At 53.0% G+C, this 57,671-nt stretch carries 51 protein-coding genes and 1 pseudogene (1 of these 52 running past the window's edge); 20 read left to right on the forward strand and 32 right to left on the reverse strand.

Annotated elements, in window-relative coordinates:
- Positions 1–435: 435 nt before the first annotated feature.
- From M2108_RS25100 to M2108_RS25110, 3 genes and pseudogenes are all read right to left on the reverse strand, one after another.
- Positions 436–688, reverse strand: a pseudogene (locus tag M2108_RS25100) (transposase); the annotation flags it as partial.
- 1,234 nt (positions 689–1,922) lie between these two features.
- Positions 1,923–2,741 (reverse strand): TrmH family RNA methyltransferase, encoded by an 819-nt coding sequence (locus M2108_RS25105; protein WP_277472190.1) that lies wholly within the window; start codon positions 2,739–2,741, stop codon positions 1,923–1,925.
- Positions 2,742–2,765: 24 nt separating this feature from the next.
- Positions 2,766–3,425: a potassium channel family protein gene (locus tag M2108_RS25110; protein ID WP_277472189.1), complete on the reverse strand. Its 660-nt coding sequence runs from the start codon at positions 3,423–3,425 to the stop codon at positions 2,766–2,768.
- Positions 3,426–3,615: 190 nt separating this feature from the next.
- Between M2108_RS25110 and M2108_RS25115 the strand changes: the two genes are divergently transcribed.
- The gene (locus M2108_RS25115) at positions 3,616–3,861 is read left to right on the forward strand and encodes a small acid-soluble spore protein SspI (protein ID WP_068725717.1); all 246 of its coding nucleotides are present in this window, start codon (positions 3,616–3,618) and stop codon (positions 3,859–3,861) included.
- Between the two features lie 105 nt (positions 3,862–3,966).
- On the opposite strand, the gene M2108_RS25120 is transcribed toward M2108_RS25115, so the two are convergent.
- The 11 genes from M2108_RS25120 to M2108_RS25170 all read right to left on the reverse strand — a co-directional run bounded on the left by M2108_RS25120 (position 3,967) and on the right by M2108_RS25170 (position 15,349).
- The gene (locus tag M2108_RS25120) at positions 3,967–5,553 is read right to left on the reverse strand and encodes a peptide chain release factor 3 (protein WP_277472188.1); all 1,587 of its coding nucleotides are present in this window, start codon (positions 5,551–5,553) and stop codon (positions 3,967–3,969) included.
- Between the two features lie 164 nt (positions 5,554–5,717).
- Complete coding sequence (locus M2108_RS25125; RefSeq protein ID WP_280777228.1) at positions 5,718–6,953, reverse strand: MFS transporter; 1,236 nt, start codon at positions 6,951–6,953, stop codon at positions 5,718–5,720.
- 202 nt (positions 6,954–7,155) lie between these two features.
- The gene (zwf, locus tag M2108_RS25130) at positions 7,156–8,706 is read right to left on the reverse strand and encodes a glucose-6-phosphate dehydrogenase (protein ID WP_277472186.1); all 1,551 of its coding nucleotides are present in this window, start codon (positions 8,704–8,706) and stop codon (positions 7,156–7,158) included.
- A 335-nt stretch (positions 8,707–9,041) separates the two neighbouring features.
- Positions 9,042–9,938 carry a YwmB family TATA-box binding protein gene (locus tag M2108_RS25135; protein ID WP_277472185.1) on the reverse strand — a complete coding sequence of 299 codons (897 nt, stop codon included), beginning with the start codon at positions 9,936–9,938 and terminating at the stop codon, positions 9,042–9,044.
- A 518-nt stretch (positions 9,939–10,456) separates the two neighbouring features.
- Positions 10,457–11,107 (reverse strand): response regulator, encoded by a 651-nt coding sequence (locus M2108_RS25140; protein ID WP_068725710.1) that lies wholly within the window; start codon positions 11,105–11,107, stop codon positions 10,457–10,459.
- A 16-nt stretch (positions 11,108–11,123) separates the two neighbouring features.
- Positions 11,124–12,137 carry a sensor histidine kinase gene (locus M2108_RS25145; protein WP_481857221.1) on the reverse strand — a complete coding sequence of 338 codons (1,014 nt, stop codon included), beginning with the start codon at positions 12,135–12,137 and terminating at the stop codon, positions 11,124–11,126.
- Positions 12,138–12,198: 61 nt separating this feature from the next.
- Positions 12,199–12,846 carry a cell wall-active antibiotics response protein LiaF gene (gene liaF / locus M2108_RS25150; protein WP_277472183.1) on the reverse strand — a complete coding sequence of 216 codons (648 nt, stop codon included), beginning with the start codon at positions 12,844–12,846 and terminating at the stop codon, positions 12,199–12,201.
- 276 nt (positions 12,847–13,122) lie between these two features.
- Positions 13,123–13,827, reverse strand: coding sequence for a PspA/IM30 family protein (locus M2108_RS25155; protein ID WP_277472182.1), 705 nt, complete (start codon positions 13,825–13,827; stop codon positions 13,123–13,125).
- A 3-nt stretch (positions 13,828–13,830) separates the two neighbouring features.
- Positions 13,831–14,310, reverse strand: coding sequence for a PspC domain-containing protein (locus M2108_RS25160; RefSeq protein ID WP_221803560.1), 480 nt, complete (start codon positions 14,308–14,310; stop codon positions 13,831–13,833).
- Between the two features lie 4 nt (positions 14,311–14,314).
- A complete protein-coding gene (locus tag M2108_RS25165) occupies positions 14,315–14,992 on the reverse strand; it encodes a PspA/IM30 family protein (RefSeq protein WP_068725703.1) in 678 nt (225 codons plus the stop codon).
- 54 nt (positions 14,993–15,046) lie between these two features.
- Complete coding sequence (locus M2108_RS25170; protein ID WP_277472181.1) at positions 15,047–15,349, reverse strand: LiaF transmembrane domain-containing protein; 303 nt, start codon at positions 15,347–15,349, stop codon at positions 15,047–15,049.
- 259 nt (positions 15,350–15,608) lie between these two features.
- Here M2108_RS25170 and M2108_RS25175 point away from each other — a divergent pair, with 259 nt between their 5' ends.
- From M2108_RS25175 to M2108_RS25190, 4 genes are all read left to right on the forward strand, one after another.
- A complete protein-coding gene (locus M2108_RS25175) occupies positions 15,609–16,295 on the forward strand; it encodes a response regulator transcription factor (RefSeq protein WP_277472180.1) in 687 nt (228 codons plus the stop codon).
- Positions 16,292–17,326 (forward strand): sensor histidine kinase, encoded by a 1,035-nt coding sequence (locus tag M2108_RS25180; RefSeq protein ID WP_277472179.1) that lies wholly within the window; start codon positions 16,292–16,294, stop codon positions 17,324–17,326. The genes M2108_RS25175 and M2108_RS25180 overlap by 4 nt, the downstream gene beginning before the upstream one ends.
- A 91-nt stretch (positions 17,327–17,417) precedes the next feature.
- Positions 17,418–18,119 carry an ABC transporter ATP-binding protein gene (locus M2108_RS25185; RefSeq protein ID WP_277472178.1) on the forward strand — a complete coding sequence of 234 codons (702 nt, stop codon included), beginning with the start codon at positions 17,418–17,420 and terminating at the stop codon, positions 18,117–18,119.
- Complete coding sequence (locus M2108_RS25190; protein ID WP_277472177.1) at positions 18,116–20,647, forward strand: ABC transporter permease; 2,532 nt, start codon at positions 18,116–18,118, stop codon at positions 20,645–20,647. The genes M2108_RS25185 and M2108_RS25190 overlap by 4 nt, the downstream gene beginning before the upstream one ends.
- A gap of 428 nt (positions 20,648–21,075) precedes the next feature.
- Here M2108_RS25190 and M2108_RS25195 read toward each other — a convergent pair whose 3' ends face one another.
- Complete coding sequence (locus tag M2108_RS25195; RefSeq protein WP_277472176.1) at positions 21,076–21,639, reverse strand: GbsR/MarR family transcriptional regulator; 564 nt, start codon at positions 21,637–21,639, stop codon at positions 21,076–21,078.
- Positions 21,640–21,860: 221 nt separating this feature from the next.
- Between M2108_RS25195 and M2108_RS25200 the strand changes: the two genes are divergently transcribed.
- The 4 genes from M2108_RS25200 (at position 21,861) to M2108_RS31465 (ending at position 26,863) form a co-directional block, all read left to right on the forward strand.
- The gene (locus M2108_RS25200) at positions 21,861–22,742 is read left to right on the forward strand and encodes a carbohydrate ABC transporter permease (RefSeq protein ID WP_277472175.1); all 882 of its coding nucleotides are present in this window, start codon (positions 21,861–21,863) and stop codon (positions 22,740–22,742) included.
- A gap of 43 nt (positions 22,743–22,785) precedes the next feature.
- Positions 22,786–23,622 carry a carbohydrate ABC transporter permease gene (locus M2108_RS25205; protein ID WP_277472197.1) on the forward strand — a complete coding sequence of 279 codons (837 nt, stop codon included), beginning with the start codon at positions 22,786–22,788 and terminating at the stop codon, positions 23,620–23,622.
- A gap of 31 nt (positions 23,623–23,653) precedes the next feature.
- A complete protein-coding gene (locus M2108_RS25210) occupies positions 23,654–25,000 on the forward strand; it encodes an ABC transporter substrate-binding protein (protein WP_277472174.1) in 1,347 nt (448 codons plus the stop codon).
- Positions 25,001–25,102: 102 nt separating this feature from the next.
- Positions 25,103–26,863, forward strand: coding sequence for an HAD-IA family hydrolase (locus tag M2108_RS31465; protein ID WP_346780607.1), 1,761 nt, complete (start codon positions 25,103–25,105; stop codon positions 26,861–26,863).
- 62 nt (positions 26,864–26,925) lie between these two features.
- Here the strand turns inward: M2108_RS31465 and M2108_RS25225 are convergent, their stop codons facing one another.
- From M2108_RS25225 to M2108_RS25235, 3 genes are all read right to left on the reverse strand, one after another.
- Positions 26,926–27,780 (reverse strand): MetQ/NlpA family ABC transporter substrate-binding protein, encoded by an 855-nt coding sequence (locus tag M2108_RS25225; protein WP_277472173.1) that lies wholly within the window; start codon positions 27,778–27,780, stop codon positions 26,926–26,928.
- An 84-nt stretch (positions 27,781–27,864) separates the two neighbouring features.
- Positions 27,865–28,527, reverse strand: a complete 663-nt coding sequence (locus M2108_RS25230) for a methionine ABC transporter permease (protein WP_277472172.1) — start codon at positions 28,525–28,527, stop codon at positions 27,865–27,867.
- Complete coding sequence (locus tag M2108_RS25235; protein WP_277472195.1) at positions 28,527–29,282, reverse strand: methionine ABC transporter ATP-binding protein; 756 nt, start codon at positions 29,280–29,282, stop codon at positions 28,527–28,529. Before M2108_RS25235 ends, M2108_RS25230 begins: the two co-directional genes overlap by 1 nt.
- 375 nt (positions 29,283–29,657) lie before the next feature.
- Between M2108_RS25235 and M2108_RS25240 the strand changes: the two genes are divergently transcribed.
- Entirely contained in the window at positions 29,658–30,059 is a 402-nt protein-coding gene (locus M2108_RS25240; RefSeq protein ID WP_277472171.1) for a hypothetical protein, read from the forward strand.
- A 231-nt stretch (positions 30,060–30,290) separates the two neighbouring features.
- Here the strand turns inward: M2108_RS25240 and M2108_RS25245 are convergent, their stop codons facing one another.
- Both M2108_RS25245 and M2108_RS25250 read right to left on the reverse strand, forming a co-directional pair.
- Positions 30,291–31,301: an endo-1,4-beta-xylanase gene (locus tag M2108_RS25245; RefSeq protein WP_277472170.1), complete on the reverse strand. Its 1,011-nt coding sequence runs from the start codon at positions 31,299–31,301 to the stop codon at positions 30,291–30,293.
- 77 nt (positions 31,302–31,378) lie between these two features.
- On the reverse strand, positions 31,379–32,965 hold the full coding sequence (locus tag M2108_RS25250) for a glycoside hydrolase family 43 protein (RefSeq protein ID WP_481856947.1): 1,587 nt from the start codon (positions 32,963–32,965) through the stop codon (positions 31,379–31,381).
- A gap of 150 nt (positions 32,966–33,115) precedes the next feature.
- Here M2108_RS25250 and M2108_RS25255 point away from each other — a divergent pair, with 150 nt between their 5' ends.
- Entirely contained in the window at positions 33,116–33,877 is a 762-nt protein-coding gene (locus tag M2108_RS25255; protein ID WP_277472194.1) for an IS630 family transposase, read from the forward strand.
- A 423-nt stretch (positions 33,878–34,300) separates the two neighbouring features.
- Here M2108_RS25255 and M2108_RS25260 read toward each other — a convergent pair whose 3' ends face one another.
- From M2108_RS25260 to M2108_RS25315, 12 genes are all read right to left on the reverse strand, one after another.
- Entirely contained in the window at positions 34,301–35,260 is a 960-nt protein-coding gene (locus M2108_RS25260) for a carbohydrate ABC transporter permease (RefSeq protein ID WP_277472193.1), read from the reverse strand.
- Between the two features lie 3 nt (positions 35,261–35,263).
- Positions 35,264–36,238 carry an ABC transporter permease gene (locus M2108_RS25265; RefSeq protein WP_277472168.1) on the reverse strand — a complete coding sequence of 325 codons (975 nt, stop codon included), beginning with the start codon at positions 36,236–36,238 and terminating at the stop codon, positions 35,264–35,266.
- 85 nt (positions 36,239–36,323) lie between these two features.
- Positions 36,324–38,027 carry an extracellular solute-binding protein gene (locus M2108_RS25270; protein WP_277472167.1) on the reverse strand — a complete coding sequence of 568 codons (1,704 nt, stop codon included), beginning with the start codon at positions 38,025–38,027 and terminating at the stop codon, positions 36,324–36,326.
- Positions 38,028–38,140: 113 nt separating this feature from the next.
- On the reverse strand, positions 38,141–39,673 hold the full coding sequence (locus M2108_RS25275) for a response regulator (protein ID WP_277472192.1): 1,533 nt from the start codon (positions 39,671–39,673) through the stop codon (positions 38,141–38,143).
- A 2-nt stretch (positions 39,674–39,675) separates the two neighbouring features.
- Positions 39,676–41,496 carry a sensor histidine kinase gene (locus M2108_RS25280; protein ID WP_277472166.1) on the reverse strand — a complete coding sequence of 607 codons (1,821 nt, stop codon included), beginning with the start codon at positions 41,494–41,496 and terminating at the stop codon, positions 39,676–39,678.
- A gap of 20 nt (positions 41,497–41,516) precedes the next feature.
- The gene (locus M2108_RS25285; protein WP_277472164.1) at positions 41,517–43,058 is read right to left on the reverse strand and encodes a response regulator transcription factor; all 1,542 of its coding nucleotides are present in this window, start codon (positions 43,056–43,058) and stop codon (positions 41,517–41,519) included.
- Between the two features lie 244 nt (positions 43,059–43,302).
- Positions 43,303–44,697: an ADP-ribosylglycohydrolase family protein gene (locus M2108_RS25290; RefSeq protein WP_277472163.1), complete on the reverse strand. Its 1,395-nt coding sequence runs from the start codon at positions 44,695–44,697 to the stop codon at positions 43,303–43,305.
- Entirely contained in the window at positions 44,697–45,656 is a 960-nt protein-coding gene (locus M2108_RS25295) for a nucleoside hydrolase (RefSeq protein WP_277472162.1), read from the reverse strand. Before M2108_RS25295 ends, M2108_RS25290 begins: the two co-directional genes overlap by 1 nt.
- A 59-nt stretch (positions 45,657–45,715) precedes the next feature.
- Positions 45,716–46,654, reverse strand: a complete 939-nt coding sequence (locus M2108_RS25300) for an ABC transporter permease (RefSeq protein WP_277472161.1) — start codon at positions 46,652–46,654, stop codon at positions 45,716–45,718.
- Positions 46,651–47,700: an ABC transporter permease gene (locus M2108_RS25305; RefSeq protein WP_277472160.1), complete on the reverse strand. Its 1,050-nt coding sequence runs from the start codon at positions 47,698–47,700 to the stop codon at positions 46,651–46,653. Before M2108_RS25305 ends, M2108_RS25300 begins: the two co-directional genes overlap by 4 nt.
- The gene (locus tag M2108_RS25310) at positions 47,693–49,255 is read right to left on the reverse strand and encodes an ABC transporter ATP-binding protein (protein WP_277472159.1); all 1,563 of its coding nucleotides are present in this window, start codon (positions 49,253–49,255) and stop codon (positions 47,693–47,695) included. The genes M2108_RS25305 and M2108_RS25310 overlap by 8 nt, the downstream gene beginning before the upstream one ends.
- A 119-nt stretch (positions 49,256–49,374) precedes the next feature.
- Entirely contained in the window at positions 49,375–50,514 is a 1,140-nt protein-coding gene (locus M2108_RS25315; RefSeq protein ID WP_277472158.1) for a BMP family ABC transporter substrate-binding protein, read from the reverse strand.
- 328 nt (positions 50,515–50,842) lie between these two features.
- On the opposite strand from M2108_RS25315, the gene M2108_RS25320 reads away from it, so the two are divergent.
- The 9 genes from M2108_RS25320 to M2108_RS25360 all read left to right on the forward strand — a co-directional run.
- A complete protein-coding gene (locus M2108_RS25320; protein ID WP_277472157.1) occupies positions 50,843–51,598 on the forward strand; it encodes an AraC family transcriptional regulator in 756 nt (251 codons plus the stop codon).
- Between the two features lie 126 nt (positions 51,599–51,724).
- Positions 51,725–52,090: a Na-translocating system protein MpsC family protein gene (locus M2108_RS25325; RefSeq protein ID WP_277472156.1), complete on the forward strand. Its 366-nt coding sequence runs from the start codon at positions 51,725–51,727 to the stop codon at positions 52,088–52,090.
- Positions 52,091–52,346: 256 nt separating this feature from the next.
- Positions 52,347–52,901: a UbiX family flavin prenyltransferase gene (locus M2108_RS25330; protein WP_277472155.1), complete on the forward strand. Its 555-nt coding sequence runs from the start codon at positions 52,347–52,349 to the stop codon at positions 52,899–52,901.
- Entirely contained in the window at positions 52,901–54,244 is a 1,344-nt protein-coding gene (locus tag M2108_RS25335; RefSeq protein ID WP_277472154.1) for a UbiD family decarboxylase, read from the forward strand. Before M2108_RS25330 ends, M2108_RS25335 begins: the two co-directional genes overlap by 1 nt.
- A gap of 821 nt (positions 54,245–55,065) precedes the next feature.
- On the forward strand, positions 55,066–55,332 hold the full coding sequence (locus M2108_RS25340; protein WP_277472153.1) for a BMC domain-containing protein: 267 nt from the start codon (positions 55,066–55,068) through the stop codon (positions 55,330–55,332).
- Positions 55,333–55,372: 40 nt separating this feature from the next.
- Positions 55,373–56,494, forward strand: coding sequence for a hypothetical protein (locus M2108_RS25345; RefSeq protein WP_277506397.1), 1,122 nt, complete (start codon positions 55,373–55,375; stop codon positions 56,492–56,494).
- Positions 56,495–56,542: 48 nt separating this feature from the next.
- Complete coding sequence (locus tag M2108_RS31695) at positions 56,543–57,073, forward strand: BMC domain-containing protein (protein ID WP_277472151.1); 531 nt, start codon at positions 56,543–56,545, stop codon at positions 57,071–57,073.
- A gap of 59 nt (positions 57,074–57,132) precedes the next feature.
- Positions 57,133–57,414 carry a BMC domain-containing protein gene (locus tag M2108_RS25355; protein WP_019908484.1) on the forward strand — a complete coding sequence of 94 codons (282 nt, stop codon included), beginning with the start codon at positions 57,133–57,135 and terminating at the stop codon, positions 57,412–57,414.
- A gap of 8 nt (positions 57,415–57,422) precedes the next feature.
- Positions 57,423–57,671 carry the beginning of a hypothetical protein gene (locus tag M2108_RS25360; RefSeq protein ID WP_277472149.1) on the forward strand. 492 nt of this gene lie beyond the right edge of the window, so 249 of the gene's 741 nt are visible here — the first part of the coding sequence; its start codon is at positions 57,423–57,425; its stop codon lies off the right edge, out of view.

A 57,671-nucleotide genomic window follows, 5' to 3' on the forward strand; every position in this document is an offset into this window, starting at 1 on the left:
CGCTACGATAAACTAGCCAAGTCATTCTTGGCGTTTGTATACGTGGCTGCCATTTTCAAATTGACTCAATGAAGAGTTTTCAGACACGACCTAATTCTTTCTTCAGGATCTTGTTACATCAAAACCATTTTAAATTCGAACTCGCCTCTCCTAAAATAAGAATCAGCAATTTTAATGCTTATTGGACTCTCTTTTGGATTACTCCGCCGTAATCAACAATGCATCCAGCCAGATCTCACCTTAGCTCAAAGACAGCCACGCGTGCTTGAGTGAGAGCAGCCTCCAAAAAATCATTATCGGTCTTAAGGACTTTGTATTTTGAACACATTATACAGTCTATACCTCCTCTAATAACAAGTCTCCTATCAAAGCAGGAAAGAAAGGTTCTCCTTTATTCAAGCTAAAATACAGTAGTAAAAGTACTCATAAGCCATGGAGTCCACATTGGTAACGGAAACGAAGGTCAAACTCCAGTCTGCGCGCTAGGCCGGTGAACGTATCAATGTTCTCTAAGGGAGCCGCGAGTAATGCGCGAAGAATGCCTTGACGGTAGTGCCCGTCTAGGGGTTCTCAATTGCCTCGCCTACGATCTCAGGTCCAGTGTACTGAAAAAGAGCGGCATTCGTTCTTTCGATTCGATTTTTTTATGCTCCGAAAAGGAAAATAGACTATCTTGGAGAATATACATAGTGACTTCACTCCCTTGGATTTTCTCGTTTGTCACTTGAAAACTTCTCCAAGCTGGAGTGAAGTCCTTTTTCATGCTCGAAATTCCCTTGTCTAGCACGGACTTAGATTAATGCAAAATGCTCATATAAATAATCCCCATATAAATCAACTTTAGATTAATCCTCCTGCCTTCAGCCATTAAAAATTTCACTGTTAAGTTGGAGGAGAAATATAAAGAAATACTGATAAATCAAGGGTTTCTTGACCATCAGGATTGATTATTGTCCCTAACAAAGTTACAAGTGTCAAAGTGATCTCAACTCACTAAAGGAGTTTGTATTGTACTTAAATACTAAAAAATCCGAAATCATAAAACCTCCATAAACCTCACTGGAGCTGTTTAAGCTGAATTTGTTTTGCACTTCCAATCTCTGCTTATGTTTTTAATGGTATCTGGGAGCGGCATAGATGGCGAAAGCCCAAAGTTAAATCAAACCACCACAAAGAACGGAATGTCTCAATCCATGGTATAGAAAACGATCTATGATTTTTAACGTAAAGAACACATCCCACGGTTGATTATTGACTTTATATCTTATGAAAAAAACGCAAATCCCCCGCCGTTACTGGGTTTTTTAAGCTATTGTTGTCTACTTAAGATCATATAAACAGTCTCATTTAGTGTTATAACATGTCCTATTTTATGTTATAACCCACAGGATGGGTTTATTTTCTGTGCATAACCCCTGTACACAGAAAATAAAGTCGTATCACACCCCTCCCCCACTCATCCCCCCAAACCCATGCCCCGCCTAGCTTTCCCCGTTCTCTCCTTTTTCCCAAAAAACACCAAAGCAAATAAAGTCGTTTCACGTATTGGAAACCACCTGGTAAAAACGCTCGAATAAAACCTGGGAAATGAAAATAAAGTCGTGACGGTATTGGGGAAAAGAGTTGAGAAATAAATGAGGAAAAATCGAGATAAGAGTAAAGAAAATTGAGGAATGTTTGAAAAGAAAAATGGGAAGAGCAATTGGGTCAGGTCCGCTTTCTGACTTTTCCCTGGTGTTCTTCCCTTGGATTTTCCTTGCTGTGGCTGGGTTTGGGCGGTTTTGGCCGCCCTTGCCGCCGTTTGTCGCACTTGCCGCAGTTCGCCACCTTTTGCCGCCCTTCACCGCATTTGACTGGAATCGGTTTGGGAAATGAGTGGGAAATGGGTGGGGTGGGACGACTTTATTTGCTGCGGGATGAGTTTATTTGCTTTGGGACGGGTTTATTTGCGGTGGATAACCCCGCTGCCGCATCCCCTCAAACAATAAAATCGTCGCCGCCATCGCCGCATTCAATGACTCGGCCCGGCCGGCCATCGGGATGATGATGCTCTTGTCTACGAGAGCCGCTGTCTGCGGGGAGATCCCCTTGCCCTCGCTGCCGATCAGCAGCCACTGGCTGCCGCAGAAGTCGTGCGTGTAGCAGGAGTCTTCCCCGGTCAGCGAGGTGCTGACCAGAAGGGCTCCGCGTTCGCGTGCCTGCGGCAGAACAAGACTTAGATCTCCCTCCACTACCGGGAGATGGAACATCGAGCCCATCGTGGAGCGGATGGTCTTGGGATTATACAGGTCGGCGCAGCCCTGGCCGAGGATAACCCCGTCCGCGCCGGCGGCATCCGCACTGCGGATGATCGTGCCGACGTTCCCCGGGTCCTGGACGCCGTCCAGCACAACAACCAGACTGTCCGGCTTCGCCAGGATCGTCTCCACACCCTGCTGCTCTTTGCGGACAACCGCAAACACAGGCTGCGGGGTGTTAGTGCTGCTGCACTTGGCAATGACGGCAGCTGAAACGCCGATGACCTCCATGCCCTGTACCGCCTGCAGATGATCCCGCAGCTCCGACGGCATTCCCTTGTCCAAATCGTAGGCAAGTATCTCCACCTCGGCTTCCGCCAGCAGCGCCTCCTGCACCAGATGGATACCTTCTACAATATATTTGCCGGACTTATCGCGGTGCTTCTTCTCCTGCAGTCCGGCCCATTCCTTAACCCGCGTATTTTGCGGAGATAATATTTCCATGAGGTCTATTCCTTTCGTACTTCGTTAATGATACGCCATCTCCAGCCTGGTCAGGTTATCCTTATGCCCGACGATAACCAGCACATCGCCGTCAGCCAGCCGGTCCTCGGCTCTGGGCGTGATGTTCATGGCATCGCCCCGGCGGATCGCCATGACATTGCAGCCGTATTTGGCGCGGATGTCCAGCTCCAGCAGGTTTTTGCCGAGCATCTGCTTCGGTACCTTCATATCCAGGATACTGTAATCCGGTGACAGCTCAATATAGTCAAGAATGTTCGGTGAGGCCAGATGATGCGCCACCCTTAAGCCCATGTCCCGTTCAGGATAGATGATTTTGTCTGCGCCTATTTTGCTAAGCACCTTGCCGTGCAGCTCATTTCTGGCTTTGACCAGAATTGCCGGCACACCAAGATCCTTCAGAATGAGTGTGGTCAGGATGCTGGACTGAATATCTTCGCCGATCGCTACAACCACAACGTCGAAGTTGCGGATACCCAGCGCGCGCAGCGCTTCCTCATCTGTCGAATCTGCGGATACGGCATGGGTTACAATACCGGATATCTCCTGGGTCCGCTGTTCGTCGGTATCGATTGCAAGCACATCGTACCCCATGCCGCTGAGCGCTTTGGCTACACTTGAGCCGAAGCGTCCCATCCCGATAATCGCGTATTGTTTTTTGGCCATGTCCGTGTACCTCCTGCAGCATTTTTCGTCTCACACAGTATAGCATATGGGCGGCCAAACTTGAATTTTCACTGCCGCCGCAGGGCACATTAGTACAGGGCATTTTGGAGGAGGCAGATTCTGTTCCGGATGCCTGTTCCACTTTTCCTGCCTCATGAAGCTTTCCAAACAATGAAAAAGGAGGTGTACCATGCCGGTAACCATTGATTTACGCCAGGCGATTCTTCATAAAGTGCACGGCCAGTCCGAGGAAGACCTGCGCCACATGATCGAAGGCTCTGTAGACGGGCCGGAAGCGGCGCTTCCCGGACTTGGTGTTGTATTTGAAATGGTCTGGAAAGACATCGGCAAGGCCAAGCAGGATCATGTCATCGGTCTGCTGCACCGGCATCTGGAGGAGATCACCCCCGGATCGGTTACCACCGAGCAGAGCTAGACAGCCAAAAACCTCCGCATCCCGGCCGTGCAGCGCACAGTTAGAGGCGGAGGTTTCTTTTAATATGCTATCCGTACAGCCTGATCAGGCTCATCCGGCCCATTTTTAGGGAGCAGTCTCCAGGAACCTGGCAGTCGGATTCTTCTCCATAGCCGTACGCATCGCGTATTCATTTTCGAATAACACGACATAATTGCCCTTCTTATCGGTTACCAGTGTAGAATTAATCCGGAATTTGCCCGGGTCCGGCTTGTTGTCATCGACAATCCAGCGCGCGAACTGGTAGCTCATCCGCTGCAGCTGCACATCCACGCCATATTCGCCCTTCATCCGGTATTCGAACACTTCGAACTGCAGCTGTCCGACTACGCCAAGAATAATATCGTCAAAATTGACCGTGCGGAATACCTGGATCATCCCTTCTTCCGTCAGCTGGTCAATTCCTTTTTGAAATTGCTTTGATTTGAGTGCATTTTTGATGCTCACTTTGGAGAAAATCTCCGGTGAGAACGTCGGCAGTTCATCGAACTCCATCTCTCCCGCCTGGCTCAGCGTATCGCCAATTCGGAAAATCCCCGGGTCAAACAAACCGATAATGTCACCCGGATACGCCTCTTCGACAATATCACGGTCCTGGGCCAGGAACTGCTGCGGCTGGGACAGCTTGATGTCTTTGCCTGCCCGGACATGCTTCACGCTCATGCCGCGCTCGAACTTGCCGGAGACAATCCGCAGGAACGCGATACGGTCACGGTGCGCCGGGTTCATGTTGGCCTGGATTTTGAAGACATAACCGGTGAATTTCTCATTAGTCGGTTCAATTGAACCAACCGTACTGCGGCGAGGCTCCGGCTTCGGTGCCAGCTCCAGGAAATTGTCGAGGAACGTCTGCACTCCGAAATTATTGATCGCACTGCCGAAGAAGACCGGAGTCAGCTCGCCGCGCAATACTTTTTCATAGTCAAAAGCGTCACCCGCCACATCCAGCAGCTCCAGATCCTGGCACAGCTGGTCATGCAGATATTCTCCGGCCATCTCGCGGATGATCGGATCGTGGTAGTCCTCGACCTTCTGTACTTTAATTACAGAGTGATCGTCACCCTGGAACAGCTCCACCTGATTCTTCATCCGGTCGTACACGCCGCACAGCTCGCGGCCGCTGCCGATCGGCCAGTTCATCGGTACAGAGCGGATGCCCAGTACATTCTCCAGCTCTTCCATCAGATCGAAGGGGCTCTGCCCTTCACGGTCCAGCTTGTTGATGAAGGTAAAGATCGGGATCCCGCGCTTGGCGCAGACCTGGAACAGCTTGATTGTCTGTGCCTCGACGCCTTTGGCCACGTCAATCAGCATGACCGCACTATCCGCCGCAGTCAGGGTACGATAGGTGTCCTCACTGAAATCCTGGTGACCCGGAGTATCCAGAATGTTCACCCGGTGATCCAAATAGTCAAACTGCATTACGGAAGACGTTACCGAGATTCCGCGCTGCTTCTCTATTTCCATCCAGTCACTTGTCGCATGCTTGCTTGCTTTGCGGGCTTTAACCGTTCCCGCCAGCCGGATCGCGCCGCCGAACAGCAGCAGCTTTTCCGTCAGTGTTGTTTTACCCGCATCCGGGTGGGAAATGATCGCAAACGTTCTCCGTTTGTCCACTTCCTGTTGCAGTTTCTGATCCGGTGCCTTATCCATTGCACATATCCCTTCATATATAAATTCATGCTTGATCGCCAATTGCTTTTTTTCCGTTTCCAGAAAGCATCCTTTAAAGTATATCAAAATTCGGCAGACTTTATCTACATAAAAGCGTCGGAAGTGAAATAAGTTATGTAAATTTGCCGTTTCCCGCGTATCCCTTAACTGGCTGCCGTTTCCGCTTCTGCGCGGGCCGTGTCTGCCATAACAATCTTTCTGTTAAAAATGAGCAAAACCGCCATGGCCAAGATCAGGCTCAGCGCACCCGTCATCCAGATAACAGTATAGCCCAGCCGTTCGGCAGCCAGACCAAGCAGCAGGGTAATAGCGAAGCCGGCGAGTGATCTGAGGGCGGATAACCCTGAGGTGAAGGTTGCTCTTTTGCCACGGGGAATGAAATCCTGGACCCATGCACTAAATAAGGAGGACTCCAGACCAAGCCCGAATTCATATAAAACCAGCCCCGCGATAAACACAGCCGGATGAGCAAACAGCCCCGCAAGCAGCAGCCCCGCAGCCGACAGCAGCAGACCGCCGGAAATGACCCGCACCGCCCGCACCTTCCGTCTCGCCAGAAAAGCGCTGCAGAACGAAGACAGGCTGATCACAGCCATGAACAAAACCAGCAATCCTCCTAAATAGCCCGCGGGCAGCCCGAGCTCATTCACACCATACACCTGCCAGCTCAGCAGGAAAGCAAGCAATGCGGCATGGCTGAAGATGCTTTTGAGCAGAATAAACCGCATCAGCTTGTTTCCGGCAAATTCGGCCGTGGTCACATAGACCTCTTTAAACACACTGTCCTGCGTCCGGACTCCGTAATTGTCGCTGAACCGCAGCCACGCATAAAGTCCAAGTCCCACTGCCGCCGCACCCGCTATAGCAACTGGAAGGTAGAGGTGGATATTGCTGCTAAATGACGCCATAAGTGCACCTACAACTGCAAAAGCAGACACATATCCGTTCAGGCGCGGCAGTGCGATATTTTTATAGTCCGGCATGCCCAGATCCTCAAGCTTATCCAGATACCAGGCCTGCGGCGAGCCGGAAATCAGCGCAACTCCCAGAGACATCGCAACCGCAGAAACGATGAACGCCGCGAGATTGCCGGCAAAAGCAAATACAGTCAATCCCGCACCCCATATTATAAAACCGATGGCCGTCAGCTTTTTCCTCCCGTACAGGTCCGACAGATTACCGCTGGGATAATCAAACACCGCAAGGGACAGCGAGGACACCGCGAATACAATACTGATCTGCAGCGGATCTATCCCCCTCATGCTCATCAGCACAATATATACCGCCCCGTACAGCTTATCAGTCAGATTATAGCCGCATAGCAGGGTCCCCAGAAAAAAGCTGTACTGCTTATGAGCTTGCCGTGTCCTCTTCATCATCGAACGCCCCATTCCTGCCAAGGATGTTGTAGCCCTTCAGGCGGCTGATGCACTTCCCCGTGATGTTTTTCTCTACATTAAAAGGAATTATATAGTAAATACAAACGCGTGAAATCCTTTTTTTGTAACTTTCACTCAAAATACAAAAACAGCGCTCCCCCGCCACCGGGGAACCGCTGTTATGTAATCTATAGAGCTGGTACTAGCTGTTCACACGCCATACCACATTATCTTCATCCTGTCCGTTCACCGGCCACCAGTGGAAGCCTTCCTGAGCCAGCAGCTGGTCTGCTTCTACCGGGCCCCATGAGCCTGCAGGGTAGGATGCCAGATCATTGCTTTCTTCCTTCCAGGCCTGTGCAATCCGGTCAACGAAGGACCAGGCCGACGATACTTCATCCCAACGGGTAAAATAGGTCGAATCGCCGCGTGCCGCATCATGCAGCAGACGCTCATAAGCCTCAGGTGAGTTGATGCCGACCATGCAGCTCTGGCAGAAGTCCATTGCGAGCGGCTGGATTTCCGACTCCGAGCCCGGCTTCTTGGCGTTAATCTTCACGTAGATGCCTTCCATCGGATTGACGCGGATAACGAGCAGGTTCGGCTCAAGCTTATGCTTTTGACCCAGGTATACATTGGTCGGCATACCCTTGAACTCCACCACCACTTCCGTTGTCTTCACAGGCAGACGCTTGCCGGTACGGATGTAGAACGGAACGCCCGCCCAGCGGAAGTTGTCTACAAAAATACGCGCTGCAAAATACGTCTCGGTATTGGACTCAGGATCCACCTTATCCTCCTGGCGGTAAGCCGGCAGGCTCTTGCCTTTGTAGAGGCCCTGAGTATACTGCCCGCGCACCACGTTCTCGCGCACTTCCTCCGAGGAAGAGTACGGACGCAGCGAACGGAGCACCTTCACCTTCTCGTCACGGATATCCTCAGCCAGCAGACGGCTTGGCGGCTCCATCGCAATCATCGTCAGCAGCTGCAAAATATGGTTCTGACCCATATCGCGCAGCGCACCAGCATGATCATAGTACCCGCCGCGTTCTTCTACCCCGACCGTTTCGCCCAGGGTGATCTGAATGTTGGCAATATGCTTGTTGTTCCACAACGGTTCAAAGAACGCATTAGCAAAACGGATAACCTCAATGTTCTGCACCATTTCCTTGCCCAGATAGTGGTCAATCCGGTAGATCTCTTCTTCCTTGAAGACCTGGCGGATCTGTTCATTCAGCTGCTCTGCGGATTCCAGATTGTAGCCGAACGGTTTCTCGATAACCAGACGGTTCCAGCCGGCACCCTGCAGCATTCCGCCTGCCTTGAGGTTGAACGAGACGCTGCCGAACAGCTCAGGAGCCAGAGCCAGATAGAACATCCGGTTGCCCGGGATCTGGAACTTCTGCTCCAGCAGCTCTGTCTGCGCACTCAGCTCACGGAAGCCGTCCACATTGTTAATATCCAGTGATTTATATTCGAAATGCTGTACAAAATCATTCCATTCCGCAGCATCGGCTACCTGATAACGGCAGAATTCACGAATGGATTCCTTCACATCCTCCCGGAACTCCTCCTGGGTACGGGGACGCCGAGCCACGCCAATTACCGCAAAATCATGTGTCAGCTTGCCTTCGCGGTACAAGCTGTATAACGCAGGGAACAGCTTCCGCCGGGCCAGATCTCCGGTTGCCCCAAAAATAAAGAATACAGCACCGGGTGTATGCAGTTCATCAAGGGTTTGATTTTCAGCCATGGCTCCTCATCTCTCTGTATGTAATATAGTTAGTTGACAATCATTCTCATCGTGCCGTAGCACGGCGTGATGTCATTTTATCATATTCGCCGTAAGGATGCTATCACATTCCTGACAGTTTTTCTCGGGTTTTCGCAATTTTCCATTAATCTTTCTTATCCTTTTTCATACCGAAGCTTATAGTCTGCGGCCGGAGCAATAGCTGCTGCCACACTTACATATTATACCTTCCGGTAAAAAGCTCCGCAAACGCGAAGCCCGGTTTTGCGGAGCTTTCTATTAGGATGTGCTAAATTTCAGCAGATTATGATGAGGATTTTACAAAGCTCCATCCATTAATATTCAATCGTAATGAGCGGCAGCCCGATTGTCACGCGGTTACTGTTGTCATTACTGTTCTGGTGTACGGCAGCCTGGAGAGCTATTCTATTATCTCCGCTGTTCACGTATCTCTGAGCGCCTTGAATGCTGTAGGAACGGCTGTACGTCGCATCGTCTTCGTAGCTTTCTGCTGCTTCTAATCCACCCAGCCGCTCAGCAATTGCCCCCTCCGCCCGCTCAAGCGCCCCGCGGGGAGATCCGGACACCGATGATATGCCTTGCAGTGAAGCATTCCACTCTGAAGTAATGCCGGCGGCCAGCATCTGTGTTCCTGCGTCTGCTGCCGCAGTCTGAACCGTTTCTGCCTGCAGCAGATCCTGCGTCTCCACTGTCACAATTACATAACTTACACCTTGGCCCAGCTCACTCCAGAACAATGAAACCGTGCTGGTTGAATCCAGCGCACGGGAGGCTCTGTAGGTTACATGACCATCTTCTTCAGCTGCCCTCAGCTTGCCGAGTCCGAGCAGCCCGGCCAGCCGGGCTGCCGATGCCGCAGGATCTGCGGCTTCAATAGCGGACATGGCTTGGGCCGTTGCTGGTGCTTCTGCATGATCTGCGGCGTCAGTGGCATCCCCAGCTTCACCGCTGTACTCCCCCTGCCATTTCACAACCAGTCGCAGCGGAGAATCAGCCGCTGTTATTTCCTGGCCGGCTGTGGCCAGGAGATTCAGGGAGCGGGTCAGCTGCTCCGGGCTGGATGCAGAGAGCGCGGTGTCTGCTGCAGATTTATCTGCAGCAGTGCGGCCGGCCCCGCTTGCGAATCCGGCCAGCAGCAACACCAGCAGGCTGAGACCAATCATGACCATTGTCAGCTTCCCTATCCCTTGTTCATGTTTCCCCAGCCGCATTCCGCATCTCCCTCTCTCATCCAATTCTCGCAATCTACTAGAAAGGATAGCCCGATGCGGGAGAAGTTATACATGCTTGCTAGATACTCTGCTAAAGTTCAAAATTTACAGGGATTACGATTTAGCGTACACACTACAGGCTGCGGGCCTGAGGTTGAACTGTAAGGATGACAATCTGGCTATTATTCGTTCGCAGGAGCAGATACGCCTCAATGCACAAAAGCCAACATAGAGGGAATAATCCCTTTATGTTGGCTCTACAAACCCTTCGAGGAGCTCATTAGAGGGAATAATCCCTTTAAATTGGCTATATTCAGCCTAGTAAGGCTAATTTAGTGGGATAAATCCTTTTATTCTACGAAAAGCAGCCTTGTTAGGTTAGATTCAGAGGCATTTTTGCCCTTCATTTCGCCCATTCTGCCACCGAGGCCGAATTCAGAGGCACTTTTGCCCTTCATTTCGCTAATTTAGCTACCAAGCCCGAAAGGGCGAGGTTAGCCTATAGTTGCCAGCCAAAGTTACTCCGCCAGCCCGTTCTTATAGGCGTAAATAGCCGCCTGGGTCCGGTCCTCGACGCCCAGCTTGGCAAGAATGTTGGTAACGTGGAACTTTACTGTCTTGATCCCGATGATCAGCTGGTCGGCAATATCCTGGTTGGATTTACCCTGGGCCAGCAGCTTCAATACTTCCATCTCGCGTTCGGTAAGCTCCTTGTAAGCCGGAGCCTCCGCTTTGGCATTGTTGCGGAAGCGGTTCATCATTTTGGATGCGACCTGAGACTCCAGTACGGATTGCCCTCTGGCTGCAGCACGGATGGCATCCGCTACTTCGCTGGCCCGCGAGGTCTTCAGCAGATAGCTGAACGCTCCGGCTTCAATGACAGGATACATCTTCTCATCGTCCAGATAGCTGGTCAGCACGATAACCTTGCAGTCCGGATACAGCTTGAGTAGCCGTTTGGTTGTCTCAATGCCGTCCATACCCTCCATCACCAGATCCATCAGCACTACATCCGGATTGTATTCCTGGGCCAGCCGGATGCCTTCCTCACCGCTGCCGGCTTCACCGACCACCTCAATACCGTCTTCAGTACCGAGCACTGCGGCAAGTCCGATCCGCACCATTTCATGATCATCCACCAGCAGAACCTTGATTTCTTCTGTTTCCATGGTTGCCCTTGCCTCCTTATTCATTGACCAGCGGTACAGTAATTTCAATCCGCATCCCTTTGCCGGGCGCGGTAATAAACTGTATGGATCCGCCCGTTTCTGCAATCCGCTCCTGCATATTCGACAGACCGTATGAGGTCAGCTTGCTGTCATCAATCTCAAAGCCCATGCCATCATCCCTCAGTGTCAGTCTTACTGAGTCGCCGCGCCGGTGCAGCCGGATCTCCATCTTCTCTGCCTTGGCATGCCGTAAAGTGTTCGAAATAGCTTCCTGCACAATGCGGAACAAATGATTCTCGACTCCTTTAAGCAATTGTACATCCGGGTCCATCTCAAAAATAATCTCCATCGGCACCTTGATCTGCAGCTCTTTAATCAGCTCCTGCAGCCCCTGCTCAAGTCCCTTGCCTTCCAGATACACCGGCCGCAGATGCAGCAGCAGCGCGCGCATCTCCGACTGGGCCACCGCAGACATCTCCTCAATCAGGGCAATCTGCCGCTGGGCCTTGTCAAAATCCTTCTCCAGCGTCCGGCCCACAGCCGTCGCTGTCATCGAAATGGCGAACAGCTGCTGGGACACGGCATCATGCAGCTCGCGGGCCAGGCGCTGCCGCTCTTCGATAATCGCCGATACTCGCGCCTGCTCCGCCAGCTTGGCATTGTTGGTCGACAGCCGCTGAAGGGTGTTGACCTGGTTCTCCCACTTGCCGCTGATCCGGCCAAGCTGCTCGCCGAGCCGGCCCAGCTCATCAGTCCCCAGCACCGGCATCGCCGGGGTGAGGTTGCCCTTCTCCCAGGCAACCAGCGTTCCCCGCAGCCGTTCCAGCCTGCGCTTGAAGCGGAAGCTCTGAAAGAAGCCAAAGCCGACTCCGAAGACCACCGGCAGCAGGATGAGCGTCACAGTGGTGCGGATTCCAATCTCCCAATTCTCGAAAGGCTTCAAATAACCATATGTATACATAATGTACAAGAAAACCAGCAGCATGACAAAGGAGAATAAAGCCCCCTCACCCATGCTGCGCGTTACCATGCTGCTGTTCTTTTTATCCACGTGCAGGAGCCTCCCTCTCTTAATAAATACCATGCAGCGGTCAGGATTTGGTTAGATCCAGATCACCCATCAGATAGGAAATGCTGAACTTTACCTTATTAGTGCTGGTATCATAGTTGGCAGACTTCCAGTTCAGCCGGTTCATCATCCCCGTATCGCGGTGGCTGCCGAATTCGATCGAGCCGAACAGCACAAAGGCTTCAATCTCTACGCCATAGTCATCGGACAGGTGGATATCCATATCCCCGAATATCCCCTGAAACAGCATAATAGTTTCCTTATCCTCAGCGATCGCCAGTGAAAGGTCCACATCAGCCTCGCCAAGGACATGCCATGCACTCAGGCTGCGCATCACCCAGGGCGACAGATCCCAGTCAAAACGGGAGGAGAAGCTCTGCTTCTGCATGAACACTTTGCCCTGCTGCAGCCGTTTCGATTTGACATAGAACACGCCGAGCGAAATCAGGCAGATGCCCAGCACCAGCAGCAGATGATCCAGCAGCAGCAGTACTGCGCCGATTCCCAGCAGCTTGTAGCCCTGCTTGACTTTGCCTGAGGTTGTGCGGTAAATCCCCAGCAGCAGGAACAGGAGCGCGACAACGGAGAAAAATCCGATCCATTTGCCAAATATCATCAAGCAGCCCACGCCAATCAGTCCGATGGCAATCAAACGGTTCCGTTTATCCATAGCGCACCTCCTAAAAGTTTTGCGGAGCAAAACTGTCTTCGTAAGCATTTGCCAAGTTTTGCGAAGCAAAACTAACTTCGTAAACCTTAACTATATAACATAATAGAGGAATCAAGTCCCTCTGCTTTATTTTCAACGTTAAAATACCTGTAATCCACAAATAATGATTCGATATATCGTATCCCACTACAAAAGCCATACCGGTATGGTGACCCATACCGTATGGCTTTTACCTTGTTCAGCATATCATATCCGCCTGCTTTTTAGGAACAGGGATTAGTCTTCTTTTTTGTCCAGGGACGGTGAAGATGGAGGATTCAGTTTGTTCTTCAGAGCGGCAAGCTGCTCTTCCACTTTGAGCTGTTTCTCAGCGTCAACCGGTTTGTTGTACAAGCCGGAGGAAGGGCTGTAAGGGGCACGCATAACATCGGCTTCAGCTTCAAGCTGCATGATCTTTTCTTCCATGCGGTGGAAGCCGAGGGATGCGCTGCCGCTTTCAATGGCATGCACGCTGCTGATCTGCGACATCTGCTTTTTGGCCTTGGCCATTTGGGCGCGGGATACCAGCTCGTTGCGCTTGTTGCGCAGCTTGTAGAACTCATCCTTCATGTCATGCAGCTGCTGTACCAGTTCTTTGGCCTGCACTTCTGCCTGGGCGTGAAGATCGCCGTATTCAGTCTGCTTCTGGTCGAAGTAGATTTTCTCTTCCAGCAGCTTGCGGGCAACCTCTTCCTGCCCGTTCTTCAGAGCCAGCTCAGCCTGGGCTCCGCGCTGTCCGGACATTTTGGCGGCTTCCTCAACACGCTGCTTCATGCGGCGCTCGTTGGCCATCTGCTTGGCAACAGTAACCTCTGCTTCGTGAATTTCAGCCTCCATATCGCGCAGGTACTGGTTCAGCATTACGATCGGGTCCTCTACTTTATCCAGCAGGTCGTTTACCGACGCTTTTGTCATATCCTTAATCCGTTGAAATACTCCCATGTTTTACACTTCTCCCTTCTCGTATTTAGCAAGTTTTTGTTTCAGCTCTTCGACTTCCTTCTGCAGTGCCTTCTTCTCGATATCCTTCATCATCGCATCCAGACCGGAATCCTGGCCGGGATAACTATTGGCCTTGTTATAACCCGGGTTCGGGTTGTAGCCGGGCTGTCCGCCAGGTCCGCCGTAGCCGCCCTGTGCATGCGGGCCCTGCGGTCCGCTTCCATATCCGGGGCCGCCGTAATGGCCGCCATAAGGTCCGCCGGGTGCTCCCGGTCCGGGACCGAACGGATTATATTGCGTCGGCTCCTTGGGAATGATCAGTGCTGCAATGAAATAGACAAGTATAGTCGCGCCTCCGGTAAAGGGAATGCTGACGAGCAGCAGAATCCGGAACAGGGTAGAATCAATGCCGAGTGTCTCGGACAATCCTCCAGCCAGCCCTGTCATTACCTTGTCGCGGGTTGAACGATACAACCGGGTCATAGCACTACTCCTTTCCGCCATTGTTAAGCTTCTCCTTGAGCTTAGCCATTTCTCTTTCCAATACAGTTGCTACGGTCTCGCCGGCCTGCACTGCGTATTCCTGGCCCATGCGGCGCAGATCCCGCAGACTCTTCGCTTCCAGCTCCCAGTCGTTCATCCGGTCTTCAAGCCGTCCGAACATCTTCGGAACATCGCTGCCGTTACCGTATGCAGCCGCCCGCTGGTTCATGCGCTGCTGCAGTCTCAGCGACTCCATGCGTGCCGCATAGTACTGGCGCTTGTTATACACCGTCTGGTATTCAACCTTCAGTTCATTCAGCTGGCTTTCCAGCTCATACAGCGATCCCTGGCTCTGTTCCAGCAGCCCGCTGTACTGCTCCAGCTTTTCCTCGTGGATGATTTTCTCCTGCAAAGCCATCTTTGCCAGATTGTCTTCACCGGCCTTGAGCGCCAGCAGCGCCTGCTCCTCACGTTTGTTTCTCATGGCCGTTGCCTGATTCACCTGCACCTGCAGCTGCTTGGTATGGGCAGCATATTGCTGGTACAGCCGTTCTGCTTCAGCGATCTCCTCACGGGTCGAATGCAAGAACTGATCGATCAGCTTCACCGGGTCCTGGCTTTGTTCCAGTCGTTCATTTAGATTAGCTACGGTAATATCCCTCATGCGGCGAAAAACACTCATGATTTCCTGTTCCCTCCCTGCTTCTTATTAAGTAATCTTGTGCAGCCTGTATTCTTAGTATGTTCTGCCGCTTCTGCCCTTCAGCACCGAGATGCCCCAGACAACCAGCGCAACCCCGAGCAGTGGACCGATGATCCAGGAAAGCTTCGAGATCAAAGCCATAACACCAATGAACAATACGATCCAGCCGATAATTTTGCGTCCGCTTTTAATTCCGTAGTATCCGAGAGCTACCAGCAGTACCGGGAACAGGATTCCGAAAATTCCGTGAATCAGTTGGGGCAGTACCCCGAGCAGCATAACCGCTCCGATCACGATCAGGGCAATAGCAAGTCCGTTACCTTTTCTATTCTGCATTTTTTCTCACCGCCTTTCGTTGACCTCGTTCTTATAGCTTTATTCTAGGGTAATCTGCAGACTTTCAAAACAGACCGCGGACGGTTTTACGAACTGGACCTTAGTCGGGGAGGACGCCGGACCGGAGAATGCCGGTCCACGCTTATGTGATCAATCCCGCTTGCGTGATCCTATGCCGCTGTACATAATATTGAAGTAAAGCCTGCCTCTTCCTTTTTGTACATAAAGCAAATACGACCTATTTAAAGGAGCACTGCCCTTGAAAACCTTACTGATCGTCGAAGACGACCGCAGCCTGAACAAAGGCATCGCCCTCTCGCTCGCCCAGAACGGCCTCCGGATTGAGCAGGCCTATACACTGGCTATGGCTGAGCAGATTTATGCTGCAACCCGGATCGATCTGATTCTGCTGGATATTAATCTGCCTGACGGAAGCGGGCTGGACTATTGCGAGCAGCTGCGGAGAACCTCACAGGTCCCGGTTATTTTTCTGACTGCCAACGACATGGAGCCGGATATCGTCACGGGGTTCGCCCTCGGGGGAGACGACTATATCACCAAACCGTTCAGCCTGATGGTACTGCGGGCCAGGGTGATGGCTGTGCTTAAACGGACTGCCCCGCAGGCTGACGAGGTCCTTACGTTCGGTCCGCTGAGCCTTGATTTCGGGAAACTGGAATTCTACAAACATAAGGAATCGCTGGCCTTCAGCAAAACGGAGCTCAGGCTGCTGAACATCCTGGTCTCGAACCCCGGCATCGTTTTGAGCAGAGAGCAGTTAATCGATAAAATCTGGTCGCAGGATGCGGAGTTTGTGGATGAGAATGCCCTGACTGTGGCCGTAAAGCGGCTGCGCTCCAAAATTGAGGACGACCCTGCCTCGCCCAAGTACATCAAAACCGTCTACGGCCTGGGGTACATGTGGACAGAAAGGCCGCATCTATGACCAATAGCGGTAATATCCGGCCTAACAAACGGCTCCGTTATATTTTCACTGCAATCTTCTTGCTTCTATTAATAGGATACACGGGTACCATTCTTTATCTGGAAGGGTTCAGTCCGGCGCTTATGCAGCTTAGCCTGCTCTTCCTGATTGCCGTGCTCGGTACGGGAGCTCTATATAACCGTAGGCTGCAGCAGCAGATTACAGGCTTCATGGATACGGTGGATGAAATGGTGGACCGGGCGATTCACGGACATGAGCCGCTGACCCTTTTCGACGAGACCCGCCTGTCTTCTCTTGAGCACAAGCTGCTGCGCTATATTGAAATGTGCAAGGCAAACGAGCATAACCTCGCGGCCGAAAAGAACACGATCAAGGAGCTAATCTCCGACATCTCCCATCAGACCAAGACACCTCTTGCAAGCATTCTGCTCTATAGCCAGCTGCTTGCCGAAACCCCGGACCTGAGCCCGGATACCCGGCAGCTGCTGCAGCAGATCGAAGCCCAGTCGGAAAAGCTGGAGTGGCTGATAACCTCGCTGATCAAATTATCCAGGCTGGAGACGGGCATGATCCATCTGCAAAGTGAAGTAAGGCCTGTTACCGCAACCATTACCAGCGCCCTCTCGCACCTGTATACACGCGCGTACAACAAAAACATCATCATTAACATAGACTGCGACCCGCTTACCTCAGCCCGCCACGATTACAAATGGACCAGTGAAGCGCTCTTCAACCTGCTGGAGAATGCAGTGAAATATACGGAGCCGGGCGGCAGTATCCGGATTACAGCGGAGGGCAATGAAATGTTCACCAGGATCGAGGTTGCTGATACAGGAATCGGAATTCCGGAGGACGGGCTGGCGCATATTTTCAAACGCTTCTATAGAGGGCATAATGCCGGGGAGTATGAGGGGATCGGGATCGGACTTTTTTTGGCGCAAAAAATCATCAGTATCCAGGGCGGCTACATCACAGCAGCATCGCAGCCAGGTCAAGGAAGCAGGCTTACTATCTACCTCCCCCAGCTCTGAATGTGTCAATTCCGTCAGATTCCAGACACTGTCCGGTTAGAATGATCTGTTATCTTAGAGGACAACCACGAATGATGGAGGAGATACGCAAATGCCTATTTTAAGCACCCTGCACCTGAAGAAATATTACGGCAAAGATCCGCAGACTACGGTAAAAGCACTGGATGATATATCCCTGACGGTAGAAAAAGGTGAATTTGTAGCCATTGTCGGCACCAGTGGCAGCGGAAAAAGCACTCTGCTGCATATGCTTGGCGGTCTGGACCGGCCTACGGAGGGCAAGGTGACGGTGGACGGGAACGAGCTTTTTGCGATGAGCGATGAGAAGCTGACGATTTTCCGGCGCCGTTCAATCGGGTTCGTCTTCCAGAGCTATAACCTGGTGCCGATCCTAAATGTGCTCGAAAATATTACGCTTCCCATCGAGCTCGACGGCGGCAGAATCGACCGGACGTACCTGGATGAGGTCATTCAGGCACTGGGCCTGCAGTCCAAAATCCACTCCCTCCCCGGAAGTCTCTCAGGCGGACAGCAGCAGCGGGTTGCTATTGCCAGAGCGCTCGCAACCAAGCCGTCGATTATTCTGGCAGACGAGCCGACAGGCAACCTCGACAGCAAAACAAGCCAGGAAGTGCTGATCCTGCTGAAGCAAATGAGCGAAAAATTCAACCAGACCATTGTCATGATTACGCATAACGAGTCCATCGCCCAGACAGCCGACCGGATTATCCGCATCGAGGACGGGCGCATTGTATCCGGGAACGCAGCATCGGCCGGAGCTGGGACCCTATGATTGCCAACAATAACAGCAAGATTGTAACCCGTCTCTCCATCAAAAGCCTGCGGGCCAATCCGCTGCGCAACCTGGCTGTCATCTCCGCTGTGGTACTGACGACACTGCTGATCACGTCGATTTTCACGATGTCGCTCAGCCTTAACAAATCGATGGAATTAACGATGATGAAGACGGTCGGGACAGATTTTCACGGCAGCTTCAAACGGGTGAGCCCTGAACAGATAGAGATATTAAGAGAGCATCCAAGCATTAAGGAATACGGTGTTATGCTGTACGCCGGGCTTTTGCGTAACGAGGTGTTCCGGGACAGTCCGGTAGAGGTTAAGCGGATTGATGAAGCAGATGCGAGGCATTACTTTATTCATCTTATTGAGGGGCATTTGCCGGAAGCTGAGAATGAGGTTGTGCTGAGCACCTGGGTGCTGGATAAGCTCGGTGTGAAGCATGCGCTGGGCGAAAAGGTTCAGCTGGACATTGATATTACAGAGAGTGTTCTCAAGCAGGATTTTGTCGTGTCAGGCTATTATGAAGCGGATAAAAATCTGGCGATTGCAGGACTGGCCTTCATCTCCGATGCATGGGTGCAGAATAATCTCTCCGGGATTGATCCCGCAGAGTCCGAAGCCAGCGGCTCTTACGTAAACACCGCAGAGATGAGCGTAATGTTCAAGAACGCAGTCGATATTGAAAAAAAGCTGGATAAAGTGCTCGCCAATACAGGTATAGATAGACCCACTGGAGTCAACTGGGCTTATACGACATCTTCCCTATCTGACAACCTAATTGAATTTGTACCTTATGTAGCTGTCATCTTCATTATTATGCTGAGCGGGTATCTGCTGATTTATAATATTTTTTACATATCGGTTGTGCGTGATGTGAAGTTTTACGGTCTGCTAAAAGCGATTGGGACGACACCGAGGCAGCTCAAACGGATGATCAGAATACAATCACAGGTATTGTATCTGATCGGGCTGCCCTTCGGCCTCGCTGCAGGCTATGTAATCGGACGGCTGCTTACGCCGATGATGAACACCTTTTCCAGTGAGCCGATGGAAGCCGCTTATTCCGCCAGCCCGTGGATTTTTATTGGAGCCGCCCTATTCGCCTATCTGACGGTATGGATTGCCGCCGGCAAGCCTGGCCGGATGGCCGCGCGGATAGCGCCTGTCGAAGCGGTCAGGTATACGGGAGTACAGGCAAAGCGGCGGATGCACAAACGCTCGAAGCGCGGAGGCCGGCTGCATGTCATGGCCTTCACGAACCTGTTCCGCAGCAAAAAGAAGCTTACCCTCATGCTGACCTCGCTTTCCCTGAGCGTTGTGCTGTTCAGCATTATTTTTACGGTGATAGCTTCATTTGATGTAAATAAATACCTTAGTACGTTCCTTTCCGGGGATGTGGTGATCCGCAATGAGAAGATTGAAACCTATGAAGGTGAGCGCCCGGGCGATCCTTATAAGCTGTCGGAAGCATTCAGCAGTGAATTGACGCAGATTGACGGCGTGGAGAGTGTAGAGAAGGTTTACTACTATTATGATATTCATGAAATGGATGAGAAAATACGTGCAGTATTGCTGCCTTTGTCAGAGACAGAGCCTAAGGAGCCTTATCTTACAAGCCTGCTGGAGAAAAACTCCGTTTATCTGGCATTGTACGGCATTGATCCCGGGTGGTATGACCTGGTGCAGAAGGATGTGATTGAAGGGCATTTCGATCCGCAGAAATTCGCTTCCGGGGACTATGTGCTGGTGGCTCAATCGCTCATGTTCGGCGAGGACGAATACACTACTTATTATCGTCCCGGTGATATGATTGAGTTCAAAAATCTGGGCAAAAGCTATGAGGTCATGGCTGTGATGAATTACAATGCGCTCTATGCTGCCACGACCCAGTCTTACTCAACGTACGGGTTTAATGCGTTCTTCCCGTCATCTGAATTGACCAGAGAGCTGCCTGCGGGGACCAAACCGCCATGGGCACTGTCAGCAACGCTTCATATTGACCCGGACAAGCTGGACAGTGCAACACAGGCAGCCAAATCTCTGACCGCTTCCAGTGATGAGCTGGTGGTTAAATCGCGAGAGGATTACCGGCAGGAGCTGGACGGATTTATCCGGGTTTTTCAGATTATCGGCTACGGCCTGAGCTTCGTTATTGCGCTGATCGGTGTCCTTAATTATATCAACACAGTCGTTACGGGCGTTATTATGCGGAGGAATGAATTCGCTCTGCTGGAGAGCATAGGCATGACCAAACGCCAGCTCAAAAAAATGCTGATCTATGAGGGGCTGTACAATGTCCTTCTGACTACAGCGATTACTTCAACCGTTGGTGTCTTGCTCACTTATAACATTGCCAAGAGCATTGCGGGCAATACGGCTTTTACCGTATTCCGCATGAGCTGGCTGCCCTTTGTGCTGGTCGTCCCGGTGCTGGCTGTCATTGCTTACACGGTAACCCTGAGCTCGTACAGAATGCTGAGTAAGGATACGCTGATTGAAAGGCTGCGGCAGACGGAGTAGCTTCTTGTTTTGAAAAAAGGGGTGGCCTGCGTCCTCATTGCAGGGCGGCGGCAACGTAAATTGGAACAGGCAGATCCGTATGGTTACGGGTCTGCCTGCTGTTATTTGGTGATTTTCCGGCATATACAAGCCGCCCAGGTTGCTTGAGTTGCTTACATGGGCATAGCCCATACGCTGAATAAATGTATTTTGTGCAATTAAAAGCAGTCATAAGCTGTATTCGAACCGTATAACTGCACTTCGTACAACTAAAGTTGCCCGAAACGGCCAAAACAGAAGATCTAAGGCCATATAGTTGTACGGAATACACTTAAACCGGAGATAGGAAGAAAAAATGGCGATGTAGTTGTAAAAAGTGCAGCTAACCTGCAAAAGCAGACTGGATACGGTTCAAATTCCCATAAAAATAATGCACAGCATGCCGTGACTCAACGCTGCTCCGCACCCGGCCCGCCGAACATCTCCCCGTTCTTCAGGCCGTCGACAAACTGCTGCAGCCAGCGGTAATACTCCGCTGCATGACGCAGCTTCTCCAGGTCCCGGCTGCAGGACAACTTCTCCTCTTCGGGCGTATCTCCCGCCTGCATCAAATCCTCCAGCTGCGGAATCACCGCGCCCATTGCCTCCTGCATCACATCAATCTCCCGCTGCAGCTTCAGGGTGAAGAAGTTCCGGAACGCCTGGAAAAAATCCGTCTCCGCCACATACAGATCCTTCCGCTCCCGTTTCTCTTCAAGCTTGGTTACCATCTGTGAGGACATCAGGGAACGTACACCGTAGCTCATATTGCTTTTGCTCATGTTCATCACCTGCTTCATTTCCTCCAGCGTCATCGGCTTGTCCTCAAAGAACATAATTCCGTACAGCTGCCCGAAGGAATAATTCGCCCCGTATAAATCCATCGTCTGCGCAATCGCATCAATCACCCTGCGCAGCAGCTGCTCCCGTGGAGATAACTGCCCGTTGTCTTCGCCAAATGCGGCCTGCTTCATTCGCTGCACCCTCACTCTTCGTAGTCTTGTTAACTCCGCATTACATAAAACGGGAACAAGCCCGCATTATTGCAACAAATTTTACACAATTTCCGAGTCTGCTTTACTTCCGGTTGACCACACGCTGACTTGTCCAGTGTACAATTTTTTTTGAACAGAGATAGTATTCACCTGCATTATACCGCAAAACAAAGCTGACGGAATGGGGTAGCGGAACGAAAATGACACGAAATAAGTTAATAAGCGGTTTAAAGCCCATACTCTTTACGCTGCCGGCGATGATACCCTTTGTACTGTTCTGGCTGGCACCGCTGATCTATGTGCTGTATCTCAGCTTTACAGAATGGGATTTCATGAGTCCAACCAAAACCTTTGTCGGGCTGCAGAATTATACCGACCTCTTTGGCAATCCGGCTTTTTACAAAGCGCTGCGGGTCACTGTGCTGTTCTGCATCGGCAGTGTGCTGCCGGTTATCGCCATCGGCCTGGGACTGGCCCTTCTCATGAACCGCAAGCTGACAGGCTCCGGCTTCTATCAGGCACTGCTCTTCTCGCCATGGGTTACGCCGACTGTCGCTGTATCCATCGTCTGGTCCTGGATCTACGAGCCTGAAGTCGGGCTGGCCAATACGGTGCTGAATTCTCTCGGCCTTGAACCGATCGGCTGGCTGCAGGACCCCAAGTGGGCACTTGCGGGTGTGCTGCTCGTAACGGTCTGGAAATCAGCGGGCTGGGCGATGATCTTCTATCTCGTAGCCCTGCGGAATGTTCCCTCTGACTTGCTGGAGGCAGGCGAGCTTGACGGGGCCGGGGCTGTGCAAACATTTGTCCGGATTACGCTGCCGCTGATTTCACCGACCACCCTGTTCCTGTTCGTGGTGCAGATGGTTCAGGCTCTCCAGGCCTACGACCAGATTAACGTGCTGACACAAGGCGGCCCGTCCGGCTCAACCCGCACGCTGCTGTACCTGTATTACCAGTCTGCTTTTGAGTCCTTCCAGATCGGCGAGGCTTCCAGTGTAGCTGTAGTACTGGTGTTCATCTGTATGCTGCTGTCGGTGCTGTCGCTCAGCATCAGCAGACGGACGACGCACTATCAATAAATCGTTACATCTATTAAGGAGGTCATTCCACTTGCGCACGAGTATGCTCTCACGGCTGGGCGGACCGGCCCGCCATGCTTTTTTCGCCGTACTGGCACTGCTGATGGCCTTCCCCTTCTACTGGATGGTCACCAGCGCCCTCAAAACCAATGATGAAATCTGGGCCTCTCCGCCGACACTCTGGCCTGCGGCTCCGCTCTGGGGTAACTTTGCCGCGGCCTGGAATGAAGCGCCGTTCGCCAGATATATGGGCAACAGCATTCTGGTCGCCGGTAGCATCGTCATCCTGCAGATTTTTAATTCCGGCATGATGGCTTATGCGCTGACTCATATGAAATTCCGCCTGAAGGGGATTTTTGCCGGAGTTATCCTGTTCGGCTACATGGTACCTGCTACGGCAGTCTACCTGCCCAGCTATCTTGTACTGTCCGAGCTGAATCTGCTCAACACCTATGGCGGCCTGATTCTCTCCAACTGCGTCAGCGTCTTTGCGATCTTTCTGATCCGGCAGGCCTTCCTGCAGGTATCCCATGAGCTGGTCGAGGCCGGCGAGGTAGACGGGGCATCGCATATGCGGATTCTGTGGACAGTGCTGGTGCCGGTGACCCGGTCCTCTTTTGCCGTAATGGCACTGATCACCTTCATTGATCATTACAACAATTATTTCTGGCCGATGCTGATTACCAAGGACCCTGCCCTGCAGCTGGTCTCAGCCGGTCTGCGCAGCTTCTTCGTGGAAGGAGGTGCTTACGGATTGAAATGGCCGTTAATCATGGCCGCCAGCGCCTTCACCATCGCCCCCCTGCTGCTTGTTTTTGTGCTGGCACAGAAAACGATTATGCAAAGTGTCAATATGACTGCAGGCTCCAGTAAAGGATAAACACTATTTTCTAATAAAGAGGAGAATGATGATGAACGTATTGAAGAGGTTGTCCGCACTATCCATGATTGCCGGTATGACTGTACTAACAGCCTGCGGCGCAAACGGCGCCGCGAATCAGGTTACAGAGGCAAGCGGTGCATCGTCAGCTCCCTCCGCAGCAGCTCCTGCTGCCCAAAGTGAACCGGTAACCATTGAATTCTGGTACGGCCTCGGCGGCAAGCTGGGCGAAAATATGGAAGCACTCATTCAAAAATTCAACGCCTCCCAGCAGGAGGTTATCGTTAAAGGCATCGTGCAGGCGGATTACACCGAAACCCAGCAGAAGCTCCAGGCGGCGATTGCTACCGGACAGGTTCCGGCAGCCGTGCTGTCCTCCAATGTCGACTGGGCGCGCAAGGGCTATTTCGCCGAGCTGGATGAGCTGATTGCGGCACAGCCGGATTTCAAGCCTGAAGATTTCGTCCAGACCTTCCTGAACCAGGGCAAGGTTGACGGCAAGCAGTATTTCCTGCCGATGTACGGCACGACGCAGGTGATGTACTACCGTCAGGATGCTTTTAAGAAGAGCGGCATTGATGCCAGCCAGATCAAGACCTGGGAGGATCTCGCTGCGGCAGCCGAGAAAATGACGGTTAAAGAAGGCGGCAAAACAAGCGTCTACGGCTGGGAGCCGATGTGGGGCTCCGGCAATATGATCGATGCGGTGCTGAGCAAGGGCGGCAGCATTCTGAGTGAAGATGGCAAAACCGTTACTATCGACTCCCCCGAGTGGATCGAAACGTGGGATCTGTTCCGCAAATGGATTCATGAAGACCAGATCATGCGTATTCATTCCGGCGGACAGGGCTGGGAGTACTGGTACAAAACCATTGATGACGTAATGAAAGGCCAGGCGGCCGGCTATACCGGCTCCAGCGGTGACCAGGGCGATCTGGACTTCAGCATTGTAGCGGCAATGGAACAGCCGGGCTGGGCCGGAGTCGGCGAAGGTAAACCGGTAGCTGAAGCTATCCAGGCCGGTATCCCTGCCAAGGCAAGCGATGAAGAGAAGCAGGCTGCACTGAAATGGCTGGCTTACTTTACTAACTCCGAGAATACCGCATTCTGGTCGATCAACACCGGTTACATTGCGGTCCGCCAGTCTGCACTGGAAGATCCGGCGTTCATCTCGTTCAGCGAGACCAACCCGCAGATCAAAATCCCGCTGCAGCAGGCTTCCCATGCCTCCGCTCCGTTCCAGGACCCTACGGGCGGCAAAATCAATGATGCCCTGAAAATCGCCGCAGATAAGGTGCAGATCGAGAACATCCCGGCTGCCGAAGCACTCAAAGAAGCACAGGCGACTGCACAGGCGGCGCTGGATAAGGTGAAGTAATCCGGGGGAATGGCGGACTCACCTGACTCACTGATTAATCCCGTAAATATACAACCATATGAATCATAAATAACGTGAATTTGCAATGAAGGAGACGCAGCCATGCCTGAGCTGATCACCCCGCAGGGGAATTACGATATATCCGCAATCCTGTTCGACAAGGACGGTACCCTGCTCGACTTCGTCTCCCTCTGGGGAAGCTGGAGCGAATGCCTGCTTACGTATTTTACCCGGCAGCTGAAGCTGCGCGGCCTTATCTTTCCTGAGCCCTGCCTGAACAATCTGCTGGGGACGGTCCATAACGGTGAGGGCCGGATAACCGGCTACGACCGCAATGGTCCGCTCGCCATGGGCACGATGAATGACCTGTACGCGATTCTCGCCTGGCAGGGCTATCTGCTGGGGCTCTCCTGGGCGGAGTCGATGGAGCTGGTGGAAGCCTGCCGCCGGGAGGCGGACGCCATGCTGGAGCATAGCCGCCCCGTCCTTCCGCTGCCCGGCCTGCTTCGCTTCCTGGAAGAGTGCGCAGCCAGAGCCGTGAAGATGGCCGTAGTGACGGCGGATGATACCGAAGCCGCGGAGAAGCATCTCCGCTGGCTCGGCATCCGCCATTATTTCTCAGCCGTAATCGGCACCGATCAGGTGGAGCGCGGCAAGCCGTTCCCGGACATGGCCCTGCTGGCCTGCAGGCAGCTCGGGGTGCAGCCTTCCGCCGCAGCGGTAATCGGCGACACGAACGGTGATATGCGCATGGCCAAGGCGGCGGGCGCGGCGGTTGCGGTTTCGATTGCACCGGACGCCGGAGCTTCTGTAACGGGGGAGTCTTCAGCTAAATCACTGCTTAATCATTTGCTGCCTGATGCTGATGCCGTTGTGCAGTCTTATGAGGAACTGGCTTTTAAAGGAGCAACAAACCATACTCAAGGAGGCAAGTCTGTGCAGATGGAGACCAAGTTAACCGGCGGAGAAACGCCGCTGCTCACCTTTCAGATTATTACCGACACCCATGTCACCGCCGACCCTGCCCATGAGTATAACCGGAACTTTGAGCGTGCCCTGCAGGATCTGGCCGTCCATGCCCGGGGCAGCAGCGGGATCATGCATATTGGCGATATTACCGACCACGGCTTCCCGGAGGAATATGCGGAGGTACAGCGGATTCTCGGCCAGTATAGGGCGGTACTGCCGGACATCCGTTATACGCTGGGCAATCACGATGTCGGCATCGGCCAGTGGCAGCCGCAATTGGCAGAGATCGGCCTGGGCGACTGGGAGTCACGTCTCGGAATGTACACCTCCCGCATGTGCTCGCCGGGGCCTTATCATGATCATTGGATCGGCGGGTACCATTTCATTTTCCTGGGAACCGAAGAAGGCTTGCCGATCTTCTGCAGCCTGTCGGCTGAACAGCTACAGTGGCTGGAGTTGAAGCTTGGTGAGCGGCCTGACGGCAGACCTGCTGCAGCAGAGCAGCCCGTTTTCCTCTTCCTGCATCAGCCGCTGATGAACACCGTGGCCGGCTCGCTTGAAGCGCAGAACTGGTACGGGGTTACACAAGACAAAGAGCTGCGAGCTATTCTGGACAGATTCCCGCAGACTCTGCTGTTTACCGGCCATACCCACTGGGAGCTGGAATCGGAGCATACGATGTTCCCGGGTAACGGGGAGACGGCCACGATGTTCAATGCAGCCTCGGTAGCGTATCTCTGGAACAATGAAGATGTGCACATAGACGGCAGCCAGGGATACTATGTTGAAGTCTACGGGGATAAGGTGCTGGTGCGCGGGCGCGATTTTACCAGTGGAACGTGGATTGATGCGGCATGCTTCGAGGTTCCTGTGCTCCTGAAAACAAGAGGTTAACTCATAGAAAAGACAGTATCTCATTCGTTTCCGGATGAAATACTGTCTATTTTTACTGCTTATTATTTAAAAGCCGGCAGAGCGATGTCTGCATAATTATCTTCCAGGAACTTCTTCACTTCCGGACCGCTGATCCGTTTCGCCAGCTTCTGGATGGCATCGGAGTCCTGATTGTCTTCACGCGCCACGAGCGTAATTGTAAATTCGGAATCCTCACGCTCGGTAATCAGCGCATCCTTCTTCGGGGTCAGGCCGAGCGGACTGGCATAAGCCGGGGTCATCGCTACCAGGTCGCCATCATCCATCATCCGGGCCAGCATCAGCAGATCGACTTCCTCGAACTTGAAGTTCTTCGGATTTTCGGTAATATCCGCCTGAGTTGCTGTGATCCCTACCCCATCCTTCAGCTTGATCAGACCGGCGTCGGCAAACATCTGCAGCGAACGTCCGATATTCGACGGGTCATTGGCCATTACCAGCTTCGCGCCTTCCGGAAGCTCTTCGATGGATTTGTACTTTTTGGAATAGCCGCCGTAGATCGCATCATATACAGGCTGTACCGGAACGAGGTTCGAGCCCTTGCTCTCATTGAACTGCTTCATGTAAGGCACATGCTGGAAGAAGTTCGCGTCCACTTCCTTGTTCGCCAGCGCCTCGTTCGGCTGCACATTGTCGGACAATACGACGATCTCCATGTCTACCCCATCCTCCAGCAGCAAAGGTTTTACAATATCAAGAATGTCGGTCATTGGAGGAATCAGTGTCGCTACCTTGATTTTTACGGGTTCTGTACTTGCTGCTGTTGCGGCCGGCGCTTCCGTGGCTTCAGCGGCATTTTGAGCGTTGTTACTGTTGTTACCGCAGCCTGCAGCAATCAGGACGAACAGCATGAGCATCGCAATCATGGACTTTTTCATTGTTTTTCAATAACCCCCGGTGTTTATATTTTGGATTTCAAAATAGTACGTTAATACGCATTCCTTGTTCAGTCTTCCCTTTAATCAGCGCTTATCCAGCATTCTTGCCACCGTGCTTCCGGTGAACTGGATCAGCTGCACAAGCACAATCATGACGACAATGGCGTAAGCCATCACTTCGTTCTCAAACCGCTGATACCCGTAACGGATGGCAAAATCGCCGACACCGCCGCCGCCAACCACACCCATCACCGTCGAAAACGAAATAAAGCTGATCGTGGAGGCCGTGAGTCCGAGCACCAGACCCGACCGCGCTTCGACATAGAGGAACTTGAAAATCAGCTCCAGCTTCGATGCCCCCATGGACAAGGCTGCCTCAATCGTGCCTCTGGGAACCTCCAGCAGGGACTGCTCCACCAGACGCGCATAATAGGCAATGGCGACCACGGACAGAGGCACCGTCGAGGCCAATGTTCCGATCGAGGTTCCAACCAGGAAGCGGGTCACCGGAATGAGCGCCACCACCAGCAGCAGGAACGGAAAGGAGCGGACTACGTTAACGATGCTGTTCAGCGTCAGCGACAGGCTCCGGTTCTCATAAAGCTGTCCCTTCCGGCAAAAATACAGCACCGTGCCCAGCGGAAGCCCGACCAGCACGGCTGCCAGAATCGATATCCCGACCATGACAAAGGTTTCGCCGATCGACTGCCACATCAGATCCTGGTATTTCAGCATGCGTTCCCACATTATCGCCCACCTGCCTTGCCGGTAATCTGCTCGCGGTAGGAGCCGGTATGCCCAGAAGGCGGAAGGAACCCGTTCTCCTCGCGGGAGAAGGCATCCACGATCCTTCCGTCCTCCATAACGGAGACCTCACTGCAGATGCTGCGCACCACATCCAGCTCATGGGTCACGATCACGATCGTTACGCCGAGCACGGAGTTAATATGCTTCAGCACGCTGAGGATATCCGCCGTAGTCACCGGATCCAGCGCAGAGGTCGGCTCATCGCACAGCAGCAGCTGCGGGCTGTTCGCCAGGGCGCGGGCAATCGCTACCCGCTGCCGTTGCCCGCCGCTGAGCCGGGCCGGATACTGCTCTGCTTTGTCGGTCAGGCCGACAAAATCGAGCACCTCGGCGACCCGCTTCCTGCGTTCTCCCTTCGGTACACGGGCCAGCTCGAGCGGAATCTCCACATTGCGGCTGACAGTAGCATTGGCGACAAGGTTAAAATGCTGAAAGATCATCCCGATCTTCTGCCGCTCCCGGCGCAGCTCTTTCTCTGTTAATGCTGTCAGCTCCTTGCCGCCTGCCGTTACAGTGCCTTTGTCAGGACGCTCCAGCAGATTCATCAGGCGCAGCAGCGTCGACTTGCCGGCTCCGCTGGCCCCGATGATACCGTGGATTGAAGCCGGTTTTACTGTAAGCGATACATCCCGGACCGCGTGGTGACTGCCTTCCTTCAGTTCGAAGCTCTTACTTACTCCGCTCAGCGCTAAAATCGTATTCCGCCCCTCTCCGGACCTGCTGATAATAAAGCTTGTTCCCCCATAAAGTGTACTACAACTATTTTAAAACTGTTTTATTAAAAATCTCTTTAAATAATAAGGCATAACCTTCACTGTGTCATCATTTATTTTTAAAATGATATATCAGACCTATGGAAGGATTCCCTTCCTCTAAGGATGCGCGGCTGGAGTTAAAATTATCCTGCTGCTGTATAAGCTAAACGGAGACATAAAATAAGGGGGGTGGGCGGAAATTCCCTGGTTCTATCTAACATATCCAACTGGCCGTTCAAGCAGTGTTCATGATTGAGCTACATTAGCAGGCCTTATTCCAGTTATAGTTGAGTTAAAGTCAGGAGGATCAGTAACATGAATAAAAATATTATTAAAGCAGTAATTATTTTAGTTATAGGGGTAGTTATAATCGGAGGAATAACAGTATACAGCCTGCCAAAAAATGAAATCAATCGCTACATAACCGAATTTCAATCAAAGAAAAGTAATTTGAAAATGTATCCTGATAACATAGCTGATTTTCTAAATTTTCAAGAGCAAAATGGTTTACCCGCTCCCTTAGTTAAGCAAAAAGTCATTAACCGTTCTTTAAATAAGGTGGAAATTTTAACGGGCTTTGAAGTAATGACTTACAATTCCAATAATGAGCTTGCACATGTGTATTCTGGTGAACTATTATTTTTACTCCATTGTGATAAATTGAATTGGAACATCAATACCGTTGAGGTTATTCATGAGATGCAAGAAAGGAGGTAATGGTATATTTGCAAGAAAAAGATAAGAGGCCAAGCCAACAAGGCGTGGTCTCTTATGTCATGGAAGGGGACTTATTGACTACTCCATTTAGATTGCAGTCCGGAAGCACGGCTACTTACTAAAAACCAACTGTCCCCCTGTAAAGGGAGACAGCTGGTTTAAGAGACATTTCTATAATCAGTTCAAAATTAGCCGCACTTCCCGTTCCCGTTCTGTACGCCATTTAATCCCTCAGCCGCTGAGTGCAGCAAGCCGCTCGAACGCAGGCTTTGGCCTGTGCTGTTCATCGAACAGGAACGGCCAGTTTTTTCGTCCGCGGACAGGGAAATTGTCCAGCCACGTGTAGTCGTCCGCCGCCCCCCAAAAGGTGACGGACGAAATGACCTGCCGGTATTCCCGGAGCAGCCGGAATACCGCGTCGTACCGCTCCGCCTGGAGCTCAAGCAGCTCCGGCGGCGGACTTGCCAGGTCCGTCCGCTTATCGTCGAAGCGGAACAGGGACAGGTCCAGCTCGGTAAGCTGCAGCTGCAGCCCGAGCGAAGCGTACTTCTCGATCGCTGCCCGGATGTCATCCAGTCCGGGATCGTACAGGTTCCAGTGTGCCTGCAGGCCGACGCCATGGATCGGCACTCCCTGATCCAGCAGTGACTTCATTAGGGTGTAGATTTTGTCGCGCTTCTGCGGATGACTTTCATTGTAATCATTGTAGAACAGCAAGGCCTGCGGATCAGCTTCGTGAGCATATTCGAACGCTCGCGCAATGAACTCAGGCCCGGCTATCTCCAGCCATTTGGACGACCGCAACAGCTCCTGGCCTTCATCGGCAATCACCTCATTGACTACATCCCAGGCATAAATCTGTCCCCGGTAACGTCCGACAACTGTATCGATATGAGACTTCAGGCGTGACAGCAGAAGCTCCTTGCTTACCGCCGTCCCCGCTCCGTCCGTAAACAGCCAATCGCTCGTCTGGTTATGCCACACCAGGGTATGACCGCGCATCGCCAGCCCGTGCTTCCGGGCAAAAGCCGCCAGCTCGTCCGCATGATCAAAGGTGTATACCTCCTCCTGCGGATGCACACTCTCAAACTTCATTTCATTCTCGGCAGTGATACTGTTGAAATGATACGCCAGCAGCTGCTCCTGGGAACGGATCGTCAGCGGGTTTACCGCTGCGCCGATTTTGAAATCATCAGTAAATATGCCCTTTAACGAAGGCCCGCTAAAGCCCTTATCTCCCATCCTAATAGCCTCCCACAAAAAAGTTTACTCTAATACCGTCAGCCCTTACTTCCATGCAGATACGGGACACCAGCCGCTCAAGCCCTCCACTCAAACCAGTCAAAATAAGCAAATCCCGGCAGCTCCCGCCTGTTGCCTGCAGCATACATGCCAACCACTACTCCGGTAAAAGCATTTCCTTCTGCCGCCTGCGGCGACAGCTCATAAGCCGGGCCTGCAGCCAGTCTGGTCCACGTCTCACCGTCCATGGAATACAGCAGACAGTACTCTTGGTAATCCGCAGCAATTTTCAGAAAAACTCTGCCAGCGGACCCGCTGACCGGAACCTCCGCCGCCAGCCGGGACTGGCCCTGCACCGTCAGACGCGCAAACACCAGAGGACGGACGGCCCTACGGATCATCCCCACCTCATAATGGGCCCGCTCATTCATTCTGACGCACAATCCGGCTTCCGCACCGTCCTCCTGAGCTTCCAGCTCAAGCAGCGTGCTCCACTCAGCGGCAATATGCTGCTGCCTGCGGCCGATGAAGGCCGTCTGTCCGGTATCACTGAGTCCGGCCGGCTGGCCCTTCAGCGCCAGCCAGCCCGGACGCTCCTCCAGCGACCAGCTGTGTTCAGCCGGATTCCGCAGGAAGACCAGATCATACGGAAGCACATTGTGGTCAAATTCATACCGGCCGCTGTAGTCTCCGGTTTCCCTCACAGCTCCCTTCGTGCTGCTATCAGAATGTTCAGATTCCTTTTCTGAGCCGCAACAAGACCGCTCCACACTCATCTCCAGTCCCACGGTACCGTCATTGTTGTCAATCATCGGCCAGCCGTCCTCACTCCAGCTCACCGGAGCGAGATACGTCTCACGGCCAAGTACCCCGTAGCCGTCTTCGCCAAGACGTACACCAAGAAAGACCGCCCACCATCCACCGTCCGGACCTTCGATCAGATCGGCATGGCCCAGATACTGGATCGGATGCTCTATGCCCCTGTGGGTCAGAATCGGCTCAGCCAGCTGCTCAAAAGGACCATACGGCGAGTGGCTGCGCCCGATGATCTCGCGGTGCTCCTTGGCCGTGCCGCCGGAGGCCGCCATGATATAGTACATCCCGTTAATCTTGTACAAATGCGGGCCTTCCAGCCACGGCCCGCCGTCACCGGTCCAGATCACCACGGGTTCAGTCAGCGCAGTCCCGGTGGCAATGTCAATTTCATACTGGATGATATGAGAATCATAGCCTGCCCCCTGCTGGGCGGTCACATAGACCTTTCCGTCTTCATCGAACAGAAGCGATGGATCAATACCGCCGAACGGCACTGAGACCGGATCAGACCAAGGCCCTGCCGGATCAGCGGCAGTCACGTAGAAATTGCCCCGTCCCTGCACATCCGTTGTAATCATATAGAACACCCCGGCATGATAACGGATCGTCGGTGCATAAATCCCGTCAGAGCTGCGGCAATTACGGATGTCGAGCTGGCTGATCCGGTCCAGCACATGGCCGATTTGTTTCCAGTGAATCAGGTCGCGGCTGTGAAACAGCGGAACGCCGGGGAAATATTCAAAGGTGCTGCAAACCAGATAATAGTCCTCACCCGCCCTAGTAATGCTCGGATCAGGATAAAAACCCGGCAGCACCGGGTTCGTGTACTGTATGAATGATCGTTTCATATCCATGCAGACAACCTCTCTTTAATTCGTTAAAGATACCTAATTTACCGAAAGTATGAGTCTCAGCAACTAAATAGAACGCGATTAAGAAACTAACAAACCTTTGAGGACATTGGTGAGTTACTTAGTCGTGCGCGCCAAACGATCAGTATTTATTGGCAAGCCTCCCAGACCCAAGGACTCAAAGGTTTAGAAATGGATCATTCTCCCGGACAGCCGACAAAACTTACGGAAGAACAACGTTATCAGTTAGCCGCGATGCTGGAGCAGCATTCACCAGTCGATGTGGGTTTCGAGGCTCGTTATACCTGGACACTACCACTGGTTGCGGAATGGATCAAACGGGAATATGGTGTCACCATGAGCGTACGTGGAATTAGCGCAATGCTAAAACGGATGAATTTTAGCTTTACCAAAGCCACATACACGCTCGCCAATGCCAACGAGGAAGCTCAGGCTTACTTCAGAAAGCACACATTCGCTCAGCTCAAGAAACAGATTGAAGCTGAACAAATCGACCATCTGCTATTTGAAGATGAGTCTATGATTCGCTCGTATCAAGCCCTTCAGTACAATTGGTTTCCTCGCGGCAAACAACGCAAAGTACCAACGTACGGTAGACATGAAGGAGCCAAATTATTTGGTGCCATTAACTATGAAACCGGTCAAGTTCATCACCGAGAAGAAGAAAAAGCGGACACTGCCGCCTTTATTCTGTTCTTACAGGATCTTCTCTCTGCTTATCCCAATGGAAAAATGGCTTTGATTTTGGACAACAGTCGGATTCATCACGCTACCGAGTTACAGTTGTTTCTAAAGGAGCATCCGCGTCTGCAGCTTGTTTTTCTACCACCGTATAGCCCAAACCTTAACCCCGTTGAAGGACTTTGCTATGGCTCAAAGCTGACGTAGTGAACAACATCTTTTTTGAAAAATTCTATAAGATTAGACTTCATATGAGTCAATTTATGAAGCGGATTAACAACCATCCAATAGAAACGATAGATCGTCTCCTCGTCAGGTTATAAGCTTAATTGCGTTCTATATAGTTGGATTTTCGCCACTTAATTTCATCACATATCATCATTTCTAACCTTTAGTTGGAAAATCGCCACTTATTTCAGCCGCTTACCCCTTATAGAGACGATAACAGCAAATCTAAGTGGCATTTTTCCCACTAATGTTCTCTTTCCTGCGTTTAGCCCGAAAATAGATGGCGGATTTCCACTTAGCTTGATCAGCCAGCTCTTGAAGATTAGGGTTAGACATGACTCAGGAGTAAATCGTGAATTCCAGACGGCTCCGTCTCTGCCTCTCCCCCTGCGTCTGTTCCCCCTACTCCTTAACACTTCCCACATTCAGACCAACCACAAAATACTTCTGCATAAACGGATACACAAGCAGGATCGGTACCGAGGCGACTACTGTAATTGCAGCCCGGATCGACAGCGGTGTCACCAGTGCCCGTGCTGAGTTCTGGTCCATCCCTACCCCGGCGGCAACGTTCGGGTTGCTGTTGGAGTTCATCGTTGAGGATAGCAGCTTCATCAGCTCATACTGCAGTGTACTCAGGTGCTGCCGGGAGGAGGTGTAGATAAAGGCATCGAACCAGGAGTTCCAGGCACCCACCGCCACAAACAGCGCTATCGTTGCAAGCACCGGTTTACACAGCGGGAATACAACCCGCATAAAGATTTTGAAGTCTCCGGCTCCGTCAATTCTCGCCGACTCCATCAGGCTTTCAGGAATGGTACCGATATAAGTCCGGATAACAATCATATTAAAGGCGCTGATCATCGACGGAAAAATATAAACCCAGAAGCTGTTAATCAGGTTCAGATCCTTGATCAGAAAATAGCTCGGGATCAGACCGGCGCTGAAATACATCGTCAGTACGAAGATCACCGTGATCGGCTGGCGGAAGACATATTCCCGCCGGCTCAGCGTGTAGGCCAGCATCGTCGTCAGAAAGATATTCAGTATTGTCGACAGCACCGTCCGCGCTACCGAGACCAGAAAAGCATCATAAATCGTGCCGGAGGCAAAGATCGCCTTGTAATTCTGGACGGTCCACTCCCGCGGCCATAAGTAAATGCCGCCGCGGATCGTGTCATTCCCCGCGTTAAACGAAACGGCAATCGTATTCAGGAACGGATATAGGGTGACAACTACAAGGCAAATCATAAACAACGTATTAAAGGTGGTGAACAGCACGGGCTCCAGCTTTCCTTTGCCGATGCTTCTTCTCACCGTCATGCCTGTTCTCTGCCCAGGGCTAATCTGCCGGTTATCCATCATTTATAACAACCTCTCTTCCCCAAGCCGCTTGGAAATGCCGTTCGCCATAAGCAGCAGTGTTACGCTGACAACCGTTTTGAAGATACCACCCGCGGTTGCGAGGGAATAGTTGCCTTGCGCCAGCCCGTATTTTAGTACAAAAATATCAATGGTTTCCGCCCAGTCGACGACAAGCCCGTTACCCAGCAGGTACTGTACCTCAAAACCTGCCTCCAGCACATGCCCGATCGACATAATCATTAGAATGACAATGGTTGCCTTGATGCCAGGCAGCGTGACAAACTGCATTTTTTTGTAACGGCTCGCCCCGTCGATTTCCGCAGCCTCATACAGCGCCGGGTCGATCGATGCAATAGCTGCCAGATAAATAATCGTATTCCAGCCGACTTCCTTCCACACATGCGAGGCGCCGACAATGCCCCAGAAATACTTGCCTTCACTGAGCCACAGAATGGGCTCTTTAATCAGATGCAGCTTCATCAATACAATATTGATAATCCCGTCATTGATCGACAGCGAGGTCGCCACAATGCCGGTAACGATAATCCAGGACAGGAAATGCGGCAAATAGGAAATGGTCTGGACCGTTCTTTTCCACAGCACATTTTTGATTTCATTCAGCAGCAGCGCCAGCACAATCGCCGTTACAAATCCGAGCACCAGGTTAATGATCCCCATGGACAAGGTATTGCGCAGGACACGCAGGAAATTGTCGTCGGTAAACAAAAATTTGAATTGCTTGAAGCCCACCCATTCCTGTTCACTGAAGGACTTGGCAGGCCGGTAATTCTGGAAAGCCATAGTCCAGCCCCAGACGGGCACATAGGCAAAAAGAATAATGTAGAGCATTAAAGGTACTGACATCCAAATCAGCTGATTCTGGCTTTTGATCAGCGACCAGGTAACCGGCCGCTTCTTCTTTTTACGGCGGTTGGAATGCCGGACGGCTATTTCTGTTTCTAAGGTCTCAGCCATAGTAATTGTCTCCCCGCTCCATCGTTTATTGGAGCAGGCGGAAGGCCGGAACGGCCCTCCGCCTGCTGGTTCACTGCGCCTTCATTTACTTGCTCCAGTTGTCAATTCTCCATTTAATCTGCTCATTGATTTTGTCTTCGTAAGCCTTCACATTGGCTTTCTTGATTTCTCCTACATAATCGGTCCACACAGAATCGAATTCTTCCGGACTCGCCAGGATCGCTTTAGGCAGGAATTTGGTCTGCAGTTCAGTTAATTTGGTGTTAGCTATCTTGGCATCGGAGCCTTCAATCAGATCAATGGACCAGGCCGGGTAGTAGACCGGGTTGGCAGGCGGCTCACTGAAGAAGTCTACATAAGTATCGTAGCCGTATGCGTCAAGAACTTCCTTATCGAAAGGCTTCAGCCCTGCTTTATACTCTTCCGGCTGTGCTGCCGCGTCTGTAGAGTTGCCGTCGCTGAAACTTCCCTCCATCTTAGGCAGGAAGTCAAAGAGGGACTTGGCTTTATTGGCCAGCTGCCAGGTAGCATCAGCTACATTGTCGCGCTGTTCCTGTGTTCTCATGAATCTGCCGTTCTCTACGATATAATCTTCACCCTCAATGCCCCAGGAGAATGTCTTCTGCCAGTCTTCCTGAATTAAGGTGTCGAGCAGCTTGATAATTTTCACCGGATCTTTGGCGTTGATACTAATACCGAAGCCGTTATTAAGGTTCAGAACGGCAAGGTCACGGTAATAGTCTTTGGTAGCCTTGTCGTATACGAGCGGGAGCCCCACGTAGGTGCGTTCGATTTTGCCCTGGGTGGTCAAGGAATCCTCGGCCGCATTGAAGTTCCAGTGCTGGTCAAACATACCCAGAACGGTTCCGCTGGACAGCTTCGCCATATACTGGTCGTAGTTCTGCACAAAGGTCTCTTTATCGATCAGACCCTTTTCATTGATTTCATTGAGCTTCTGGTAGTACCGTTTGGCATAATCCTTGTCTGCAAAAATCTCGGCTACACCGTCCTTGACCACAACTCCGCCATCATTCGGATGTCCGATCAAGTGCTGAGGCGCATTGAACAGTCCCCAGTTTTTCCAGTCATAATTCAGAATTTCGAAGCCGATGGTCGGACTGCCGTCAATTTTCGGATACTTCTCTTTGTATTTCTCAATCAGGTCAAAGTACTCATCCAGTGTCTTGACCTGCGGATAGCCGAATTCCTTGAGCACTGCCTTCTGAATCCAGAAAGCCGGGCCTGAATACCAGGAGCTGTTCACTTTGCCGTTGTATACCCCATAGTTAGGCAGGATATAGATGTGCCCGTCATTAGGGTCCTTCATCATGTTCCAGTACTCCGCATAATGCGCTTTCAAATTCGGAGCATGCTCTTCAATCAGGTCTTCGAGCGGAATATAGGCACCCGCAGCAGTCAGCTTCGTGTTTCCTGTCATCATATCGGGATAATCCTGGCCGGCAATCATAACCCCCAGCTTCTGGTTAATGTCGCCTGCCAAAAATTCGAAATTGAAGCTGGCGCCCGTTTCATCTTTGATTTTCTTGTAAATTTTATTGTCCGGTGTCGGCTGCTGGCCGGCTTCACCCACAAATACACTGATAGTGAACGGTTCAATTTTGTCGCCAGTGTCCGCAGCTCCCGCGGTTTGTGCCGCACCGGTCTCTTCAGTCTTGGCAGTATCCTTGGTATTACCGTTGTTATTGCCGCCGCAGCCGGCGAGTGCAAAGCTCAGGGATAACAGCGTGATCAGTGAAACCTTAAACGTCCGTTTTGACTTGCCCCCCATAAAGCACCTCCATATTTTTGGTTACGCTTTTTTGTAAGCACTTACATTCATAAATTATAGAGGTGATTCCTAATGTGAAATACAGCTGAATTAAAGGTATAACCCCAAAAACTTTAGGACTTTGCCTGCCTGTATTCATTCGGGGACAGATGCATTTTCTTCTCAAACTGCTTCAGGAACTGCCCGTAATTGGCATATCCCACCCTCTCTGCAATTTCTGACAGCTTAAGAGTACGCTCCTCCAGCAGCCTTGCCGCTTCCTCAATCCGCAGATTATGGAGCAGTTCATTGAAGCCGATTCCGTTCTTCTTGATCAGAAGCTGACCCAGATAGACGGGATGCAGGTAAAAGATTTCCGCCAGCCTCTGAATCGTCAGGCTCTCACGGTAGTGCTCCTGAATATACCGGTTAATATCCCGGACAACATCCTGAGATCGGTTGCCCCGCTCCTGCAGCAGAAGGCGGATCACCTCCTCGGCAAAGGCCAGCAGATATTCGATAAGTCTGCCAAGTGTAAGCATGTGGTAATTAAAATCCGCCGGTGGCTCTGTACCTTTCCTCTGCAGCTGTCCGGCCTCCGGAGCCGGTACAAGCTCCTTCATTTTGTAGACCAGGTGAATCACGAATTTCTTTACTGTGTCCGGAGATACCAGCTTCTCACGGAAGCTTGATGCCGCAGCTTCAGCCTCCCGGCGGAAGCCGGGAAGATCCAGCGTATTCACAAAACCGATCAGCACATCTGCCAGCCGGATATGATCGTAATCTCTGCTTAAGGGCTTATCGCGGATATCGTGGAACATCAGCAGCCTGGCTGAAGGTTCGCTGTAGAAGCAATACTGCAGGGCCTCCTTCGCCGTCCGGTAGCTCCCCGCAATCCGGCCAAGTTCCGCTACGCTGTCACCGGCCGTTATAAACAAGGGGATGCCGGGGCATGCCTGCCGCAGCTCCTCCGCAATCCGTGCAGCTGTAGCGTTCCCCTCCCCGGACGCAGTACTTCCGTAGACAATCGCACAGGTGTATGCCTCAAGGTCGGCCAGCACCATCCCGGCTTCACCGGCGGACAAGACGGCCGCTTCCCCCCTGACTTCGGTATAGTTCAGCGGGTCAGTCTGAATCAGAAGGACGTTCCAGTAGCTGAACCCGGCGGACAGCGCAGCAGCTGAACGGCCATCCAAAGTCCCCTCCGGTTTACCGTAGAGCAGCCCTTTGATGACTGCAGCCGTTTCCTCCAAGGCTGCAAGCTTCCCCATCTTCCGGCTGTGCTCCTCCCGCTCCAGTTCCCGGTACATCTCCCGCAGCTCATCTGCAGCCTCCTCCGGAAAAAGCGGTTTCAGCAGATAGTGATGAATGCCGAACCGGATCGCAGTCTGGGCATACTCGAACTCGCTGTAGCCGCTGAGAATAGCAAACTTGGTGTCTCTGCCTCCTGTCTGCTGCCAGGCATCTACCATCTCAAGGCCGTTTAACAGCGGCATATTCACATCCGTAATGACCAGATCCGGCGCAAGCTCCCGGATCAGCTGCAGCCCCGCCTGTCCGTTGGTGCAAGTTCCGGCAATCTCAAACCCGAGCGCCTGCCAGTCAATCCACAGCTGCATCGCTTCCAGGGCACTTGGCTCATCGTCAATTAACAGCACTTTATACATTTTCACTGCTTCCCCTCACTTCCGGGCGAATGAATCCTCTCCAGCAGCTTCAGCGGTATTCCGAACGAAACTGCTGTCCCTTCATCCGGCGTACTTATCATCTCAAAGGTCACCTGATCGGCATAATACAGCTCCAGTCTGCGGTATACGTTGCGCATTCCGATATTCAGGCTGGAGGAATCCTCAGTGCGGATATTGTTCAGCAGCTCCTTTAGCTTCGCCGCCTCCATGCCCTTTCCGTTGTCAGAAATAGTAATTTGCAGGCGGTCTTCCCGGACTGCAACCCTTATTCGGATTATACCAAGGCCCTCTATGGCCTGCAGGCCGTGCTTGCAGGCGTTTTCAACAAGAGGCTGCATGCTCAGCTTAGGTATTTTGTAAGCCAGCGCCTGCTCCTCTATTTCGAATTGATAATCAAATTTGTCACGGAACCTGAATTTCTCGATCTTCAGATACATCTCGATAAACTGCATTTCCTCCTGGAGCGACACCAGGTCCTCCTTCGACCGGAGCAGCCTGCGCAGCAGCTTGGAGAGGCTTTTGATAATATCCGTCACATCGTCATATTTGTTCTTGGTGCAGACGACGAGAATGGCATTCAGCGTATTGAACAGGAAATGCGGATTCATCTGGCTCTGCAGAAAATTCAGTTCAGCCTGTACCCGCTCCATCTCAAGGTTCTTGCTCTGGATTTCCAGCTTATACACATCATTAATCAGTGAATTGATCCGCGAGGTCATCCGGTTGAAATTATGAATCAGTCCGCCGATCTCATCACGGCCCTCGTCGATCCGGATCAGCTCGAACTTCTCGTTGCTCACCTTCTGCATATGGCGGGCCAGCCGCTTCACCCGGTAATTGTAGGAGCGCAGCATCACATAGATAAAAGCCGAAGTCAGCAGCGTGACCGTGGTCGCCAGCACCGCTGCATACAGCCGGATATCCAGAACGGCCTGGGCAATCCGCTCCCCCTGCGTAATGCCGATAATCCGCCAGCCCTTGAGATAGTTGGCCGTACCGATAGGCAGGATATGCACCTCCTGTTCCCCGTCCTCCGGCTGCGTAAACAGCGGGTAAGGCTCATCCGTTACATGCTGATAGCCGCTTGCTTCTGACATGACAATCTGATTCTGCTCATTGACCAGATACAGGCTGAGATAATCCTTCTCCCGGACAATGATGTCGTACACCTCACTGAGGTCAAGATCGATCCGTGACAGCTTTTCATACGTGCCAAACGAGCTGTAGTGATCCATCCAGTCAATGATGCTCAGCATCGGTGTGGTCGAGTTAGTGTTGCTGTTCTCGCTAATCCGGTAGGCGGTGACAACCACCTGGTTGCTTGAAGACTCAGCTTGCCTGTACCAGCCGCTTGTCCGGGTTTTCGCATTGATAGCCTGATAATTGCCTCCGGATACGATAGACTGGTTGGCAGTAAATACCGTAATCCGCTCAATCTGGTTGTTCACGGGCATATAGCTGTTTAGCCGGTCGCGCAGTTCCTCATCATAGGCCCCATAAAAATCAATGGAATCCTTATAGGGCCGGTCCAGCATTTCATACAGGTTCTTGTCTGTTGAAAGGGTGTAGCTGACGGCAACTCCACCTTCGATGAAATCATGAATGTCCTTCCTTGCCCGCTCCAGGGAAATCTCCAGGTTCTGCTCCTCCCTTGACTTGATCAGATCTGTAATCCGGCCCAGGAACACCAGGTTAATAATCATGATAGGCAGAAGCACGCCGACGATGTAGATCAGGAAAAACTTATAATTCAGCGGAATGTCGTTGACGATATTAGTGAAGCGGAATCTTTTTTTGAGCATGGAATGTGCACCCGGCTTTCCTAGAGCTGCTTGCTGTGATCAGAGTTCTTATATACAGAGGGCAGAACACCCGCGATTCCCTTGAATTTGTCGATAAAATAATCCGTATTGCTGAAGCCGACCTGTGCGGCCACATCGGAAATTTTCAGCTCTGTCCGCTTCAGCAGCGCCTTGGCCGCTTCAATTCGCTTAACGTTCAGGTATTCGCTGAAGCTGCGCCCAGTCTCTTTGCGGAATAGCTGTCCCAGGTAGGCCGGGTTCATATGAAACTGTCTGGCCAGCTCCTGAAGCTGCAGCTTGCTGCGGAACTCCTGATCCACATACCGGATGACGTTATAGATGGTGTTACTCTCATTTGCCTCCTGCAGCTGTGCCAGATAATCCGCCGCTGTTCTGCAGAGACCGCTTACATAAAGGCTTAACCGGAAGTAGTCACCGAGGTCTCCGAGACTCCCGTATTTCGCCTGATGCCCGTTCATCATGGTGCCAGGTTCCCCGTTATGCTCCGCTACCAGCCGGCACAGGGTCATTTCCAGATGGGCGATGCCGGCCTGAACAGCTTCCACGGTAGACAATTGCCGGGCATAGGACATGAAGATATCCTTTACACAGGCTTCAATCTCCTCGTGATCACCGGCCATTACCTTTCCCGGCAGCGCTGCAAAAGCTGTCTGCTCCCGGCTTGCCTCTGTACTGCCTTTCCTGAAATCCCATTGGAAGAATACACCGCCCTGCTCTTTGCCGAACCTAAGCTTCCACATATCCAGCAGCTGCAGATAAATGTCCTTAAGAGACTCAATACCTGTCATCCGGTCGCTGACTATTACCGTTACCGGCTGCTGCAGCAGACCCGTTAGCTCCTGCTGAAGCCGCCTGGTACCGTCCTTCAGGCTGTCCCGTGAGAGGCCTGCTGACTGCAGCAGCAGGCCGGTCCGCCCGTCACTGTCCTGGAAGCTGCTGCACACCGGTTCCGGAGTGAAGAAAGAATGCACCGGGTGCAGATGTGCTGCCGCTGCAGGCGGATCAATCAGAATGCCCAGCAATTCTGTATCTCCGCTAAGCTTCATCAGCTTAGCGGCCATCATGCGTAAATCTTCCTCGTTCTCCCCTAGAATCAGACGGCTTAGCATGCCGCCGATAATGAGCGCCTGCTTTTTTTGGCGCTCATCCCTGGAAGCGATTTCACTTTGTATCAAAAGGCTGAGCTGGTTCAGGAGAAGTTCCAGCTCCTCCTCATCGACCGGCTTGAGCAAATATTGCTCCACGCGCTCGCGCAGCGCCGTTCTGGCGTACTGGAAGTCATCGTATCCGCTCAAAATAATAAACCGGGGCGGCTTTGCCATCGTTCCATTCACCCTGGATATCAGCTCCAGCCCGCTTAAGACCGGCATATTAATATCGGTCAGTACAAGATCAGGCTGATGCAGCTCAATCATCCGCAGCGCATCCGGCCCATTCATGGCTTCACCGCACAGCTCGAATCCGTACTTCGCCCAGTCCACCATTGTCCGCAGCCCTTCCAGCACCCAGGGCTCATCGTCCACAATTATAGCCTTCAGCATGAAACGCATCCCTCCCCATTGATTCTGTGAGCAAATTCCACTTAACTGCCAACCAAATAACTATAGATTATGCTAACATAGTTCAATATTTCTGTGACATATTTCCGTTGTTAAATTATTCGGGGATAGGCACCAGCTTGCCAGCCCGGCCATAAAAAAACGCTCTTTGCCTGAAGGGATACTACAGCGTCCCCTGCTCGCAAAGAGCGATTCTTATAAATTTCATATATGTGACAACGGCAGCTTACACCAGTCCAGACTCCCCGCGCAGCTTCAGGAATACCTGGTAGCTCCGCTCCGCACAAGCCGAAATCGTAATCGGATGGAAGCCCGGCAGATCCGCGTACAGCGTATCGTTCAGCGGGTCCGTCCAGCTTGCCGGCAGCTGGCTTGCCCCCAGCTTAGCCCCCATAATGGAGCCGACGGTAGCTCCGTTGCAGTCCGTGTCCATTCCGCCGTAGACGGAGGTAACTACTGCCTTCTCGAAATCATTGCCGCCATAAACCAGCGACGCGGCAACAAGCGCAGCATTATTAACCGTATGCACCGGGTCATAGTGGCTGAACTTGTCCCAGATGCGGCTGACCAGATCGCGTTCACTCTTGGCTGATTGGGCAATGTCGATTCCCTGGAGCACCGCCTCGGCAAGCCGGCTCTTGGCCGGAACCTCGCTGAGTCCAATCTCCAGAATCCGCTCGTTGTCCTGCTCGGCGAAGGCGGCCGAGATTATGGCCCCATTGAACATTTCGCCGTAGATTCCGTTCTTCACGTGGGAGAATGACGCATCGCGCCAGCCCAGCTCGGCAGCCAGCTCCGGATGGCCGGCTGCACCGTAAGCCAGCCCGTCTGCCCGGATCGCTGCACCGATCCATTCACGGTACGGATTAAGATGCATCCGCACCCGTTCCAGCCGCTGTGCCCAGTCAGCCGGCTTCTCCTTATGCATATGGGAGGTTTCGGCGGCGAAGTTCATATAGACTTGCGTCTCGGCGGTACACACCTGGGCATAGGTCAGATTCCCGTGCCACAGCTTGCCGATATCCCAGGCATCCCAGGTAAGCCCCTTCTGCTCCAGCAGCAGCAGCCCCAGGACAGTATAACGGAGGTCGTCGTCGCTCTCCATGAAGCTGATCTTCTCCCGCGTACTGGTGAAGGACCAGGCGCTAAGACCAAGCCCGTACTCTGCTTCCGCTCTGGAGTTATCCGGCGTATATCCCTTGATCGGCCAGGCATCCGCACCCTGGAACCAGAGCTCAATATTCTCCCAGCCCGGACGTCCGTCCTTGCCGTACAGATAATCCCAATGCTCCAGCGGCTTGCCGAGCGCACAGCCGACGCTTCTGCCGAGCCACGCCCCGTGGAACTTGTCCCGCCACTGCTCAGGCGTCCAGGAAGGGTCAAGCCTGCGCGGCCCCTCCGGCCGAAGAGCGCGGATGTCCTCAAGTCCGGAAGGCTCCTGATACGGAAAATCCTCTGCTACCTGAAGCTCCATAAGTTCGCGGTAGACCTCCATCAGCCTGCCTTCATCGGTTCCTGCAGCAGACAGCTTATCGGCCAGCCCGTCCGTCCGGCAGCCTTCCTCATTCCGCTGCTGCAGCTCGAACTTTACTGTCTCCTGCAGATTCTCCCAGCCGGCCATCAGCTGTTTCCTCCGGCTGCCGCCAGCAGCTCCCGGTCCAGCCGTTCCAGGGAACCAAACAGCAGCTTCATGAACGCCTCGCGGTCAACACCGGTCAGCACCTGGACATTGGGCTGGCGGTCCGGCTTCTTTCTGCGGTCAGCCACGGTCATGCCGCGGGTTAGCTTGCCCTCGGTTTCCACCGTCACATAGAGATGCTCCGACTGGAACAGCTCCGGATGCAATAGCCAGGCTATGGCGCATGGATCATGCAGCGCGTTGCCGACATAGCCCATCTTTTTGCCATAGAGCGAGTAAAAGTCCAGCAGCTCCCCGACCATTACGGATACAGGGCCCTTCTGCTTCAATTCAAGGATTTCCTCCTCAAAAATCGCCGCCTTATCCGTCACATCCAGCCCGCTCATCACAATCGGAATGCCCGATTCATAAACGATCCGCGCAGCTTCCGGGTCTACAAAAATATTAAATTCAGCCGTGCTGGTCACATTCCCGTAAGCCAGGCCGCCGCCCATCAGCGAGATTTCCTTGATTTTGTCCTTTACCTCAGGGTAAGCGGTGATTAACAGCGCAATATTGGTTAACGGTGCCATCGGCACCAGTGTAATCTGCTCCTCCGAAGCACGGATAATTTCGAGCATGAATTCAACCGCGCCCTGCTCCACCGGCTTGAACTTGCTGGCCGGCAGCACCGGGCCGTCCATCCCGGATTCCCCGTGCGCTTCCTCTCCCGTCACCAGCTTGCCGAACAGCGGTCCGGCTGCCCCTTTGGCAACAGGAATGTCCGCATTAACGAAGCTCAGCACCTTCAGGGCGTTATCCGTTATTTTATCAAGAATCTGGTTCCCGCCTACCGTTGTAATGCCCCGGATTTCCAGCTCCCCCGGATGGGCCAGCGCCAGCAGTATCGCAATCGCGTCATCATGCCCCGGATCGCAGTCAATAATTATGGGTCTTGGCATCGTTGTTCTCCCCCTCATGTCTTTCTCAGCAGCCAATCCTTGTCTGAAGCAGCTCCCCACTACTTTGCCACAGGACTTTTAACCTTCTTGTTTTTCTTCCGGGTCTCAGAGACCGCATAGATCAGCAGACCGATTACAGTTGCCACATAAGGCAGCGTAGCAATCAGCTCCGCCGGAATTTTCAGCACCTGAAGCGCATTGGACAGTGCATCCGCCGCTCCGAACAGCAGGGAAGTCAGCGCCGTTCCGATGGTCGTGCTGCGGCCCATGGATTCTGCGGCAATCGCGATCCAGCCCCGGCCGGCGATCATATCACGCGTGAACAGTGACAGATAGCCCATCGACATGTAAGCCCCGCCCAGGCTGGCAAAAAATCCGCTGAGCAGCAGTGCGGTATATTGGATTTTGACTACACTGACCCCGACCGACTGGGCGGCATGCGGGTTCTCCCCGACTGAACGGATACGCAATCCAAGCGGTGTCCGGTTCAGCAGATAATACACAGCCAGTACGGCCAGGATGGAGACGTAAGTCAGAATGTGGTGACCGGACAGAATCGGTCCAAGCACGGGTATATCTTGTATCAGCGGAATCTGAACACTTGGCAGCACCTTGCTCGCAAGCGAAGTTGAGGATCCCTTGTCCCCGCTCAGCAGATACAGAATGAATACGGTACCGCCCGAGGCGAACATGTTGATGGCTACACCGCCGAGAATAATATGCGTCTTGAATTTAAGGGTGAAAAAGGCGAGTATTCCGGCGATCAGCGTTCCCGATATTACTGCGCCAATCAGTCCAACCCAGGCACTCTGGGTATAAGCGCTGACAATGACGCCGGCCAGGGCCGACACCAGCATGATCCCTTCCATCCCGATATTAATAATGCCGGCCCGGTTGGAGATCAGCGCCCCCAGCGCGGCGAACAGAATCGGCGTAGTTACACGCAGCAACGAGAAGGCAAAGTCCGTCGTAAAAATAACATTCAGCAGACTGTTCATGCGTTCGCTTTCGCCTCCTTCAGCAGCATCCGGTTTTTCCAGAATTTCAGGAATTGCTCAGCGGAGATCAGCAGGATAATAACCGCCTGGATGATCGAGATCATCTCGGAGGGCACATCCGACAGACGGGCCATCATATCGGCACCGATGCGGATATAAGCCAGGAACAGGGCCGAACCGATAACGGACAGCGGGTTGTTTTTGGCCAGCATCGCTACCAGCGCACCGTCAAGACCGTACCCGGGCAGAGATGCCCACTGGAACCGGTTGTACATCCCCAGCACTTCGACCGAACCGCCCATCCCGGCGATAAAGCCGGCGATCAGATGGACCAGAATGATTACTTTTGCGGTCTTCATCCCCGAGTAACGGGCAAAGTCGCGGTTCACCCCGGTCATCCGCAGCTCATAGCCCCATTTGGTCCGGTACAGGAACAGGTGGGCCAGTACAATCATCACGAGTACAATAATCAACCCGGTGTGGATGCGTGTGCCGGTGAAGATTTTGCTCAGCTGGGCTGTCTCTTGAAACTTGTAGGATACATTGGCAAAAGCCTTCGCATCACGCAGATGGTAATTAAGCAGATAGAGTCCGATTCCGAACAAAATGTTGTTGAACATCAGGGAGGTGACCAGCTCGTTGGCATTCCACTTGGCTTTGAGAATACCGGGAATCGCCGACAGCAGCGCTCCGACAATGGAACCCGCCGCAATCGCGACCACCGGATGAAACCAGCTGTTCAGGCTCAGATGAATGGCCAGTACAGAAGCTACTACGCCAGAGAAATAGAAGATACCTTCTGCCCCGAGATTGAACATATTGGCCCGGAACAGCAGGGACACGGCAAGACCGGTGAACATCAGCGGAATCGCCATTTCAATCACGTTGCCGATATGCCCCTTGGTGGAAATAGGCTCCCACAGAAAAATACCGATCGTCTTGAGCGGCTGGTCGCTGACCAGTGAAATAATGATAAAGGCGATGGCCAGCGCAATCAGTATGACCGCCGTTGTCCGGATCACCTCAAAATATTTGACTTTAAACATGGTTTACGGCCCTCCCGATCTGCTGCTTGTCCTGACGGTTAATGCCCAGCATATATAAGCCGAGCTCTTCTTCGCTTACCTTGGAAGGATTCTCAAAGTAGGCCACAATCTCACCTTCATACATGACAAGAAGACTGTCGCTCAGCTCCAGAATTTCGTTCAGATCCGCCGACAGGAGTACGATACCGCTGCCGGCGGAGCGCAGCTCCAGCAGCTTCTGGTGGATGAACTGGGCTGCACCGATATCCACGCCCCGGGTCGGCTGCTCAGCAATCAGCAGCTGCGGGCTGGTGGAGCATTCCCGGGCCACAACCACCTTCTGCATGTTGCCTCCGGACAGCATGCCGATCGGCTGCTGCGGGCCCGAGCACCGCACTTTAAATTCCTCCACCAGTGCGGCGGCCAGTGCGGCGATCCGCTTGCCGTTCAGCAGCGGGCCCTTATTCATGTCCCTGGAACGGTACCGGGTGGAGATCAGATTATCGGAAATGCTGGCATCCCCGGCAGCGCCCTGGTGCATCCGGTCCTCCGGGATATAAGAGACGCCCAGGCTGCGGATGCGGAGAATATCAGCTGCCAGAATATCTGCATCATTAACCTTCACCGACCCGCTGCTTGATACCGCGTGCAACCCGCCGGTGAGTGCCTCGACCAGCTGATTCTGGCCATTGCCTTCAACCCCGGCAATCCCGACGATCTGGCCTTCCCGGACTGCAAAGCTGACCTCTTCCAGTAAGGCCTTGCCCTGGCTGTCATGGACGGACAGTTTGTCTACTGACAATACCGGCTTGCCGAATGGCACATTGTCCTTATCGTATTTCAGCACGACATCCCGGCCGACCATCAGCCGTGAAATCTCCTGTTCGGTAACATCCCGGGTCTGGAAGACCCCTTCGCTCCGGCCGCCGCGCATAATGGTGATCCGGTCACAGATGGCTTTGACTTCCTTCAGCTTGTGGGAGATGAACACAATCGTATGCCCCTGCTCCTTCAGATGCTGCAGCTCAACAAACAGCTCCTCTGTCTCCTGCGGAGTCAGCACGGCGGTCGGCTCGTCCAGGATCAGGATTTTGGCCCCGCGTACGAGCGCCTTCAGAATTTCCACCTTCTGCTTCATCCCGACGGTAAGATCCTCAACCTTTGCCTTGGGATTTACGGCCAGATTATACTTGCGCGCCGTCTCTTCCGTCAGGCGGACCGCTTCATTGTAGTTGAAGCCCACTCCTTTGCGCGGCTCCATGCCAAGCACCATGTTCTCGGCTACTGTAAAGGAAGGCACCAGCATGAAGTGCTGATGGACCATGCCGATGCCCCGGTCGATCGCATCCTGCGGGGACTGCAGCTTTACCTTTTCCCCGCGGATGCTGATGTCGCCTTCACTCGGCTCCTCCATCCCGAACATGATCTTCATCAGGGTCGATTTGCCCGCCCCGTTCTCCCCCGCTATGGCATGAATCTCTCCTTCGCGCAGGCTAAAATGGACATCCTTGTTGGCAACGACGCCATTGGGGTACACCTTGGTTATCCCCCGCATTTCCAGCAGCGCGTGTTCCACGGGTTATCAACGCCTTTCAACTAGACTGGTTTTCTGCAAAAATAGGCAGCTGGAATTCTTCTTGGCTGAAGGAATCCCAACTGCAGGAGATACGGCGTACCGGTTAGTGTTTAATTTAATTAAGGCTTAACAGCATTACGGATCGCTTCAACCTCCGAAGTTTCCATGCCCATTGCGTTGTCTACAGTGATTTCCTTGTTGATCAGCTTCTGCTTCACTTCTTCGACCTTAGCCTGCAGATCTGCCGGGAATACGCTGGTGTAGATGTCATTTTCGGCAATACCTACGCCGTCTTCCACAAAGCCTAGAACATCGCGTTTGCCCATTTCAAGCGTGCCTTCCTGAAGCTTGGTTACGGCGCCCAGGATCGCGCTGTCGATTTTTTTGATCGCGGAGGTGACAATCAGGTTGGCTTTCTCGCTGTCTGTATCTTTAAGCAGCATGGCCTGGTCGGAATCGACACCAATTGCATACTTTGTTTTTTCTTTTGCAGCATCAAAGATACCAAGGCCTGTACCGCCGGCTACGTTGAAGATTACGTCCACACCGGAGTTATACTGGATCAGTGACAGCTCCTTCCCCTTAGCCGGGTTAACGAAATCGCCCGCATAGGACACGGCCACTTTTACATCGGGATCAACATATTGGGCACCCTGAATGTAACCGACCAGGAACGCGTTAATACCCGGAATATCCATCCCGCCGACAAAACCGATCACGTTATCCGGATTCGCATTCGGCATATCCGACTGTGTAGCAAGTGCTGCAACTGCGCCAGCCAGGAAAGAGACTTCATTAGTGGAATAAGACATGTTGTACATGTTGGCTGGTGCTTCCTCGATGTCCGTGTCGTAGTTGATGAATTTTTTGTCCGGATTCGCTTCCGCCGTCATATTGAACATTTCCGTAATTTCCGAACCGCCCGAAATGACCACATCCCAATCTTCAGCGGCAATATCGTTAAAAGTAGGCTCCCACTTGGTCTTGTCAGTGCCCATCTCAATTACTTTGGTTTCCGCGCCCAGCTCTGTCTGCACTTTCTGCAGGCCGCTGTTGGCAGCGTCGAAGAAGGATTTATCTCCAAGCGTTCCCGGGATCAGCAGCACAACCTTGAGCTTGTCGCCTGAACCGGCATTTCCGCTATTTGCTGCATCGTTACCGGCATCCGCCGCATTTCCGTTGTTAGCTGTGTTGTTTCCGCAAGCAGTGACGAGTACCATTACCATGAGCAGCAATAATGCAAGAACATTCTTTTTCATTTTGTCTGTTCACACCCCTGTTTGATATTGATGGACCACTTTAAAACGGCTGACTTCCCCAATTACACGTTTTGTTGTGTTGTTATACAACAATAGATTTTATGCAAATCCATAAAACGACTGAAAATCAATGAATAGCTTACATTCAATGATAAAAAAGGTGGTTTTCCGTCAATTAAACGATCAATTTCCGAACAAGATGGCCAGTCAGGTTGCAGATCTTTCGTTTAATTGATACGATCATAGCAAATACGGCGGCAAACTTTTATATACTTTCGGTCATTTTTTTGTACGATTCGGCTAAATGAAAAAGAGTTGGAGGATCAACATGGATCGAGTCCTATATATTGTAAATGCAGAGCATGAAGCGGACACCCATATCCCGCGCCATCAGCATGAATGCTTCGAGCTGGTGTATTACATTCACGGGCTTGGCACATGCAGCATAGGGCAGCGCAGCTATCACTTCCGGCCGCACTCCTTTGCGCTGATCCCGCCCAATTTCAAGCATGACGAGAACCACCAGCCCCGCTCCGAGGTGCTGTTCGTCGGCTTTCACTGCGAGAATCCGGCAATAAGCACACTGTCAGGCGTATTTGAGGATGACAAGGAACATACGGTGCTGCAGACGCTGGTGCGGATGAACGAGGAGTTCAAGCGCAAGCGCGACGGCTTCTCCGAACTTTTAAATCTGCAGATGAGTGAAATTACGGTACACCTGCAGCGGCTGCTGGGCGGCTCAGGCTTCCAGTCCCCGGCACAGGACCAGATGCAGTATGTCCTCAACTATATGGATGAGCATTACCGGCACAAGCTGTCGGTCCAGTCGCTGGCGGAAATGTCCGGGTACAGCTATGACCGGTTCAGGCATTTATTTAAGGAGCGCTTTGGCGAGTCGCCCCACCGCTATCTTTTGCTGAAACGCATCAATTATGCCAAATCTCTCCTGCTGCATACCCTTATGCATATATCCGAGGTATCCGCTGCGGCCGGATTCGTGAACGATGCCCAATTCTGCAATATGTTCAAAAGAGAGGTTGGTCTCTCGCCCCGGACCTTTCGTATCCGCAGCAAAGTTATATAATGTAACATAAGTCACTTACTTTGGGGGATTTTTCTCTATAATGGAGTTTAACTTATTGAAAAAGTGAAGCTCGTCAGTTTAAACGCGTTATTTTGCGTAAGATATCATTACAGGGGAGTGATCTTCTTGAATATCCCGCTGCTGCTCTCCTCCAATGAATACAAGAAGAAGTTGTCCCGCTGTTATAATGAGGTCCATAAGGAGCTGTACGGCGTCGGGGTAAATCAGCTACGGCTGGAGGCTGCCAACGATACAATGATCATGTTTCTGGTGAAGCATCAACGGGTTGCCGCCCTGCGCGCTCTGGAGGAGCATTATCCGGAACTTAAACAGTCTGTGGATGCTGCGCTGCATCAGGAATTCAAACGGCGTATCCAGAAGAAGCTGGCCGAAGAGCTTGAGCTGCCGGTTGTCGGCGTACTCAGGGATTATGATCCCCAGACAGCCTGGGCCTGTACCGTTGTTATCTGCGATACCGGGGCTGAACAATGATGCAGGATTGATCTTGCGGATTTACGGCTGCCGTTTTTGTTAAGAAGCAAGTTTAGGTTAATTAAATAACAGAATGTCAGGCTGCATTTCGATTTATCCTGATGCGCCGCATGTTAACTAAGGTTAGCCCTATATCTGTTTACAGATTGCAGGAAGCCGTTGATTAGAGACCCCTCTCTATTTCAGCGGCTTCTTTTTGTTATTCACGAGTGAGTACATGGACATTCAAGCCATCTGCTAAAGGAGATTGCCGCTTATGCGAATTGTAGTAGCTATCACAGGGGCCAGCGGCTCCATCTACGGTTACTCCCTGATCCGCAGCCTGCACCAGCTTGGTGTGGAAACCTATATCATCGCCACCGGTGCCGGGGAGAATGTGCTCGGGTACGAATGCGGCATTAAGCTGCAGGAGCTGGAGCAGTACGGAACGGTGTTATCCAACACAGACCTGTTCGCTCCGGTAGCCAGCGGGTCATTCAAAACCGACGGAATGGTCATTATCCCCTGCTCGATGAATACGCTCGGGGCGATCGCGAACGGCATGGGCGATACCCTGCTGAACCGGGCCGCCAGCGTCGTACTGAAGGAGCGGCGCCGGCTGGTAATCGTCCCGCGCGAGACACCGCTGCATCTGATCCACCTGGAGAATATGCTGCGGCTGGCCCGCGCAGGCGCGGACATTGTGCCCGCCTCTCCCGGTTTCTACAATCACCCGACCGAAATCTGGGAGCTGGTGAATTTCATGAATGCCAGGGTGCTGGATGCGTTCGGGATTGAGCATCAGCTGATGAAAAGATGGGGGGAAGGCTAATGGCAGCCGTCACTATCAGGCAATTGCTTGAGCGCTGGGAGCCGGGCGGAGAACTGCTGCGGATCCGCCGCGAGGTCGACCCGCGCTTCGAGCTGGGCGCAGTAGTCAAGGCTGTCCGCGGCAGCCAGGCGCTGCTGTTCGAGAAGGTCAAAGGCTACAGCGGACCGATGGCTGTCGGCCTCGGGGGCTCCAAGGAGCTGATCGCGGATAGCATGGACACAACCCCGGAGGAGCTGCTGCCTAGGCTGATAGCGGCAATTGTCCAGCCAACGCCAACCCGGCTGGTGCAGCAGGCTCCGGTGCAGGAGCAGGTGATCACCAGCCGGATCAGCCTGAAGGAGCTGTTTCCGGTATGCACGTATCATGCGGAGGACAGCGGCGCTTATTACGTCTCCGGCGTCATGGTCGTCAAGGGTGATGACGGCCGCAAGCGGTACACCTCCATCCGGCGCATGCAGCTGCTGGACGGGAACCGGACCGGCATCCTGATCTCTTCGCCGGAGCTGTTTCAGCAATATAAGGACTTTGAGGCACGCGGCGAGCCGCTGGAGGTGGCTTTCATGTTCGGGGTGGTTCCGGCGGTTGTGCTGGCTTCGCAGATCAGCACCCAGCTGTTCCACACCGACAAGCTGGAGGTGGCCTCCGCCCTGCTCGGCCAGCCGCTGGAGGTCGTCCGCTGCCGGACGGTCGATCTTGAGGTGCTGGCCGAAGCCGAGGTTGTATTTGAGGGCAGGATCCTGCCCGGTATCCGCGAGCCGGAGGGGCCGTTCGGTGAGCTGGGCGGCTACTACGGGCCCCGGACAGAGCAGCCGGTCGTTGAAATTTCGGCCGTTACCCACCGCAGCCAGCCTATCTGGCAGACGATCCTGCCGGCCAGCTATGAAGAGAAGCTGCCGATGGCCATCGCCCGGGAGGTCGCCCTGCTCGGCTCCGTCCGCCAGGTCGTTCCGGGTGTAACGGCCGTCCACATCACAATGGGGGGTGTCGGGCGCTATCACGCCGTCATCCAGATCCGCAAGACTCAGGAGGGTGACGGCAAGACAGCGCTGCTGGCCGCTTTTGCCGGGGATAAGGACCTCAAGCATGTTGTGGTGGTCGATGAGGATGTCAATCTGCTGGACCCGCTCGATGTCGAGTGGGCTATCGCCACCCGGGTGCAGGCCGATCTCGACCTGTTCATCGTGCCGGGTGCCAAAGGCTCCCCGCTTGAGCCCTCGCATAATCTGCGCGGCGTATCCGCCAAAATGGGCATCGACGCCACCTGCCCGCTCGCGCATAAGGAGCACTACCGGAGAACACATATCCCGGGGCAGGGTGAGATTCGGCTTGCCGATTATGTGTAGGCTGGGGATGTGTGGAGTTGGGGATGTGTCGGTTCGGGAGGTATGAGGGGCGGGCTGTGTTGGGCGAGGCTGGGTTGGCGAGGATAAAAGTCTGGGACTACGTCAGCCTGCTGCCTGCTGATCCCCGTACTGAATGGAGCGATATGAAACTAAAGGTCACCCCCTTTTCACCCGGATAGTTGTAGTTTGTGCAATTAAAAGCAGCTGTTTCTCCATTCGTGCACCTGATCGCGTGGCCGCTGAGTCGCTGTTGGGTAGCTGTTGAGTCGCTGTTGAGTCGCTGTTGAGTCGCTGTTGGGTAGCTGTTGAGTCGCTGTTGAGTCGCTGTTGGGTAGCTGTTGAGTCGCTGTTGGGTAGCTGTTGAGTCGCTGTTGAGTCGCTGTTGAGTCGCTGTTGGGTAGCTGTTGAGTAGCTGTTGAGTCGCTGTTGAGTCGCTGTTGGGTAGCTGTTGAGTATCTGCTTTATAACGATGGTTCTACCTTGTGCGGCTCCATTAAGCTAAGTGGAAAATCGTCATCTATTTTTGGCTAACTGCTTAAAAAAAGGAATCTAATTGGAGAAACATCACTTATTTCTGCCGATTTCGTCCGCAAAGGGGCTTACGTTCTAAAATAAGTGTTGATTTTCCAACTAGTGATTAGAAACAGTGAGATTTTGCGGAATTAAGTGGCGGAAATCCAACTAAATGCTGCGGACCCACCGTTCCATGAGAATATTAGCAAACTGCCCCAATCCGCTGCCCCTCCTCACCCAATTTGGCTAATTATCAGGCTCATCATCAGGCGTGAGTAACGCCTGAAGCACTTTTTAGGAGGTGGATCATGCAAGCAATCGGTTTAATTGAAACACGCGGCCTGACCCCGGCGCTGGAAGCGCTGGATGCCATGTGTAAAGCCGCCAATGTGCGGATGGCCAGCTTCAAGCGGGTTGGCTCAGGCCTTATTACCGTTATTGTCGAAGGCGATGTCGCAGCAGTAACGGCTGCAGTCGATGCCGGCATTGCCGCTTATCCGAAGACCGGCGGGCAGCTCGTATCCTCCAACGTCATTCCGCGCCCGCATGCCGATCTCGCCAGAATGCTGCTCTAGCCTGCAGTCCGCATTCAAGTTATCAGGGAGGTGATTACCCTTGTCAAGCTTTATGAAAGATGTTGTGTCCGAGGTGCTGCAGCGGAACCGTATTGCGAATCCGGCTCCGTCAGGTCCGGCTGCCACTGCTGTAGCCTGCACTGCCGGCAGCAAAGAAAACTGCCTGCATACCTGCTCTACTCCCGGGAATTGCCCCAAGCCGGGGCTGACGCTTCCGCTTAAACGGACCAATTACCAGAAGGAGCAGGCGGCCAAGCGGCTGGCCTCGATTGGTGCCGAAGCAGCTGCCGCTATCGGCAGTGTGCAGCAGCAGGCTCCTGGCGGCGCCACCATGGCTAGAGCCGCTGGAGCTGAGAGGCCTCTGCCGGTCTCAGGGTCTATCCTGGCTGCAGCAGCTCAAGCAGGAAAGCCCGCCTCTCAGGGGCATACACCGGTTAATGAATCGTCCGAACCAGGACAACATTTCGCGGAGCACTACCTGTCCCCGCTGCTGCAGCGAACCTTATCCTGGCCGGAGCAGAAGGATAACGGCTTCTCGGGCGACCCCACTGCGCAATCGTCCGTCCCGGCAGAAGCGCAGGACCCGCTGGAGCCGCTCCGCCTCCCTGCGGCCGATATGGAGGTCTGGCTGTTCCCCCGCATCCGCGATGAACTCCGGCCCCTGCTCGGCATCCCGGGCCGGAATGACAGCGCAGCCGGGGTCATTAGCGCACCGAACTGCCACCCCGGCCAGCTGTTTGCCGCCGAAGAGCTGCTCCCGCAGGATTCCGGCCTGGAGGCCGATATCAGCTGGAGCACAGACGGCGGCGGCTTTGAGCTCAAGCTGTTCGGCGCAGATCACCGTGTGATCGCTGATAAGCTCAAAGCGCTCACCGCCCGGATGCAAGAAGGCTCAGGCTCAGCCGTCCGGGTGTGGATCAGCCGGGAGCCCGGCCGGCTGCTTCGCCGTTACTTTGGCGGCGGACCGCAGGAAGCCGTTGCCGTAGTGGCCGGTTCGTCCCGCTGGAACAGCATCGGCATCGCGGAGCAGTGGCTGCAGCGTAATTCCGGCTCAGGCCTTCGCCTGCGCACAGAGCGCGGCTACTGTATTCTCACCGGCACCGCCGGGCAGATGGCTGCTGCTGCGCCGGAGCTTGCCGGCTTATCCGCTACGCACCGGTGAGCTTAAGCGCTGCCGCACAGCAAATCAAAGAACAAGGAGGCATTCTGTATGCAAGCACTTGGTTTAATCGAGACGCTGGGGTTCACCACCGCCGTCTCGGCGGCAGATGCCGCACTCAAAGCAGCGGATGTGCAGCTCGTAGCTGTTGAGAGGGTCATCGGAGTCGGCGGCTCGCTGGGTGTTACCCTGCATTTCAGCGGCGATGTCGCTGCTGTAACCGCATCTGTTGAAGCCGGCCAGACAGAAGGCCGGCGGATTGGCACAGTGGTATCCGCCCATGTCATTGCCAAGGCCCACAGTGATGTAACCGGCAAGATACTGGGCAACTATCTGCTGCCAGAGGGTACTGCTATCCCGGCTGCTGATGGCACTTCCGCTACCTCTGCATCTGCTATGGATACTCCTGCTGCCGCTCCTCCTGCAACTGCTGCCTTTCCACCGCCCGCTTCTGCTGCTTCGGCCGCTGCCGCACTTCCGAAGCCGGCCAATACAGGCCCCGCTAAACCGGACCAGGCAGCCGGAACAGACAAAGCACCAGACTCACAGGATGCAGGTATGTCTTCAGACTCACCGGACTAACGAATTCAGCAGATTCAAACTGCATTAACCCTAAATTTAAATTAACGGAGGTTATTCACATGGGAGAATCACTCGGCTTGATCGAAACAAAAGGTCTGGTAGGCGCAATCGAAGCTGCGGATGCAATGGTAAAGGCAGCTAACGTAGAGATTTGCGGCTACGAAAAAATCGGCTTCGGTCTCGTAACCGTGATGGTCCGCGGAGATGTCGGTGCAGTAAAGGCAGCTACTGATGCAGGAGCAGCCGCAGCCAAACGTGTCGGGGAGCTGGTGTCGGTGCATGTTATTCCGCGTCCGCACAGCGAAGTTGAACGTGCCCTTCTGTCCAAGGGCATTGAATAATCAAGGCCATGGACAGCCGGCATAGTACGGTTGCAGCCAATACCTTGCTCAGCCTGGCCTACCGGTCCAGGGAGCAGGAGCTGAATAAGGACTTCCCCCGGGTCCTCGTTCTGCTGGCCGGCCACTTCATCGGCATGGAGGAAGGCTACACCGCTATCCGGCAGTTGAACCGTTCCGGGTTGAGGCTGAAGCTTGCCGCAGATGAGCAGCTCCTCAAGAAGCACACTGCTCAGGAGCTGGCGGCAAAAACAGGGATC

It is taken from the genome of Paenibacillus sp. PastM-3 (assembly GCF_029893965.1).
Lineage (GTDB): Bacteria > Bacillota > Bacilli > Paenibacillales > Paenibacillaceae > Paenibacillus_AQ.

Bases quoted from the DNA above. Each gene is read 5' to 3' on its own strand.
- M2108_RS25250 (WP_481856947.1), bottom strand. From the start codon at position 32,965: ATGAAACGATCATTCATACAGTACACGAACCCGGTGCTGCCGGGTTTT.
- M2108_RS25200 (WP_277472175.1), top strand. From the start codon at position 21,861: ATGACACGAAATAAGTTAATAAGCGGTTTAAAGCCCATACTCTTTACG.
- M2108_RS25265 (WP_277472168.1), bottom strand. From the start codon at position 36,238: ATGGCTGAGACCTTAGAAACAGAAATAGCCGTCCGGCATTCCAACCGC.
- M2108_RS25165 (WP_068725703.1), bottom strand. From the start codon at position 14,992: ATGAGTGTTTTTCGCCGCATGAGGGATATTACCGTAGCTAATCTAAAT.
- M2108_RS25180 (WP_277472179.1), top strand. From the start codon at position 16,292: ATGACCAATAGCGGTAATATCCGGCCTAACAAACGGCTCCGTTATATT.
- M2108_RS25240 (WP_277472171.1), top strand. From the start codon at position 29,658: ATGAATAAAAATATTATTAAAGCAGTAATTATTTTAGTTATAGGGGTA.
- M2108_RS25305 (WP_277472160.1), bottom strand. From the start codon at position 47,700: ATGTTTAAAGTCAAATATTTTGAGGTGATCCGGACAACGGCGGTCATA.
- M2108_RS25110 (WP_277472189.1), bottom strand. From the start codon at position 3,425: ATGGCCAAAAAACAATACGCGATTATCGGGATGGGACGCTTCGGCTCA.
- liaF (WP_277472183.1), bottom strand. From the start codon at position 12,846: ATGGATAAACGGAACCGTTTGATTGCCATCGGACTGATTGGCGTGGGC.
- M2108_RS25230 (WP_277472172.1), bottom strand. From the start codon at position 28,527: ATGTGGGAACGCATGCTGAAATACCAGGATCTGATGTGGCAGTCGATC.
- M2108_RS25135 (WP_277472185.1), bottom strand. From the start codon at position 9,938: ATGCGGCTGGGGAAACATGAACAAGGGATAGGGAAGCTGACAATGGTC.
- M2108_RS25185 (WP_277472178.1), top strand. From the start codon at position 17,418: ATGCCTATTTTAAGCACCCTGCACCTGAAGAAATATTACGGCAAAGAT.
- M2108_RS25275 (WP_277472192.1), bottom strand. From the start codon at position 39,673: ATGTATAAAGTGCTGTTAATTGACGATGAGCCAAGTGCCCTGGAAGCG.
- M2108_RS31695 (WP_277472151.1), top strand. From the start codon at position 56,543: ATGCAAGCACTTGGTTTAATCGAGACGCTGGGGTTCACCACCGCCGTC.
- M2108_RS25205 (WP_277472197.1), top strand. From the start codon at position 22,786: ATGCTCTCACGGCTGGGCGGACCGGCCCGCCATGCTTTTTTCGCCGTA.
- M2108_RS25295 (WP_277472162.1), bottom strand. From the start codon at position 45,656: ATGCCAAGACCCATAATTATTGACTGCGATCCGGGGCATGATGACGCG.
- M2108_RS25145 (WP_481857221.1), bottom strand. From the start codon at position 12,137: ATGGTAACGCGCAGCATGGGTGAGGGGGCTTTATTCTCCTTTGTCATG.
- M2108_RS25105 (WP_277472190.1), bottom strand. From the start codon at position 2,741: ATGGAAATATTATCTCCGCAAAATACGCGGGTTAAGGAATGGGCCGGA.
- M2108_RS25320 (WP_277472157.1), top strand. From the start codon at position 50,843: ATGGATCGAGTCCTATATATTGTAAATGCAGAGCATGAAGCGGACACC.
- M2108_RS25300 (WP_277472161.1), bottom strand. From the start codon at position 46,654: ATGAACAGTCTGCTGAATGTTATTTTTACGACGGACTTTGCCTTCTCG.
- M2108_RS25155 (WP_277472182.1), bottom strand. From the start codon at position 13,827: ATGGGAGTATTTCAACGGATTAAGGATATGACAAAAGCGTCGGTAAAC.
- M2108_RS25260 (WP_277472193.1), bottom strand. From the start codon at position 35,260: ATGGATAACCGGCAGATTAGCCCTGGGCAGAGAACAGGCATGACGGTG.
- M2108_RS25355 (WP_019908484.1), top strand. From the start codon at position 57,133: ATGGGAGAATCACTCGGCTTGATCGAAACAAAAGGTCTGGTAGGCGCA.
- M2108_RS25280 (WP_277472166.1), bottom strand. From the start codon at position 41,496: ATGCTCAAAAAAAGATTCCGCTTCACTAATATCGTCAACGACATTCCG.
- M2108_RS25140 (WP_068725710.1), bottom strand. From the start codon at position 11,107: ATGGAAACAGAAGAAATCAAGGTTCTGCTGGTGGATGATCATGAAATG.
- M2108_RS25190 (WP_277472177.1), top strand. From the start codon at position 18,116: ATGATTGCCAACAATAACAGCAAGATTGTAACCCGTCTCTCCATCAAA.
- M2108_RS25290 (WP_277472163.1), bottom strand. From the start codon at position 44,697: ATGGCCGGCTGGGAGAATCTGCAGGAGACAGTAAAGTTCGAGCTGCAG.
- M2108_RS25285 (WP_277472164.1), bottom strand. From the start codon at position 43,058: ATGCTGAAGGCTATAATTGTGGACGATGAGCCCTGGGTGCTGGAAGGG.
- M2108_RS25115 (WP_068725717.1), top strand. From the start codon at position 3,616: ATGCCGGTAACCATTGATTTACGCCAGGCGATTCTTCATAAAGTGCAC.
- M2108_RS25195 (WP_277472176.1), bottom strand. From the start codon at position 21,639: ATGAAGCAGGCCGCATTTGGCGAAGACAACGGGCAGTTATCTCCACGG.
- M2108_RS25170 (WP_277472181.1), bottom strand. From the start codon at position 15,349: ATGCAGAATAGAAAAGGTAACGGACTTGCTATTGCCCTGATCGTGATC.
- M2108_RS25330 (WP_277472155.1), top strand. From the start codon at position 52,347: ATGCGAATTGTAGTAGCTATCACAGGGGCCAGCGGCTCCATCTACGGT.
- M2108_RS25335 (WP_277472154.1), top strand. From the start codon at position 52,901: ATGGCAGCCGTCACTATCAGGCAATTGCTTGAGCGCTGGGAGCCGGGC.
- M2108_RS25125 (WP_280777228.1), bottom strand. From the start codon at position 6,953: ATGATGAAGAGGACACGGCAAGCTCATAAGCAGTACAGCTTTTTTCTG.
- M2108_RS25225 (WP_277472173.1), bottom strand. From the start codon at position 27,780: ATGAAAAAGTCCATGATTGCGATGCTCATGCTGTTCGTCCTGATTGCT.
- zwf (WP_277472186.1), bottom strand. From the start codon at position 8,706: ATGGCTGAAAATCAAACCCTTGATGAACTGCATACACCCGGTGCTGTA.
- M2108_RS25340 (WP_277472153.1), top strand. From the start codon at position 55,066: ATGCAAGCAATCGGTTTAATTGAAACACGCGGCCTGACCCCGGCGCTG.
- M2108_RS25120 (WP_277472188.1), bottom strand. From the start codon at position 5,553: ATGGATAAGGCACCGGATCAGAAACTGCAACAGGAAGTGGACAAACGG.
- M2108_RS25315 (WP_277472158.1), bottom strand. From the start codon at position 50,514: ATGAAAAAGAATGTTCTTGCATTATTGCTGCTCATGGTAATGGTACTC.
- M2108_RS25210 (WP_277472174.1), top strand. From the start codon at position 23,654: ATGAACGTATTGAAGAGGTTGTCCGCACTATCCATGATTGCCGGTATG.
- M2108_RS25160 (WP_221803560.1), bottom strand. From the start codon at position 14,310: ATGACCCGGTTGTATCGTTCAACCCGCGACAAGGTAATGACAGGGCTG.
- M2108_RS25245 (WP_277472170.1), bottom strand. From the start codon at position 31,301: ATGGGAGATAAGGGCTTTAGCGGGCCTTCGTTAAAGGGCATATTTACT.
- M2108_RS31465 (WP_346780607.1), top strand. From the start codon at position 25,103: ATGCCTGAGCTGATCACCCCGCAGGGGAATTACGATATATCCGCAATC.
- M2108_RS25270 (WP_277472167.1), bottom strand. From the start codon at position 38,027: ATGGGGGGCAAGTCAAAACGGACGTTTAAGGTTTCACTGATCACGCTG.